The 56,680-nt window shown below is 59.7% G+C and carries 52 protein-coding genes, 1 tRNA gene and 1 other RNA gene (2 of these 54 running past the window's edge); 17 read left to right on the top strand and 37 right to left on the bottom strand.

The genetic code is table 11. The features are described from left to right. The 5 genes in view from ASTEX_RS09160 to ASTEX_RS09180 are tightly spaced (at most 30 nt apart) and all read right to left on the bottom strand, a layout consistent with a single transcriptional unit that may run on beyond the window. Positions 1-895, bottom strand: the 5' portion of a protein-coding gene (locus ASTEX_RS09160) for a UDP-N-acetylmuramoyl-L-alanyl-D-glutamate--2,6-diaminopimelate ligase (protein ID WP_013479337.1). Its footprint begins 569 nt before the window's first position; 895 of the gene's 1,464 nt are visible here — the first part of the coding sequence; its start codon is at positions 893-895; its stop codon lies beyond the left edge, outside the window. A gap of 30 nt (positions 896-925) precedes the next feature. After that, positions 926-2,725 carry a peptidoglycan D,D-transpeptidase FtsI family protein gene (locus tag ASTEX_RS09165; RefSeq protein WP_013479338.1) on the bottom strand — a complete coding sequence of 600 codons (1,800 nt, stop codon included), beginning with the start codon at positions 2,723-2,725 and terminating at the stop codon, positions 926-928. Further along, complete coding sequence (gene ftsL, locus ASTEX_RS09170; protein ID WP_013479339.1) at positions 2,722-3,180, bottom strand: cell division protein FtsL; 459 nt, start codon at positions 3,178-3,180, stop codon at positions 2,722-2,724. Before ftsL ends, ASTEX_RS09165 begins: the two co-directional genes overlap by 4 nt. After that, positions 3,177-4,160, bottom strand: a complete 984-nt coding sequence (rsmH, locus tag ASTEX_RS09175; protein WP_013479340.1) for a 16S rRNA (cytosine(1402)-N(4))-methyltransferase RsmH — start codon at positions 4,158-4,160, stop codon at positions 3,177-3,179. The genes ftsL and rsmH overlap by 4 nt, the downstream gene beginning before the upstream one ends. Further along, on the bottom strand, positions 4,157-4,609 hold the full coding sequence (locus ASTEX_RS09180; RefSeq protein WP_013479341.1) for a division/cell wall cluster transcriptional repressor MraZ: 453 nt from the start codon (positions 4,607-4,609) through the stop codon (positions 4,157-4,159). Before ASTEX_RS09180 ends, rsmH begins: the two co-directional genes overlap by 4 nt. Before the next feature lie 398 nt (positions 4,610-5,007). On the opposite strand from ASTEX_RS09180, the gene ASTEX_RS09185 reads away from it, so the two are divergent. Beyond that, positions 5,008-5,298 (top strand): putative quinol monooxygenase, encoded by a 291-nt coding sequence (locus ASTEX_RS09185; protein WP_013479342.1) that lies wholly within the window; start codon positions 5,008-5,010, stop codon positions 5,296-5,298. Positions 5,299-5,313: 15 nt separating this feature from the next. On the opposite strand, the gene rnpB is transcribed toward ASTEX_RS09185, so the two are convergent. From rnpB to ASTEX_RS09205, 6 genes are all read right to left on the bottom strand, one after another. After that, an RNA gene (gene rnpB, locus ASTEX_RS19390) (RNase P RNA component class A) lies at positions 5,314-5,690 on the bottom strand. A 34-nt stretch (positions 5,691-5,724) separates the two neighbouring features. Beyond that, complete coding sequence (locus ASTEX_RS09190) at positions 5,725-6,096, bottom strand: DUF423 domain-containing protein (RefSeq protein WP_013479343.1); 372 nt, start codon at positions 6,094-6,096, stop codon at positions 5,725-5,727. Continuing rightward, positions 6,093-6,221 carry a hypothetical protein gene (locus ASTEX_RS20965; protein ID WP_013479344.1) on the bottom strand — a complete coding sequence of 43 codons (129 nt, stop codon included), beginning with the start codon at positions 6,219-6,221 and terminating at the stop codon, positions 6,093-6,095. The genes ASTEX_RS09190 and ASTEX_RS20965 overlap by 4 nt, the downstream gene beginning before the upstream one ends. Before the next feature lie 2 nt (positions 6,222-6,223). Then, on the bottom strand, positions 6,224-6,961 hold the full coding sequence (locus tag ASTEX_RS09195) for a peptidoglycan recognition protein family protein (protein ID WP_013479345.1): 738 nt from the start codon (positions 6,959-6,961) through the stop codon (positions 6,224-6,226). 82 nt (positions 6,962-7,043) lie between these two features. After that, on the bottom strand, positions 7,044-7,289 hold the full coding sequence (locus tag ASTEX_RS09200) for a hypothetical protein (RefSeq protein ID WP_013479346.1): 246 nt from the start codon (positions 7,287-7,289) through the stop codon (positions 7,044-7,046). Between the two features lie 238 nt (positions 7,290-7,527). After that, on the bottom strand, positions 7,528-8,205 hold the full coding sequence (locus tag ASTEX_RS09205; RefSeq protein ID WP_013479347.1) for a TerB family tellurite resistance protein: 678 nt from the start codon (positions 8,203-8,205) through the stop codon (positions 7,528-7,530). Positions 8,206-8,385: 180 nt separating this feature from the next. Between ASTEX_RS09205 and ASTEX_RS19320 the strand changes: the two genes are divergently transcribed. Both ASTEX_RS19320 and ASTEX_RS09215 read left to right on the top strand, forming a co-directional pair. Further along, the gene (locus ASTEX_RS19320) at positions 8,386-9,111 is read left to right on the top strand and encodes a hypothetical protein (RefSeq protein WP_013479348.1); all 726 of its coding nucleotides are present in this window, start codon (positions 8,386-8,388) and stop codon (positions 9,109-9,111) included. Between the two features lie 311 nt (positions 9,112-9,422). Continuing rightward, entirely contained in the window at positions 9,423-9,707 is a 285-nt protein-coding gene (locus tag ASTEX_RS09215; protein ID WP_013479350.1) for a DUF1294 domain-containing protein, read from the top strand. Here ASTEX_RS09215 and ASTEX_RS09220 read toward each other — a convergent pair. From ASTEX_RS09220 to ASTEX_RS09265, 10 genes are all read right to left on the bottom strand, one after another. Then, on the bottom strand, positions 9,704-10,324 hold the full coding sequence (locus tag ASTEX_RS09220; RefSeq protein WP_041658613.1) for a DUF4272 domain-containing protein: 621 nt from the start codon (positions 10,322-10,324) through the stop codon (positions 9,704-9,706). The genes ASTEX_RS09215 and ASTEX_RS09220 overlap by 4 nt on opposite strands. Further along, entirely contained in the window at positions 10,321-11,571 is a 1,251-nt protein-coding gene (locus tag ASTEX_RS09225) for a M24 family metallopeptidase (RefSeq protein ID WP_013479351.1), read from the bottom strand. Before ASTEX_RS09225 ends, ASTEX_RS09220 begins: the two co-directional genes overlap by 4 nt. Before the next feature lie 335 nt (positions 11,572-11,906). After that, a complete protein-coding gene (gene metH, locus ASTEX_RS09230) occupies positions 11,907-14,564 on the bottom strand; it encodes a methionine synthase (protein ID WP_013479352.1) in 2,658 nt (885 codons plus the stop codon). Positions 14,565-14,570: 6 nt separating this feature from the next. Continuing rightward, entirely contained in the window at positions 14,571-14,957 is a 387-nt protein-coding gene (locus ASTEX_RS09235; protein ID WP_013479353.1) for a hypothetical protein, read from the bottom strand. Next, entirely contained in the window at positions 14,954-15,424 is a 471-nt protein-coding gene (locus tag ASTEX_RS09240; RefSeq protein ID WP_013479354.1) for a DUF6882 domain-containing protein, read from the bottom strand. The genes ASTEX_RS09235 and ASTEX_RS09240 overlap by 4 nt, the downstream gene beginning before the upstream one ends. Positions 15,425-15,478: 54 nt before the next feature. Continuing rightward, positions 15,479-16,468: a D-alanine--D-alanine ligase family protein gene (locus tag ASTEX_RS09245; protein ID WP_013479355.1), complete on the bottom strand. Its 990-nt coding sequence runs from the start codon at positions 16,466-16,468 to the stop codon at positions 15,479-15,481. Positions 16,469-16,475: 7 nt separating this feature from the next. After that, positions 16,476-17,540: a homocysteine S-methyltransferase family protein gene (locus ASTEX_RS09250; RefSeq protein WP_013479356.1), complete on the bottom strand. Its 1,065-nt coding sequence runs from the start codon at positions 17,538-17,540 to the stop codon at positions 16,476-16,478. 40 nt (positions 17,541-17,580) lie between these two features. Further along, positions 17,581-18,306: a class I SAM-dependent methyltransferase gene (locus tag ASTEX_RS09255; protein WP_013479357.1), complete on the bottom strand. Its 726-nt coding sequence runs from the start codon at positions 18,304-18,306 to the stop codon at positions 17,581-17,583. A gap of 11 nt (positions 18,307-18,317) precedes the next feature. Then, positions 18,318-19,244 (bottom strand): methylenetetrahydrofolate reductase [NAD(P)H], encoded by a 927-nt coding sequence (gene metF / locus ASTEX_RS09260; protein WP_013479358.1) that lies wholly within the window; start codon positions 19,242-19,244, stop codon positions 18,318-18,320. Between the two features lie 33 nt (positions 19,245-19,277). Further along, entirely contained in the window at positions 19,278-20,228 is a 951-nt protein-coding gene (locus tag ASTEX_RS09265) for an ArsR/SmtB family transcription factor (protein WP_013479359.1), read from the bottom strand. Between the two features lie 168 nt (positions 20,229-20,396). Here ASTEX_RS09265 and ASTEX_RS09270 point away from each other — a divergent pair, with 168 nt between their 5' ends. Continuing rightward, positions 20,397-20,759: a DUF983 domain-containing protein gene (locus ASTEX_RS09270; RefSeq protein WP_013479360.1), complete on the top strand. Its 363-nt coding sequence runs from the start codon at positions 20,397-20,399 to the stop codon at positions 20,757-20,759. A gap of 86 nt (positions 20,760-20,845) precedes the next feature. Further along, on the top strand, positions 20,846-21,028 hold the full coding sequence (locus tag ASTEX_RS09275; protein WP_013479361.1) for a YegP family protein: 183 nt from the start codon (positions 20,846-20,848) through the stop codon (positions 21,026-21,028). Positions 21,029-21,104: 76 nt separating this feature from the next. Here the strand turns inward: ASTEX_RS09275 and ASTEX_RS09280 are convergent, their stop codons facing one another. Beyond that, a complete protein-coding gene (locus ASTEX_RS09280; RefSeq protein ID WP_013479362.1) occupies positions 21,105-21,362 on the bottom strand; it encodes a hypothetical protein in 258 nt (85 codons plus the stop codon). A 475-nt stretch (positions 21,363-21,837) separates the two neighbouring features. Then, the gene (gene ppa / locus ASTEX_RS09285) at positions 21,838-22,374 is read right to left on the bottom strand and encodes an inorganic diphosphatase (protein ID WP_013479363.1); all 537 of its coding nucleotides are present in this window, start codon (positions 22,372-22,374) and stop codon (positions 21,838-21,840) included. Positions 22,375-22,588: 214 nt separating this feature from the next. On the opposite strand from ppa, the gene ASTEX_RS09290 reads away from it, so the two are divergent. Continuing rightward, positions 22,589-23,404 carry a DUF599 domain-containing protein gene (locus tag ASTEX_RS09290; protein ID WP_013479364.1) on the top strand — a complete coding sequence of 272 codons (816 nt, stop codon included), beginning with the start codon at positions 22,589-22,591 and terminating at the stop codon, positions 23,402-23,404. A 230-nt stretch (positions 23,405-23,634) separates the two neighbouring features. Here ASTEX_RS09290 and ASTEX_RS09295 read toward each other — a convergent pair whose 3' ends face one another. Further along, positions 23,635-24,504 carry an N-formylglutamate amidohydrolase gene (locus tag ASTEX_RS09295; RefSeq protein WP_013479365.1) on the bottom strand — a complete coding sequence of 290 codons (870 nt, stop codon included), beginning with the start codon at positions 24,502-24,504 and terminating at the stop codon, positions 23,635-23,637. 110 nt (positions 24,505-24,614) lie between these two features. Between ASTEX_RS09295 and ASTEX_RS09300 the strand changes: the two genes are divergently transcribed. From ASTEX_RS09300 to ASTEX_RS09315, 4 genes are all read left to right on the top strand, one after another. Then, positions 24,615-24,971: a response regulator gene (locus ASTEX_RS09300; protein ID WP_013479366.1), complete on the top strand. Its 357-nt coding sequence runs from the start codon at positions 24,615-24,617 to the stop codon at positions 24,969-24,971. Positions 24,972-25,294: 323 nt separating this feature from the next. Next, a tRNA-Val gene (locus ASTEX_RS09305) sits at positions 25,295-25,369 on the top strand. Between the two features lie 344 nt (positions 25,370-25,713). After that, on the top strand, positions 25,714-27,861 hold the full coding sequence (gene egtB, locus ASTEX_RS09310) for an ergothioneine biosynthesis protein EgtB (protein WP_013479367.1): 2,148 nt from the start codon (positions 25,714-25,716) through the stop codon (positions 27,859-27,861). A gap of 146 nt (positions 27,862-28,007) precedes the next feature. Next, a complete protein-coding gene (locus ASTEX_RS09315) occupies positions 28,008-28,457 on the top strand; it encodes an NUDIX hydrolase (protein ID WP_013479368.1) in 450 nt (149 codons plus the stop codon). Here ASTEX_RS09315 and ASTEX_RS09320 read toward each other — a convergent pair whose 3' ends face one another. Then, on the bottom strand, positions 28,458-28,874 hold the full coding sequence (locus ASTEX_RS09320; protein ID WP_013479369.1) for an RrF2 family transcriptional regulator: 417 nt from the start codon (positions 28,872-28,874) through the stop codon (positions 28,458-28,460). Positions 28,875-28,966: 92 nt separating this feature from the next. After that, positions 28,967-30,145, bottom strand: coding sequence for a patatin-like phospholipase family protein (locus ASTEX_RS09325; RefSeq protein ID WP_013479370.1), 1,179 nt, complete (start codon positions 30,143-30,145; stop codon positions 28,967-28,969). A 214-nt stretch (positions 30,146-30,359) separates the two neighbouring features. Between ASTEX_RS09325 and ASTEX_RS09330 the strand changes: the two genes are divergently transcribed. Further along, the gene (locus ASTEX_RS09330) at positions 30,360-31,025 is read left to right on the top strand and encodes a hypothetical protein (protein WP_013479371.1); all 666 of its coding nucleotides are present in this window, start codon (positions 30,360-30,362) and stop codon (positions 31,023-31,025) included. 48 nt (positions 31,026-31,073) lie between these two features. Here the strand turns inward: ASTEX_RS09330 and ASTEX_RS09335 are convergent, their stop codons facing one another. From ASTEX_RS09335 to ASTEX_RS09350, 4 genes are all read right to left on the bottom strand, one after another. After that, positions 31,074-31,970 (bottom strand): SIMPL domain-containing protein, encoded by an 897-nt coding sequence (locus ASTEX_RS09335; RefSeq protein WP_083805575.1) that lies wholly within the window; start codon positions 31,968-31,970, stop codon positions 31,074-31,076. Then, complete coding sequence (locus tag ASTEX_RS09340) at positions 31,946-32,824, bottom strand: SIMPL domain-containing protein (RefSeq protein WP_013479373.1); 879 nt, start codon at positions 32,822-32,824, stop codon at positions 31,946-31,948. Before ASTEX_RS09340 ends, ASTEX_RS09335 begins: the two co-directional genes overlap by 25 nt. 56 nt (positions 32,825-32,880) lie before the next feature. After that, positions 32,881-33,771, bottom strand: coding sequence for a tetratricopeptide repeat protein (locus ASTEX_RS09345; protein ID WP_013479374.1), 891 nt, complete (start codon positions 33,769-33,771; stop codon positions 32,881-32,883). A 63-nt stretch (positions 33,772-33,834) separates the two neighbouring features. Then, entirely contained in the window at positions 33,835-37,134 is a 3,300-nt protein-coding gene (locus ASTEX_RS09350) for a transglutaminase family protein (RefSeq protein WP_013479375.1), read from the bottom strand. A 369-nt stretch (positions 37,135-37,503) separates the two neighbouring features. Here ASTEX_RS09350 and ASTEX_RS09355 point away from each other — a divergent pair, with 369 nt between their 5' ends. The 6 genes from ASTEX_RS09355 to ASTEX_RS09380 all read left to right on the top strand — a co-directional run bounded on the left by ASTEX_RS09355 (position 37,504) and on the right by ASTEX_RS09380 (position 45,751). After that, the gene (locus ASTEX_RS09355; RefSeq protein ID WP_013479376.1) at positions 37,504-39,429 is read left to right on the top strand and encodes a class II glutamine amidotransferase; all 1,926 of its coding nucleotides are present in this window, start codon (positions 37,504-37,506) and stop codon (positions 39,427-39,429) included. Between the two features lie 189 nt (positions 39,430-39,618). Beyond that, the gene (locus ASTEX_RS09360) at positions 39,619-41,076 is read left to right on the top strand and encodes a circularly permuted type 2 ATP-grasp protein (RefSeq protein ID WP_013479377.1); all 1,458 of its coding nucleotides are present in this window, start codon (positions 39,619-39,621) and stop codon (positions 41,074-41,076) included. Positions 41,077-41,122: 46 nt separating this feature from the next. After that, on the top strand, positions 41,123-42,058 hold the full coding sequence (locus ASTEX_RS09365; RefSeq protein ID WP_013479378.1) for an alpha-E domain-containing protein: 936 nt from the start codon (positions 41,123-41,125) through the stop codon (positions 42,056-42,058). 79 nt (positions 42,059-42,137) lie between these two features. Beyond that, positions 42,138-43,184, top strand: a complete 1,047-nt coding sequence (locus tag ASTEX_RS09370) for a hypothetical protein (RefSeq protein ID WP_013479379.1) — start codon at positions 42,138-42,140, stop codon at positions 43,182-43,184. Positions 43,185-43,267: 83 nt separating this feature from the next. Then, entirely contained in the window at positions 43,268-44,245 is a 978-nt protein-coding gene (locus tag ASTEX_RS09375; RefSeq protein ID WP_013479380.1) for a hypothetical protein, read from the top strand. Between the two features lie 306 nt (positions 44,246-44,551). Beyond that, positions 44,552-45,751 (top strand): ROK family transcriptional regulator, encoded by a 1,200-nt coding sequence (locus ASTEX_RS09380; protein ID WP_041659153.1) that lies wholly within the window; start codon positions 44,552-44,554, stop codon positions 45,749-45,751. A gap of 211 nt (positions 45,752-45,962) precedes the next feature. Here ASTEX_RS09380 and ASTEX_RS09385 read toward each other — a convergent pair whose 3' ends face one another. From ASTEX_RS09385 to ASTEX_RS09415, 7 genes are all read right to left on the bottom strand, one after another. Beyond that, on the bottom strand, positions 45,963-46,472 hold the full coding sequence (locus tag ASTEX_RS09385; RefSeq protein ID WP_013479382.1) for a hypothetical protein: 510 nt from the start codon (positions 46,470-46,472) through the stop codon (positions 45,963-45,965). 128 nt (positions 46,473-46,600) lie between these two features. Next, positions 46,601-48,067, bottom strand: coding sequence for a carboxylesterase/lipase family protein (locus ASTEX_RS09390; protein ID WP_013479383.1), 1,467 nt, complete (start codon positions 48,065-48,067; stop codon positions 46,601-46,603). A 15-nt stretch (positions 48,068-48,082) separates the two neighbouring features. Then, the gene (locus ASTEX_RS09395) at positions 48,083-49,006 is read right to left on the bottom strand and encodes an ROK family protein (RefSeq protein ID WP_013479384.1); all 924 of its coding nucleotides are present in this window, start codon (positions 49,004-49,006) and stop codon (positions 48,083-48,085) included. A gap of 90 nt (positions 49,007-49,096) precedes the next feature. Further along, a complete protein-coding gene (locus ASTEX_RS09400) occupies positions 49,097-50,446 on the bottom strand; it encodes a sugar MFS transporter (RefSeq protein WP_013479385.1) in 1,350 nt (449 codons plus the stop codon). 284 nt (positions 50,447-50,730) lie between these two features. Then, on the bottom strand, positions 50,731-52,230 hold the full coding sequence (locus tag ASTEX_RS09405) for a tryptophan halogenase family protein (RefSeq protein ID WP_013479386.1): 1,500 nt from the start codon (positions 52,228-52,230) through the stop codon (positions 50,731-50,733). Then, on the bottom strand, positions 52,230-53,753 hold the full coding sequence (locus tag ASTEX_RS09410) for a tryptophan halogenase family protein (protein ID WP_013479387.1): 1,524 nt from the start codon (positions 53,751-53,753) through the stop codon (positions 52,230-52,232). Before ASTEX_RS09410 ends, ASTEX_RS09405 begins: the two co-directional genes overlap by 1 nt. Positions 53,754-53,839: 86 nt before the next feature. Beyond that, positions 53,840-56,680, bottom strand: the 3' portion of a protein-coding gene (locus tag ASTEX_RS09415; RefSeq protein ID WP_013479388.1) for a TonB-dependent receptor. 108 nt of this gene lie beyond the right edge of the window; only the last 2,841 of its 2,949 coding nucleotides appear in the window; its start codon lies off the right edge, out of view; it ends in the stop codon at positions 53,840-53,842.

A 56,680-nucleotide genomic window follows, 5' to 3' on the forward strand; every position in this document is an offset into this window, starting at 1 on the left:
GAAACAGGCCAGCCAGTTTCAGCTTAACCTCAAACTTGCGGCCCTGATGCTCAAGGTACAGGATCTGCCCGTCCACCGTCAGGTCACGGTGGGTCAATGTCAGGTGCTGCCCGCGCTCCCCTACACTGAGCAGTGAGGCTCCAGCAGTGATGGCCGAGGCGGCAAAGGCGTTATAGGCGTCGGAATCAGCATTGAGTACCGCCACGCGGCCGCGCGGTAGAAGTTGCTCGAAAAGGCGCAGCTTGGCTGCGCGGTAGGCCTCCATCGTGGCGTGATAATCAAGATGGTCCTGTGTCAGGTTGGTGAAGCCAGCCGCCGTCAGGGTGACACCATCAAGGCGACGCTGATCAATGCCGTGCGAGGAAGCTTCAAGCGCCAGATGCGTGACGCCGTCGCGCGCCAGTGACGCCAGATGCTCAGCAATATCGGCGGCGTCCGGCGTGGTCAGGCCCGGTGGCGTGATGGCGTGCTCTGCCGCGCCGTTCTGGGTAACGATGCCCAGCGTCCCAACGCTGGCCGAATGGTAGCCCATATGGGCAAACATCTGTCGGCAAAAGGTGGCGACCGAGGTCTTGCCATTTGTGCCGGTGATGGCAACGCAAGTCTTCGGCTGTGCGCCGTAAAAGGCCTTGGCTGCCAGGGCATAGGCGCGGCGCACATCGTAGGTGGTTAGGATGTTGGATGCGGTCGCGAGCGTATCTTCGGGGGCCAGTACGGCCGCTGCGCCCTGCGACAGCGCCTGTGGGATAAACTCACGGCCGTCCCGCGCCGTCCCCGGCAGCGCACAGAACAACGTCCCCGGTCCGACCTTGCGGCTGTCGGCTGTCACGCCAGTCACGACCGGATCCACGTCCAGATCGCGCCTCAATATGTCCGACAGGCGAAGCCCGCTCATGGTTCAGTTCCCTTGTTCATACGCTTACTTTTAATGTCCTGCCGCCGCCGGGGCGGCCGCTTCCGTCACTGACGCTCCGCCCGTCTGTTCTTCCGTCATCACCTGCGCCTTAACCCACTCCGAGTCGGCGAACTTGTCATCCTTGCGCGTCACATTCAGGAAGGGCGCGATGCGGTCGATAACGCGACCGGCCACCGGCGCGGCCACCCAGCCGCCAGTGCGCAGACCGAACGTATCCTTGTTGCCCGTCGGCTCATCGACCATAATCATGACCATGTAGCGGTCATCCTCGACATTACCGTCGGTGGGGAAGACGGCGACGAAGGACGACAACAGCTTGGTGCGGTCATAGCGTCCACCAATGACCTTTTCTGCTGAGCCGGTTTTGCCGCCGACGCGCAGGCCCGGCACGTTAGCCTTTCCCCCCGTGCCTTTAAGGACGTTGACGCGCATCAGGTCCAGCATCTGACGCGAGGTATTGGCCGAAAAGACGCGCTCGCCTTTCAGGGGCTGTGACGGATCGTATTTGCGCAGCGTCAGAGGCCGCAGATAGCCGCCATTCATGGTCGCCGCGGCGGCCTGAGCATAGGACAGTGGCGAAATCGACATTCCGTGCCCGAAGGAGGACGAGGCCAGCGAATCCTTCGACCACTTTTTGGGCAGCAGCGGCGACGCCGTTTCAGCCAGCTCGATATCGGCGGCGCGAAACAGGCCAAGCGCGTTATAGAATTTGGTCATAGTGTCGATGCCGACGCTTTCGGCCATCAGGGTGGTGCCGATGTTCGACGAGACAAGGAAGACGTCTTCCAGCGTCATAATGCGGTTTTCGGCGTGGTAGTCGGAAATCTTGCGCTTGCCCAGCTGATAGGGGGTACGCGCGTCATAGGTTGTGTTGAGCGAGGCCGTCCCCGATTCCAGTCCGATGGCCACCGACAGCACCTTGAACACCGAGCCCACCTCGAACACTGAATTGGTGACGCGGTTCAGCTTATTGTTGTCCGGAAAACGGCCGGCCTGATTGGGGTCGAATTCCGGCCAGCTCGACATGGCGATGACCTCCCCCGTACGTACATTGGTAACCAGGCCGATGGCCCCCTTGGCGCTTTGGGCGATAGCTACATTTCGCACCTCGTTTTCCAGCGCCCCCTGCACCCTCAGGTCCATAGCCAGCGGGAAAGGCGTGTTGGAACGGGCGATCTGATCCTGAAAGGCGCGTTCAGCCCCGGCGAGACCTTTACCGGCCTTTTCCGTCATGCCGATGTAGAATGCCCCGGCCGTGCCGAGGGGATAGCCGCGCAGGCGCCGCGGTTCAAACCCCACACCGGGAAGGCCATAGCTGAGGATGCGCGCCTTGTCCGCTGCGCTCAGCCATGGCATGACCATCAGACGCTTGTCCCCCGACAGGGCCGAATCAAGCTGATCACGCGGCACATCTGGCAGAAGCTGGATCAGGGCGCGCTTCACCAGCGGGCGGTCAGCCGCCATGACGTCGGCCGGATCGAGGAACAGGTCGTAGTTGAAGACATCGGTGGCCAGCAGCGCGCCATTGCGGTCAACAATGTCAGCGCGCGCATCGGCGGGCAGGCTGTAGTCCACGCCGTCATGGCCACCCGACAGGGCCGCCTTTACCGCAAACCCCGACAGCACCAAATAAATGACGCCCATCGCCACCAGAATGAAGAAGATACGCATGCGCGCACTGGCCAGCCGGTCCGAGGCGACCGCATTGGCGCGTTCAAACGCGTGCTCGACTTTCCACATTCTGTCGGCCACCCACTGAAAGCCGGAGGCGGTCGAGTCAATAAACGATAGGCGGTGTCCGTATCTCATCGCGTCGCCTCCCCGATCACGGGCGTGGCCGGCACCGGTGCAGCGATGGGCGCGCTTTCCTCTTCGGTCATGGCCGGGGGCTTGGCGGTGACGGCGGTCACCGGCGGGGCCGCATGGATTTCCGGACGCGCGACCGAGCGCGAGATTTCCACCAGATTGTCGAGACCCGCCTCACGCTTGGGCGACAAAGGCTCCATCCCCAAATACTGCCGCGCCAGCGCCTCAATACGAGCCGGCTGCTCCAGATTGGCCACCTTGACCTTAAGCGCCTTGATCGCCGCCTGTTCCTCAGCAATTTGGGCGTTGAGTGCGTTGAGGCGGGCCACCTCCTGCCCTTCCTTGACCTTGGACAGACAGACCCAAAAGATCATGATCAGGGCCAGCAGAAGCCCTATGGCTTCAATCAGGCGGACACCACGGATACGACGGTCGAACAGACTCATCAGGGCTTTCATCTGACGGCTCTCCGGGAGGGGGACGCGCTAGGGGCGACATCAAAAGGCGGGTGACCAGTACGGCGGGCGGCGCGCAGCTTGGCCGAACGGGCGCGCGGATTGCCGCTTAACTCGGCCTCGGACGGAGCAATTGCTCTGGTCGAATCGAGGCGATAGGTCGGCGCGGGCCCGGTCTGGATTTGCGGTGCGTGGCGCGAGCCCGACGGCGTGCGTCCGGCGCGCTCGGCCAGGAACGACTTGACCATGCGGTCTTCGAGCGAGTGGAAGGTGACGACGGCCAGCACACCTTCGGGCTTCAAAAGGCGCTCAGACGCCTCGAGTGCGCTTTCGAGCTCACCCAGCTCGTCATTGACGGCAATGCGTAGCGCCTGAAACGTTTTGGTTGCCGGATGCACCTTGTCGCCGCGACGCCCACCGACGGCCTTTTCGACCACAGCGGCCAGATCGAGGGTGCGCTCAAACGGGGCCTCCTTGCGCCGCTTGACGATGGCGGCAGCAATAGCACGCGATCTGTGCTCCTCACCATAAAGCCAGATAATATGGGCAATGTCGGCTTCCGCCCATTCATTGACGATATCCGCCGCGCTCAGGCCATCAACGGCCATACGCATATCAAGCGGCCCGTCGCGCATGAAGGAGAAACCGCGATCGGCCTCATCGAGTTGCATTGAGGAGACACCGATATCGAGCACAATGGCATCGACCCGATCAACGCCCAGCTCCGCCAGCCCTGCGGCCATTTCCGAAAAGGGACGATTGACGAAGCGGAAGCGGTCACCAAAATCGCCACGCACCGCCTCAACAAATGGCTGAACGCGCGCGTCACGGTCAAAGGCGATGACTTCCGCCCCACGCGACAGGAAGGCACGCGTGTAGCCGCCAGCCCCAAAGGTACCATCGACCACCAAGCGGCCCGACTCAGGTGCGACGGCGGCGATCACCTCATTCAGCAGGACGGAGATGTGCGGCGCCTCGCTCATAAGCCCAACTCCGTCAACACGCCAGATAGCTCGGCCTCCTGCGTCGCCAGATGCGCGGCGTAGGCCTCGGGGCTCCAGATCTGAAAACGGTCATAAAGGCCGACCAGCAGCACAGCGTCTTTCAGCCCGAACTGCTCGCACAGAGCATCCGGCAGGGTCATGCGTCCAGCCGAGTCGAAATTGAGCTTCGCCATATCACCGAAGATGCGCGCCTCAAGAATGCGGCGCGGCGCTGAACCGAAGGGCTGCGCATCTACAATCTTCTTGTAATGGCTGAAAAATTGCGGCCCCCCGCATTCGACACAGCCGAGCGATCTCAGGGCAAACGCGTAGAGGCCATCAAAGCCATCCATACCGTCAAAGGGCACCATCGCAGCCGCACGGAAGTCCTGCGGGACCAGCAGCCTCCGCTTCGCATCCAGTTGCTTCTCGTGCGTGGAGAGAAACACCCCTGCGCGTCCGGGCCAGTGCCCGCTCCCTCATTCCGAATAATTAATGCCCACAGCCCAACGAAAAGCCCTGCTTCGCCGACCCGAATTAGGGTTAACATGGGATGAAGTGGGACGCAATGACTCTGACTGACACTTTATGCCTTTCGACACAGAATTTATCGAACGGGGACAAGGGGATAGAACAGAAGGGGAACCTGTTAACACTTCTGCAAACAAGCTGAATAAAGCCTTGCCAAAGCCTTTACAAATCCTGAACTCAAGCGATGCACAAAGATTAACAGCCCCTGTGCATAACCCTGTGTGCAGCGACGCTTATCCACAAGGGACGCCTCCACCGCCTGCTGACAGGTTTTGTCACCCTAAAACGACAGAATGCGACGCTTAAGGAGATACACATGCACGGATTGATCGGCAGCTTTTCAGCCCACCCCGGCAAGCGCGACGAACTGATCGCGTTGATGACCGCTAGCCTCAGCGACATGCCCGGCTGCCTAAGCTATGTGGTGGCCAAGGACCCGCAAGACGCCGACAAACTGTGGATCACCGAGGTCTGGGACTGCGCCGACAGCCACAAGGCCTCCGTGCACATCCCGGCCGTGGCCGAAACAATCCGACAAGCCATGCCCCTGATCGCGGCTTTTGGTGAGCATATCGTAACGCAACCTGTGGGTGGGTGCGGGATTTAGAGGCGTCGGAGAGTAAGGATCAGATGACCTGTAAGCCGGGTTCTGTTCGGGGCTTGCGCCCTCTGGCGATCATTCATCTTGGCGACGGATTGCTCCGGCGCTCATGCAACCAACCCGAACGTGCTGGGGCGGTAATACCCTGTCGGAGAACCGACGCGCCGTTCCTATTCGGTTTTGCTTCAGGCGGGGCTTGCCGTGCCGCTTCCGTTGCCGGTCGCGCGGTGCGCTCTTACCGCACCGTTTCACCCTTACCCGGCTGACGCCGGGCGGTTTCATTTCTGTGGCGCTATCCCTAAGGTCACCCTTGGCGGGCGTTACCCGCCGCCCTATTACCGTGAAGCCCGGACTTTCCTCGAAAGAGGTTTCCCTTCCGCGATCGCCCGGTCATCTGATCCACGCGCCTTGTGCGGGAAAGTGAGGCTCAAATCAAGCTTTCTTCGCGGTGAGCTTCAAGGCCGAAGCCATAGCCACGCCGGCCCAGCCCAGCATGACCAGCACGCCGCCGGTGGGGGCCAGATTAGGAAGGAGCCCTTCCCCCCGCAAGACGCGTGAGCAGATGTCGGCGGCAAAGACCCCGCTGCCGACCATAAGCAGCAGCAGGACGTTCAGGCGCATACGCGGCCCCATAAAGCCCGAATGGACCAGACCGATGGTCGCCGCCGCATGGAACAGCAGGAACATGCCGGCCGAGGTCAGGCGAGGATCGGCATGGCTGCCCGCCGCCAAAAGCATGACGCCGATCAGGCCCCAAAGGCCCGACATCAGCAAAAAAACGTAGTCCCAGCGTTGGTAGGTCATGCCTGATCCCCGTCCTTATGTTTGTGGGTGTTTTTGCCTTTTTTCTTCGCTGCATAAACAGAGAGGAAGATGGTGAACACCCCGCAAAACACGGAAAACAGAGCTATAAAGACGGCGTTATTCATTCTCAGGCCTCCAGAAGGGTGATGTGCCGCAAAAGCGCCATCAGGCGCACCCGTGTCAGGGCATCAGCCTTACCATCGATACGCGTCTGCACCCAGTGGCGCTGAAAAGCGGTGATGATAGCTTGCGTTTCCGCGTCATAGGGCCCACCCGGCAAAATGTCATATCCCAACTTGCCAAGCGCCCCCTGAAGCGCAAACACGCCAGGCCCCGTGTCACCGATATCGAGCGGTGGTCCCATAACACCCTCCGGCGGCACTGGCGGATCGACCCACAGCCCGTGCCCCGCCTCGGCCAGAGCCTGCCAAGGAAAGCGCTCACCGGGGTCTTCCTTGCGCGCCGGGGCGACATCTGAGTGACCCAGAATGCGATGGTCCGGAATATCCCAGCGCCCACGAATGCCATCCAACAGCCCAATAGCGGCGTCGATCTGAGATTGTGGAAAGTCGCGATAGCCGAACTCATGGCCGGGATTGACCAGCTCAATGCCAATCGATACGCCGTTGATGTCGCGCGCGCCCTTCCATACCGAGACCCCGGCATGCCAGGCGCGGCGCTCCTCATCGACGAGGTGATAGACCGTGCCCTCTTCATCGACGACGTAATGAGCCGAAACCTGTGCCGCCGGATCGCACAGCCGGTCCAGCGCCGCCTTGGCTGTCTGCATACCTGTATAGTGCAGGACCACCATGTCGGGCACGGACGAGCGCGCATTGAAATTGGGCGACATCAGAGAGATCATCGGCAAATCCGCAACAAAAAACCCCGGCTTGATAGGCCGGGGTCGCAAAACCTTCAAGATTTAAAAGCGCAATAGACTTCCCCTAGTACACTTCCCATGTTGAACCGTTCTTGCGCGCATCCAACACACCGTCTTCGCGCTTGCGCTTGTCGGCATTAACCGTGACACGCACGGGCTTGCGCGTGAAAAACGCCGTCACAGCCATGAGGCCAACACCGATCAAAGCCAGCGCCGCGACGATACCGGTAAAGATGACCGCCAGCACAGCACCGGCGAGTGAGACGAGCCCGATCAGCGTCATCATGAATATGTGCTTTAGTCTGGCCATGGCGTTCCTCCGACGCACTTGCGCCCATGGATGGGGGCGCGTGAAACTTCCGAATACGGACCTCAAATCGCTCATGGCTATACTGACCTCATTACGCGCCATGCCAGATGGGGAGTATTGGCACTGCACCACAGCAGATTGGCACGATTAAGGCCCGCGTCAACCACCTGACCGAGCGTTAACTTAACTTTTTTATGACTTGTTAAGAGAGACATCGATTTCATAACCAAATGCGCCCTTATTGCAGCGCCCGCTCTCGCAGGATCTGTGTGTAGGCCTCGTTAATGCGCGCCGCCTTTTGAGTGAAAAGCCCCACATATTCAGATGGCAGGCCGCGCGCCAGAATGCGATCGGGGTGCACATCCCCTAGCGCCCTGTTGCGCGCGATGCGAATTTCATGGTCGGCCACGTCTGGGTGAATGCCCAGAATGTGATAGGGGTCGTCGGCGTCCGGCCCGGCATAGTCGGCACGAATGCGTCGATAGGTCGCGGGGCTGAGGTCGAAAAGACGCGCCACAGTTTCCAGATAGGTCTCTTCGCGGTCGGTGAGGTGCCCGTCCGACACTGCGATGTGGAACAGGCCTTCCAGCACGTCCTCAAGTATACGCGGGCATTGTGCATAGCGTTTGGCCAGCCGCCGGGCATATGATTCAAACCCCAAACTGGTCTGGCGCGCCAGATCGTACAGGCGGCGGATATTGGCATAGGCCTCGCGTTCAGGCTGAAACACGTCAAAAAAGGCCTGCTCCTCGCTCTCGTCCACCAGTCCGTCAGCCATGGCCAACTTCGCCCCAAGCGCAGTTACCGCCGTGGCGAACGCAGGATCGCGGCCCGGCTGCCCCTTTGGGCAATCGGTGCAGTCGGCGGGGTCAAAGGCGTGGGCCGCCTTGCGCGCGAGGGTCTTCCAGAAACTCATCGGTCTTATCCTGACCACTACCTTAGGCCATTATACGGCGTAAAACCCCTTAAGTTTCTGTAAGAGACTTTTTTCTGTGCGCGCAAAGGATTCCTCTCTAAAATAACGATAAAACGCGATTTCGCCCCAATTTGTCTGCATGACAAAGGGATAAGTCTGAATATGAGGATGACGGCGTCCATGAAAGCGACGATTACGGCGACAGTGTGTATGGCCCTGCTGGCCGGTGCAGCTCTGGCGCAAACCGACGATGGCCCCATCGCCACCAATGTCACCGGCATCAAGGAACAGGTCGTGCGTACCCCCGTCATCGCCGATGCGCCGGCCGACGACTTCAACCGTGTGGCGTGGTGCCACGGCATCCTGTCCGGGCATATGGACCTAGCCGAGCGTATCTCGGACATCGAGCCGCTGAGCAAGGACATGGAAAAGATCGGCGCGTCCTATCTTCGTGCCTATGAAGCGGCGCTCACCCTGTCGAAAAAGGGGGAGGCCCCGGAAGGCCGCAAGAGCGCCGAGGCCTCCCGAGAACAGGGCTTCAACGGCTGGGAAGAGGCGCGCAAGGCCCCCAAGGGTCAGGCCGCTGGCGCCTATGTCAACTGGTCCCTGCCCGGCGATTGCGAGCGCGCGACCAAGGCGCTGTCGGGACATTCCGACATCTTCAAGGAAATGCAGACCGAGGAAGAGGCGAAGATCATTGCCGAGGCGATGAAGCCCGCGACCGAGCGTCAGACGCTGGATGTCCTTACTCCGCAAAAGACCAGCGCCACCACAGCCCCGGCTGATCCCGATGCCGCCATCGGCTCATCGCGAACGACCGGCAAGTCGGGTAAGGGCCAGTCGAGCGGCAACTGGGCCAGCGGCCTGATGAACAAGCTCGGCTGGGGCAAGAATGACGAAAAATAGGTTTTTAAACCCGGATAGACACGGATAAGGCCCGCTGCGAGGCCTTTTCACGGATAGTGGCGGCAAGTCTCTCACCATCCGCGACGCCGCCGAAGGCAGCATCCATTTCGATCCATGGCTAAAAATCAGAGGCGACTGTATCTTGACAGCGACTTAGCTTTCGCAATCCTCCTCCCCCTATCATGGGGAGATGCTGGGTTTACGAGGCGAAGGGATGTTTTGGCGGATCAAAATACCCCTACGTCAGCGTCGCTTCGCTCGCGGCCCATCGCTTGCGAAAGCTATACAAAAGGAAAACCGATCCTGCCACCATGACCCTATGGATACTTTCCCTCGGCTGGCTGGCCCTGATCAATCTGGTGACGTTTCAGGTGTGGGCCGCTGACAAGCGGCGCGCCATCCGGCGCGAGCGCCGCGTACCAGAAGCGACGCTGCTGCGGCTCTGTTGGTTAGGCGGCTGGCCCGCGGCCGGACTGTCTATGCGGATGTTCCGCCACAAGAGCGTGAAGCGGGACTTTAAACGCAAATTCAACGGGATCGTCTGGTTTCACGTACTGGGGATGGTGGGCACGATCATAGCATTCCAGACGTTTTAAGTATCCGTCTGCACATCGTCCCAGTCGTCGCCCTCATAGCCGATCAGCCAGTTGAGCGCGTGATGGCGTTCGCGCACCACATCGGGCAGGACGCCTTCGGCTCCATCGCGCACTGCCCTGTGCAGGCGGTAGATCAGATCGGCCTGATCCAGTATCTCTTCGGCATCACGATGGCCGATGCGGCTCAGGTCGTCGTGCGCAAAGCCCTGCCAAAAGTCGAGCATCTCCTGCGCGTGGACGTCTTCAGACGGAAACCACAGGTCATCGATCAGGCCTATGGCCCACATCAGCGGCACCATGGCCTCCACCCGCCACGAAAAGCGGATGGCATCGGCCTCTGACACCGCATCGCCTTGCAAAAGGGCGCGCTCCTGTGGCGTCAGGTGCGGGTCGAGCTTCCAGCGCCCGACAAATGGCAGGACCGGGCCCGGCCGCCCCAGAAAGGCCGCCTGCGCCGCTGCCGTCAGGCCTAAAAGCCGATAGACGATCGCTTCGCCGGAGCGGATTGTCACATCCGCTGCCTCTTCGATTTCCGGCAGGCTGTCGCTGACCGGCAGGCCCCACGCCTTCAACATAAGGATGGAATTTTGCTTGCGGGTTTCGGCGTCAATAGTCAAATCGGGTCTTCCAGTGAGCGAGCCAGAGGCGAAAACAGCTTCGGCCCTGTGGGCGTCATATACCAGCAATCCTCAAGTCGCACGCCGAACGCGCCGGGGACGTAGATGCCCGGCTCGTTCGAAAAACACATGCCTGGCAATAGCGGCGTCGCGTCATTGCCAACCAGATAGGGCGCTTCGTGGCCATCCATGCCGATACCGTGTCCCGCGCGATGCGACAGACCCGGCAGGGTGAAGCCCGGCCCCCACCCTTCCTTGTCATAATAGTCGCGTACGGCGGCGTCGAGCTTCGCCACCGGCACGCCGACCTTTGCCGTCTCCAGTACGATATCCTGCCCTCGGCGCACCGTGTCCCACACCTTGCGCTGCCGCGCCGTCGGTTCGCCAAAGACCCAGGTGCGGGTAATGTCGGATTCGTAATCGAGCAGCGAGCAGCCGCAATCCATCAGGATTACAGAGCCTTCGCGGACGGTCTGCGGCGTCTTGGTGCCGTGCGGATAGGCGCTGGCCTCATTGAGTAAGGTCAGGGCAAATTCCGGCGACCCACCCAGCGCCCGCGTGGCGTCGTTCATCAGAGTAGCAATGTCGCGGGACGCCATATCAACCTTTATATTGGCATGGACGTGGCGCAGCGCCGCAAGCGTAATATCATTGGCGGTCTGCATGAGCGCCAGCTCCGCTGGCGACTTGATGCGGCGGCAGGCGGCGACCAAGACATCTCCCGACACCACCTCGAATGCGCCCTGTTTTTTCAGGCCGTCGATGATGAAATAGCGCGTAGTCCCTTCGACGGCTAGTGTCCCACTGGCCGTGCCGCGATCCTTCAGCGTACGGGCGATCAGGGCGTAGGGGCTTTCGTCCTCGTTCCAGGTGCGCACATCGGCGGACACTTCCAAGGTCTCGCGCGTGCGGGCCTCTTCGAAATAGGGGGTGACAATGATGGTTTGGCCCTTGGCCGGGATCAGGGCTGCGGTTACGCGCTCCGACCGCCCCCAGCGCAGGCCGGTGAAATAGGTCAGGGACGTGCCCCCTTCGATCAGCAACCCGGCGATCATTTGCCGCTGCATCTGCTCTTGCAGACGGGCGATGCGCGCCTGTCGCTCCGTCATGCTGATGGGCTTCGCGCCTGCTGCCAGATTGGGCAAGGCCTGAGTCTGGTTTACGCTATGGCTCTGAGCTTTCACGCTCGATGCCACGACAACACCTGAAGCCACGGCCCCGCTCAAAAATGCCCGTTTGGACAGCATTACCCCGCTCCTGCACTCAAAATTGGATACGACCTAACGCAGGTCTGTTGCGGCTGGAAAGATTATCTGAAACGTTCAGAACCCAATATTGGGATGTCGCTTTGTGTCGCGCTTTCAAGAACACATAAAACATTCTCATCCTGAATGGTTACAGGAAACACGCGCCCGTCACGTAATTTTATGCGAATGGCCGCGCTCAAGTGACTAAGATGAAGTGCGGCAATCTTACCACCAGTCTAATCGAAATACCTCTCTGTTATTCGATTTAGCCATTAAAAACGGGGGATCATGCCGCCCTGAGTTTGGGAATAACTACCTGACCCAGCGAAAAGGCATTACGGCACGTAATTCAGGATCGGGCTCAACCACCGCTCCGCCTCATCAACGCTCCAGCCCTTGCGGCGGGCATAGTCTTCGACCTGATCCTTTTCAATCTTGCCGACACCGAAATAGTGCGATTTTGGATGCGCGAAATAAAGGCCTGATACCGAGGCCGGCGGCGTCATGGCCAGGCTTTCGGTCAGTTGCATCCCCGCCTGGACCCGCGCATCCAGGAGATCGAACAGTGTCCATTTTTCGGTGTGGTCGGGCTGCGCCGGATAGCCGGGCGCCGGGCGAATGCCCTTATACTGCTCGGCGATCAGACCGGCGACATCAAGGTCTTCGTCTGCTGCATAGGCCCAAAGTTCGCGCCGCACGCGCTTGTGCAGGGCTTCGGCAAAGGCTTCGGCCAGACGGTCCGCCAAAGCGGTGGCCAGAATCGCGTTGTAATCATCACCCGCCGCCTTGAACTTCGCTGCGATCTCCATTTCGCCATGCCCAGCGGTGACGGCGAAGCCGCCGATCCAGTCTGGCGTGCCCTTAGGAGCGATAAAGTCCGACAGAGCGGTGTTTGACTGATCGTCGCGCGTCTTCTTCATCTGTTGTCGCAGGGTGTGGAAACGCGCAATAACCTTTGAGCGCGTCTCGTCTTCATAGACTTCAATATCGTCGTCTTCAGTGGCATTGGCGGGCCAGAAGCCGACGACGCCGCGCGCCTCAAACCATTTTTCGTCCAGAATGCGTTTCAGCATAGCCCTAGCGTCAGCATAGAGGGTGGTGGCTGCCTCGCCCACAATCTCGTCCTCAAGGATGTCCGGGAAGCGCCCGGCCAGCTCCCAGGTGGCAAAAAACGGCGTCCAGTCGATATGGTCGGCCAGATCGTGTAGGTCATAGGGGCTGAAGGTGCGCGTACCGAGGAAGGTCGGAGCTAAGGGCGCTTCGGACGCAAAGTCGATGACGAACTTCTTTGAACGCGCTTCCGTCAGGTCGGAGCGCGGCTTCTGATCGCCCTTGCCATAGGCCAGACGCACCTTCTCATAGTCGGCGCGCGTATCGGCGATGAACTGCGCCTTGTCGCTGTCGGACAGCAGTTGCGACACAACGCCTACGGCACGCGAGGCATCGAGCACGTAAACGGTCTGGCCGTTGCTATAGCCAGGCTCAATCTTCACCGCAGTGTGGGTTTTAGAGGTCGTCGCCCCGCCAATCAGCAACGGAATGTCAAAGCCCTGACGCTGCATTTCGCGCGCTACAAACACCATTTCATCCAAAGACGGCGTGATCAGGCCTGAGAGGCCGATCATATCAACCTTATGCTTTTTGGCTTCCTCAAGGATGCGATCGGCTGGCACCATCACCCCCAGATCGACCACCTCATAATTGTTACATTGCAAGACCACGCCGACGATATTTTTGCCGATGTCGTGCACGTCGCCCTTGACCGTGGCCATCAGAATCTTGCCGGCCGACTGGTGCTCTGCGCCATCTTTTTCAGCCTCCATGAAGGGCATCAGATAGGCAACCGACTGCTTCATGACACGGGCGGATTTGACCACCTGTGGCAGGAACATCTTGCCCGCCCCAAACAGGTCTCCGACGACGTTCATCCCGGCCATCAGCGGGCCTTCGATAACATGCAGAGGACGCTCAGCCTTTTGCCGCGCCTCTTCGGTATCGGCTTCGATAAATTCGGTGATGCCGTGCACCAGCGCGTGTTTGAGCCGTTCTTCGACAGTGCCTTCGCGCCAGGCCAGCGTCTTCGCCTCGACCTGCCCCTTTTCCCCCTTGTATTTGGGGGCCAGATCGACCAGCCATTCGGTATTCGACACATTATGGCGTTGCGGGCGATTCAGGATCACATCCTCGACCGCTTCGCGCAGCTCCGCGTCGATATCGTCATAGACGGGCAGGTCACCGGCATTGACGATGCCCATATCCATGCCGGCCTTGATGGCATGATACAGGAACACCGAGTGGATAGCGCGGCGCACCGGCTCATTGCCACGGAAGGAGAAGCTGACGTTCGACACGCCACCCGATATGCGCGCAAAGGGCAGTGTCTGCTTGATCGTGCGCGTCGCTTCGATAAAGTCCACGGCGTAGTTGTCGTGTTCCTCGATCCCAGTCGCCACTGCGAAGATATTGGGGTCGAAGATGATGTCTTCTGGCGGGAAGCCCACCTCGTTGACAAGGATGTTGTAGGCGCGCGTACAGATGTCGATCTTGCGCGCCGCGGTGTCAGCCTGCCCCACCTCGTCAAAGGCCATGACCACTACCGCCGCCCCATATTTTAGACATTCGCGGGCGTGATGGCGGAAGATATCCTCACCTTCTTTCATCGAGATGGAGTTGACGATAGCCTTGCCCTGAACGCACTTCAGACCCGCCTCGATCACCTCCCATTTCGACGAGTCGATCATCACCGGCACGCGGGCGATATCGGGTTCGGCCGCCAGCAAGTTGAGGAAAGTCGTCATGGCCTTGACCGCATCAAGGAGGCCTTCGTCCATATTGATGTCGATAATTTGCGCCCCGGCCTCCACCTGCTGACGCGCCACATCGAGCGCGGCGGTGTAATTGCCTTCGACGATCAGCTTACGGAACTTCGCCGAGCCCGTGACATTGGTGCGTTCGCCGATATTGATGAAGGTGGGGGTCATAATCGTGGTCATGCGCGCTTAATCGTCTTTTACGGGCGTAATATCAAGGTCGGAAACATGGGCCGCCAGTCGCCGCAGTGCCGGTTCGAGCAGGCCCTGTGCGTGCACTCGCACCAGAGGCGTGTCGATCCACCGCGCCTGCGCCAGCCAGCCGTGGATGTGCAGCAGCAGGGCATTGGGGGTCGAGCCATGAACAGCTGCGCTCAGTTGGGACCAGTCCGGCGGACTGGGCACGCCGGGGGCCGCAGCCGCAAAGGCCGCGTCGCTCAGGCGGTATTCGGTCAGAACCAGCGTCAGCTCGTCGTAAAACGGCTGATCGACGCGCAACTCGTCCGGCGTAACGTCCTTCAGCACATCGGCGGCGATCAGCAGACGATCCGACCAGTTGTCGGTAACCTGTGTCAATTGGCAAACCGGATGGACTTGAGGAGAAAGAACACGGTTCCGGGCTTTCCTTCGGGTTGCGGCCTGTAGGCCCCCACAGCATCCAGCACCCTTACGGCAATCGCCGTCATCTCCCAGCCGAGGGAATTGAGTTCGTCGTCTTCAAGATAGGTCGTTGTCAGTTCTTCGATCTCGTTGTCGAGACCGAACTGCCAAACCTTTTCCAAATCCTGCGTAACATGGTCCGGCCAGTGGCTGTTGCGAACGCCCCACATCCAGTTCTTTGATCCCGTCGTTCCCACAACCTGAATATCGGCTATGACTTTTGGAACACCCTCATCCGAAAAAATCAGGGTCCCCACATCCACATCATAGTCCCAGCGAGGATAGCCACTGATCCCGTACTGCGCAGACAATATCTCCTGCTTGTCCATCAACTGATGGAACGCCTCGTGCTTCCAGTCTTCGTACCAATCCGGCGCATTCATGCGGGTCTCCCTGAAGCCCTTGGCGACATCCTACCCCTGACATCAGAGGAGGGGTTAAGCCCGCGCCCGTTTGATCGCAATATCGACCTGACCGTGCAGGAACTCGACAAAGCCAATTCCCTGCGCCGCGAGCGCCTTGGGGTATAGCGACGAGGCTGTCATACCCGGCAGGGTGTTGGTTTCGATAAACACCGGCCCCTTATCAGAGACGATGAAATCCGACCGCGTATAGCCCCGGCACGATAGGGCCTTATGCGCGGCGATAGCCAGCCGCTGGATCTCTGCTATCACCTCCGGCGCAAAGCGTGCGGGGCAGATTTCCTGCGTCTTGTTGGACAGATATTTGGAATGGTAATCAAAGGCCCCGCGGTCCGGGATGATCTCGATGGGCGGCAGCGCGATCAGCGACCCGTCGGTCTGCTCCAGCACGGCGCAGGTGGCCTCGGCCCCTGTCACAAACGGTTCGATCAGATAGGGCTGTTCTTTGGCAGCGTCGCGCACCGCCACGAGGTCATTGGTTGAGTTGACGAAGATGAGGCCGAAGCTCGACCCGTCCTGCGCCGGCTTCGCAACCAACTTGCCATATTCGGCAAAAGCGGCGTCAAGCTCGCTGAGCGCAATGCCCGCCGGTGACGACACACCAGCGCAAGCCGCAAAGCGCTTGGCCGACACCTTGTCAAATGCCAGATGCGAAGCCGCCGAACCGGAGCCGGTGAAGGGCACGCCCCTCGCCTCGCACTTGACCTGAAATTCGCCGTTCTCGGCAATACCACCGTGCAGCCCAAGCACCAGCACACGGTCTTCGGCGGCGGCCCGATCCAGGGCCTGATCAATGGTTCCAAGATCGTGGCCATCGGCGCGGAACGGCACCTCGAACGGTCGCTGATGGCCCAAAAGCGCCAATGATGAGGCTTCATAGACGTGATTGTCCTCGTCCCAGAACCACAGATCGCCTTCGGGAAGGGCCTTGTGCAGGGACTGGGTGGTGGCGACGGCCACCAGGCGCTCGCGGCTCAGGCCGCCGAAAAGCAGGGTCAGGCGCATAACAACCTCAATTCAGTTCGAACGGTTCAAGGCCAGCCAGACGCAGGGCCCGCGGGCGCTCAGGCGGAACGCGCGGCGCAATACCGCGTACCTCGTCAGCAACGTGTTTGATATGGTCAGGCGTTGTGCCGCAGCAGCCCCCCAAAATATTGATCAGCCCGTCCTTAGCCCATTCGTGCAGTTCGTGGGCTGTTTCGTGGGGCTGCTCGTCATACTGCCCCATGGCGTTGGGCAGGCCAGCATTAGGATAGGCGGCAACCAGCGTATCCGCCACTCGTGCCAGCTCCGCGATATGCGGGCGCATCAGGTCAGCTCCGAGAGCGCAGTTAAAGCCGATGGCAAACGGTTTGGCGTGCTTAACCGAGTTCCAGAAGGCCTCCGCCGTCTGCCCGCTGAGGGTACGGCCCGAGCGGTCGGTGATGGTGCCCGAAATCCAGATCGGCAGCTTGTCCAGTCCCTCGTCCTCAAGGTCCATAATTGCTTTCAGCGCCGCCTTGCAGTTAAGGGTGTCGGTGATGGTCTCAACCAGATAGAGGTCCACGCCCCCCTCATTCAGGGCGCGGATTTGGTGCTTATAGGCCGCATAGACCTGATCAAAGGTGACGCTGCGCGCACCGGGATCGTTAACGTCCGACGACATGGACAGCATCTTGTTCAGCGGCCCGATCGAGCCCGCCACAAAGCGCGGTTTTTCTGGCTGCTGTGCCGTCCAGGCATCGGCGCACGCGCGCGCCAGCTTCGCCCCTTCGAAATTGATGTCCCAGCACGCCTGCGCATCAAGGTGGTAGTCGTCCATAGCAATGGTCGTCGCCGAGAAAGTATTGGTCTCGGAAATATCGGCGCCGGCCGCATAGTATTGGTTATGCAAGTCGGTAATGATGTCCGGGCGCGTTAGGCATAGGATGTCATTATTGCCCTTCATCTGACCGACATGGTCCTTAAAGCGCTCACCGCGGAAATCCTGTTCATCCAGGCCACGCCGCTGGATCATCACGCCCCATGATCCGTCTAGGATGAGGATACGTTCCTTTGCTGCGGCTTTCAGAGTGTCAATGCGGTCCTGACGAGTCATATCTGTCTCCCCCCTCCCCTGCACGCAGGGGAGGAGCGTGTTAATTGCGCTTCCGCAGAAGCAGGTTCAGTTCGCTGTTCCATTCCGGCGGCAGCAGTGCCAAAGGACTGGAGCGGCGCGTTTCGATCACAAAGTGCGCCTTCACGCGCGCCAGCAGATCGCGATAATCAAAGCCCAGATGGTGCGGGTAGTAGCCCCCGCCGCCTTCAAAGTCCACTCGCTCGCGCTCGAAACGGATATCGCCGCGTGCCGCCTGCGCGATACGATCACGGTCCGTATCGAAGTCCGCCCGCCGACGCCCGCGGAACCAACCCTTCACCCATGACACCGGCCCCGTCTCGACCGGTACGCCGACGATCAGCACGCCATCGGGCTTCAAAAGCCGATGCATCTGCGCCAGCGCCGCCTCCGTCTCCTCCGGTGGCAGGTGCTCGAACACCTCCAAACAGAAGATCGCGTCCGCACGGGCAGCGGGGATCCCCTCGATACCGGCGACTACCGTAACGCCGCTCAGCGCGCCGACGTGTGCCTCCGCCTGCGCGCGCAACTGCGCTGACGGCTCAAAGCAGATGACTTCCCCGTCGGGACAGGCCTGACATAGCTTTCGCGCCAGTTCACCATCACCGGCGCCGTAGTCGATACTGAGCGCGGGACGCCGACCTCTTAGAAGGGCAATCGCGTCATCGAAGCGCTTGCGTTGCAGATAGCGCTTGAACGGATTGGGGTCCGCCCGCGTAATCGAAGCGTAGTCAGGCTGAGGGGTCATTAAAGGTGTAATCAGGCAGCAGAGGTGCGACTGTCCCTTAGTCCTAGAACGCGACAGATGGAATAGACCAGTTCGGCGCGGTTAAGCGTGTAGAAGTGAAAATGGTTCACACCTTCGCGCTCCAGCCCGAGCACCTGCTCGACCGCCACGGCCGAGGCCAGCAGTTTGCGCGTCTCCGCGTCGTCGTCGAGACCTTGGAAAAGCTCTTGCAGCCAGTCGGGCACCGCCGCTTCGCAGGCCGTCGCCATCTTTCGCAGGCCCTTGAAATTGGTGACCGGCATGATGCCCGGCGTCAGATCAATCTGAATGCCCGCATCGGCCACGGCATCGCGGAAGCGTAGGAAGGTTTCCGGCTCAAAGAAAAACTGGCTGATGCCACGCGTCGCCCCGGCATCGACCTTCTGACGCAGCACGTCGAGATCAAAGTCCAGAGACGGCGACTGCGGGTGTTTTTCCGGATAGACGCCGACACTGACTTCAAAATCGCCGATGCGGCGGATGGCGGCGGTAAGCTCAGTGGCGTTCTGATAGCCGTCCGGGCGCGGCGTGTACTGCCCGTCTTGAAGACCGCCGGGCGGGTCGCCGCGCAGGGCCACGATGTGGCGCACACCCGCGTTCCAGTATTCGCGGATGACCTCATCGACCTCTTCGCGTGAGGCCTCGACGCAGGTCAGGTGCGCGGCAGGTTTCATCGCAGTTTCGTCAAGTATGCGCTTTACCGTGCGGTGGGTACGCTCGCGCGTCGACCCCCCCGCCCCATACGTGACTGAGACGAAGCTGGGATTCAGCGGCTCCAGACGACGGATGGCTCCCCAGAGGCTCTCCTCCATCTCCGCCGACTTGGGCGGAAAGAACTCAAACGACACATTAAGGTGAGACGCCCCGGCGCGAACCGAGCGGGCAATAGCGGATTGAACAAAGGCGGGCGGCGGGGCCATAAGCGTATTCTCTGTAGCGTTTTATGTGGTTTATCAGGCTTTTTGCATCAGCCAGATGCGCACGGTCAGTCCAGGCTCCTGATGCGGCGGTAGGGACAGGCTGCGCAAGGACTTGAGCCCGGCCACCTTCTGCCAGTAGCCCATATCGTCGTCACCGATGCCCAGGCGTCGGTGCTGATATTCGTCGCGCATGATCTCCAGCCGGTGCGGGGCGAAATCGACGATCAGCAGGCGGCCCCCAGGCTTCAGCAGCCGCGCCGCCTCTTTGAGCGCCTGCCCCGGATCGGGCAGGAAGTGCAGCACCTGATGGATAACGACCAGATCGGCGCTCTGACCATTGAGCCGCGTGGCGAGGATGTCGCCGTGGCGGAAGTCGATCCCGCTCAGTCCCGCCTCCCGCGTGCGGGCGCGAGCGATGTTGAGCATCTGCTGCGACAGGTCGAGCCCAATTGCGTATTGCGCGTTCGGCGCCAAAAGGCTTAGCATCCGCCCCGACCCGGTGCCCAGATCGACGAGGGTTTCGACGGGCGCATCTCCTACCAGCGACTGAATGGCTGCCTCGACCTCGGCGTCATCGACATAGTGCGAGCGGATCTGGTCCCATACCGGGGCGATACTTTCGAAGTAGCCCTGCGCCGCCTCCAGCCTCTGGCCGCGCACCTCTTCCAGCGCCCGAAGATCGGCGCTGTTTTCATCACCCAGTGCCGTCAAAACGCAGTCAATCAAAGGCGTCAGGGCGGGATGCTCACTCAGGCGATAGAAGACCCAGGCCCCGTCGGGAAAACGGTCAATGACCCCAGCCTCATTCATCAGCTTGAGGTGGCGCGAAATGCGCGGCTGGCTCTGATTGAGAATCCGCACCAATTCCATGACAGACAGTTCTTCATGGGCTAAAAGACGCAAAAGACGCAGACGCGTGGGCTCCCCCATCGCCTTTAGTGCCTCCAGCAGCGCTGCTTCGCCCAGTATGTCACTCATTTTCATATAATCATATAAAGATGTCTTTATGTGATTTTGCAAGCATAAAATCACATAAAAAGCTTGTACGGCGGTATCGGCAGGCCTGCGACAGCGTTACACATGGCGGGGGGACGTGTGGTTTCCCACATATCGGCGTATGATAAGAACAGACAACAGCGGAGTTTCGGCCCAATGACCGACAAAGCCTCACTTTCGACGGCGATTTCCCGCGGCCTTCGCCGCCGCTGCCCCGCCTGTGGCGAAGGCCACGCCTTCCGTGGCTATCTCAAGGTGGTGGATACGTGCAGCCACTGTCAGACGCCGCTTGGGGCCTACCCCTGCGACGATGGCCCGGCCTATGTGACCATGCTGCTGGTCGGGCATCTCGTCATTGCGCCGATGTTTGCCTTTGAGTTTTTCTGGAACTTCCCGCTGGAAATCGTGGTGCCGGTAACTCTGGCGATTATGGGCGCCCTGACCCTGTTACTACTGCCGTTCATCAAGGGCGGGTTTCTGGGCCTGATCTGGCATCACGGGCTAAAACGCTTCAGATAACTTCGTAACTTAGGCTTGACGGAATCCCCTTTGCGGAGAATCCTCACGCCAACGCCCGATGGCGTTGCCAACAAACGGAGACTCTCATGGCGCACAAGTTCCTGATCAAGAAGAACAAGGCGGGCGAATTCGTCGCCTATTTCGTCTATAATTCCGAGACGATTTTCTGGACCGAAGGCTATGCTTCCAAGGCTTCGGCCAAAAACGCCATTGAGTCGATTAAGAAGAACGGCCCGGACGCCGAGATCGAAGATCAGACGGTCGAGTAAGCGAAGCATCAAGCCCCGAAAAAAGCCCGGAGGCTGCGGCCTTCGGGCTTTTTGATTCTGCATCGGTGAGCACGGCTCAGGCCATATTCAGCGTATCGCGGATGATGGCGATGGAGCCGTGGGATTCTTCGGTGCATTCCATATGCAGTCGGTCGATTTCTTCCTGTGCGAAGTCACGCATCAGCATGGCTGCCTGCGGTGACAGGGCCATCAGCGTCCGCACCGAAGCGCGGGCAAGGGCTAGGGAGGCATCGAGATCGACCAGGTTAGCGGTGTCACGGGATACGGCAAGGGCGTAGAGGCGCGACGCCACATCGGATGAGCTATAGGACATAGGTATTTTCTGTTCTGACCTGAAATTTTTTTGGGGGAGGAAGAAACCGCGGGCCCGCACAAACACACGCTCAGGCCACGGATACGCAACACGTCATACCAGCGCGGACTAATATCATGCCGCTTCCTGAGAAATCCATAAGGCGGCCGTTCAGTGCCTCATCGGCACAGCCACATTTATCATTTGATTTAAAAGGATTTTTTTGAGGAGGCGGGAGATTTATGCACAGAGCTGCCCGAATAATCGAATTTATCCGATAACTCGACCTCAATTTGCAAAGGACTGCGAAAGTTTGCAAATAAATGCCATCGCAGAAGCAAAAATTACCACTTAGTCCTTCTGTATAGAAACACTCGCACGGCCTGTGCGGCGGGTCAATCCATATTTCATCATGTGACTTGCTTTCACAATTCTGAAAACCATGCAAAAAAAGAGCCCGCCGTTTCCAGCGGGCCTTTCGGTAATATTTTAAAGATCAGCCGATCTTCTTGGCCAGACGTTCCTGACCTTCGCGGATCAGCTGAGCGGCCTGCTCTGGATCGCCCCACCCGATCACGCGGGTTTCCTTGTTCTTCTCTAGGTCCTTGTAGTGGGCAAAGAAGTGGGTGATCTGCTCGATCAGAATGGCCGGCATCTGACGATAGCTCGACACATTGGTGTAATAGGGGTGCAGCTTGTCCACCGGCACGGCCAGAATCTTTTCGTCCTTGCCCGCTTCGTCTTCCATCAGTAGCACGCCAATGGGGCGCGAACGGATAACGACGCCCGGATAGACCGGCGTCGGACCGACCACCAGAATGTCGCAGGGATCGCCGTCGTCAGCGAGCGTGTGCGGGATAAAGCCGTAGTTACCCGGATAGAACATCGAGGTGTAAAGGAAGCGATCGACGAACAGCGCGCCGGAATCCTTGTCCATTTCGTACTTGACGGGCATGCCGCCCTGCGGAATTTCGATGACGGCGTGGATGTCCCAGGGAGCGTTCGGACCGACGGAAATCTTGTCGAGATTCATTGGATGTCTTTATTGTTAAACGGCATTGAGGATATGGTTTGGGCGCTGTCATAAGCGGTCCGCTTCTTTCGCACAAGCGAAGTCTGTGTTTTTTGTTTTCGCACTTTGCTACAATTTGTTACCCGGCAAGGATTTATCGCTTGTCAGGCGACTTCGAAGCGCTTCATTTAGACCAAAGTCGGATAACAACAGAGACTTAGCAAAGACCGCATCCATGGAACTAATCGTCAAACTGTTCGGTAGCTGGCGCGATTTTGCCGCGCTTTTGGTCTTTATCTGCTGCTGGATGGGCTATGAGCCAGTGCTCAAGGCCCTGTCAAAGAAATCGGGCGTGATCTTCAAGGACCTCACCATCGTGCGGCGAGCATGGATGAAGGAAATGGTCATTCGCTCGTTCAAGCTCTACGACTCCAACCTGATCGGTCACGGCGTCAATTCGATGAGCTTCTTCGCCTCGGCCAACCTCATCCTGATTGCCGCCGTCGCCGGGGCCATCTTTACCGGCGACCTGTCGTACAAAAGCGCGCACGCGCTCGGTATCGACACATCGTCCTCGGCCCTGCTCCTAATGAAGCTGGCTCTGGTCATGGTCTGCCTCGCACGCGGGCTTCTCAATTTCATTTGGGCCCTGCGTCAGACCAATTACGCCGTGGCCGCCATGGGCGCAGTGCCCGAAAATATCGACCCGCAGAGCGCGCAAGCCTTCACCGAAGCCGTGTCCGATATCTTCGAACCGGCCATGTCGAACTTTTCGCAGGGCGTGCGCGGTTACTACTTCTCGCTGGCAGCCGCCGCGTGGCTGTTCGGTCCCATCCCTCTAGCGCTGGCAAGTATCGGTGCCACCGCGCTTCTGGCCTGGCGGCAGTCGCGCTCACAGGCGGCACGCGGCTTGCGGCGGATGCGTGAGCTTTTGGAGGAGCATCCCTACCCCACCCGTACGCGCCCCATCTATGAAGGTAAGGTCGAGGCCGAAAGCGAAAATGCTGCGTCGCAGCAAGATAAAACAAATACAGAAACGAAAGCCGACTAAATCGTTTTCTAAATAACGTAAAGGTTTGCTTGGCTTTGATTCTTACGTATAGGAACCATTGTAACGATACGTGATCATACAAATGCGTTTTCCGCTTGTGGATTTTTGCATCGCAACGTATAAAGTGAGTGTTCGACGTTTTTACGTCGATGCCCTTCCTGGGCGTTTCCTCCCTGTAGACTTTAAGCCGCGCTCGTGTAGCGCGGCTTTTTTTTGCCTGAATACGGCAATCACCTAAGCTTTAGCCCGTCGATTACCGCGGCGACGGCTGCCCGCATGCGTTCGGCTTTGGGGCTGAGGGTCAGGGTCGCCTCGTCCATGTAGAGGCCCCGGTTCAGCTCGATCTGCAGCGCTTCCACCCCCTTATGCGGCTGGGCGTAGCGTTCCAGCGTATAGCCGCCGGCAAAGGGATGGTTATGCGACACACGGAAGCCGTGGGCTTCGAACACCTGCCGCACAAAGGCCGTCAGGCCAGGCGCACACGCCTCACCATGCAGATCCCCCAGCACAATATCCGCCAGTTTCGCCGACGGCTGGGTCTCAGCACTCGACTTTAGCGTTGTCGAGGGCATTGAGTGCCAGTCGATTAGCGTCACCCGACCGTGCGCCGATTTCGCTTCAGCCAGCGCCTCGGTCAGGGCACGGTGATAGGGTAGGTGGATCTGCGTCAGACGGCGCGCCGCCTCGTCATAGGAAATAGGCTGCGCGTGAATCTCCCGCCCCCCCGACAGGCAGCGGGGAATGACGCCGTAACCGGACCGCACACGTAGCGACTGGCTGAGTGCGCCTTTCGGCAGCGCGCCGCGTATCAGGCGAGGGTCCAGCTCCAGCGGGTGGCGGTTCACATCAACATAGGCGCGGCTGAAATTGGCGCGCACCGCCCACACCCCTTCTAGCGTCTCAAAACCGACCAGTAGGTCAACAAACGCGTCTTCGGTCATGCGCAGATGTTTCGCGTCATAGCGCGCCGCCGCCACAAAGTCAGTCGGCAGATACGATCCCGAATGCGGCAAACTGAACACCAGTCCGCAATCCTTTTCCGCCGGACGGCGCACATCCACTGCAGGGACGGTTTCAACTGGGGATGAAAGTTCGGCCATTAAACCCGTGATAAGACAATTCTGCGCTGTCTTCACCCCTAATTTACACCTGCGCCCTAATCATCTACTCTCTGAGCAAACGGGGCCCCTTTCCCACAGGACCGGGATTAATGACGAAGATTCTCCTCGCGGAAGACGAAAATTCCGTGCGCAGCTTTTTGACGCGCGCCCTTCAACGCGCTGGCTATGACGTTGTAAGCTGCCCCGATGGCGACAGCGCCATCGAAGCCTTAGATCAGGGGCCGTATGACCTGCTGCTGACCGACATTGTGATGCCGGGAGCCGATGGCATCGAAGTGGCAAAGGTCGCCTCACAGCGTCAGCCGGGCCTTAAGATCATGTTTATCACCGGCTTTGCCGCCGTTGCGCTCAATGCGCAGAAGGCCTCTCCCGAAGCCAAGGTCCTCGAAAAGCCGGTGCATCTGCGCGAAATCGTGACTGAAGTCGAACGCCTGATCGCCGCCTAATGGGCCAGCGCCGGCGGCGCGTGGAGATTTTAGATGCGCTCACCGTTCGCTCGTTGAGCGCGGACGAAATTGTGACTGAGGTCTAACATCTGATTGCCGCCTGATCGGTCAGGACAAGCGACCTTAATCCTACCTCCCCAATGTGTTGGCGAGGCGGGTCATTTGCGTAGCAAATGGTGGAGGGGCGGTTTTGGCCGTCATACAAACGAGGATCTGGCAATCCTACACTTTCCACATTTTTGATCGCAAAAGCCCTTGCCACCGCCATTTTCGACGGCTATACACCCGCTCCTCGCACCGGCACAGCGTTGCCGACCAATAGTGGACTCGTAGCTCAGCGGGAGAGCACTACGTTGACATCGTAGGGGTCACAGGTTCAATCCCTGTCGGGTCCACCATTCCTCGTCTCCTTCGAAACACCGGAAAATGTTTTTGAGTTTGCGCTCAAACGCTTTTCCTTTTGGCGCTATGCAGGCCGCGCTCCAGCTTGATCGCCAGTCGCCTCGCTCCTCTTTCCGTCAACTTATTGGGACGACGCTCGCCCATGCGCTGTGTTTCAGGCATACGCCGCTTCTTCCCCTGTAACCTTCTCCCCGCCTCAGCGTACTCGCCTTAGGCGCGTCTCGTCCAATGCCTGCTGCCACAAACAGGTCAGCCGAAAGCGCAATCTGACGCTGCGAATTTAAAACTTACATTCGCCACTCATATAGTCACCGCTACATTGGGAGACGGGGAGATATAGATGGACGGCCACAGCCACCCGACCACGGGACGCCCGCTTTGTTCTGACGCTTCACTGAGCCCCTGCCTCAGGCGTTATTCAGAGGTGCGCGCCGCAACCCTGCATCACGCTGCGCCCCTGTCGGCGGAGGACATGGTGGTGCAGTCCATGACCGACGCCAGCCCGGCCAAATGGCATCTGGCGCATACCAGCTGGTTCTTTGAAACCTTTTTGCTTAGTCCCCGCTCCGGCTATGCGCCGTTCGATCCGCACTATGGCTATCTGTTCAACTCCTATTACGAAGCTAAGGGCGCGCGTCAGCCGCGGGCCCAGCGCGGCATTCTCACCCGCCCGGCCTTGAGCGATATTCTGGCCTATCGTCAATACGTGGATCATCATATTCGCGATCTGATTACCGCCGGGCTCGATGCAGAAAGCGAGGCCCTGCTGGCGCTCGGCCTGGCGCATGAGGAGCAACATCAGGAACTGCTTCTGATGGACATTTTGCACCTGTTCAGCCTATCGCCGCTGGCCCCTGCCTATGATCCCGCCTTTGCTGCAGATGCCCCGGTGGGCGAGACACGCTTCCTCGCCTGCTCCGGCGGGCTGGTCGAAATTGGCGCCACCGGAGGCGGGTTTGCCTTCGACAATGAACGGCCGCGCCATAAGGTATGGCTGGAGCCGTATCAGATCGCAGATCGGCTTGTGCGCAATGGCGACTGGATGGCCTTTATGCACGACGGCGGCTATGCGCGGCCCGAGCTGTGGCTATCCGACGGGTGGGCTCACGTGCAGGTCGAGGGCTGGCGCGCGCCACTTTACTGGCGGCTGGACGGCGACCGGTGGCAAGAATTCAGTCTGCGTGGTTTGCACCCCGTCGATCCCGACGCCCCGGTCACCCACATCAGCTTTTATGAAGCCGACGCCTTTGCCCGCTGGGCCGGGGCGCGCCTGCCGACCGAGGCTGAATGGGAACTCGCCGCGCGCCAAAACGGGTTGCAGCAGGTGGATGACGTCGCCTGGCAATGGACGAACAGCGCCTATCTCGGCTATCCGGGCTTTCGTCCGGGCGCCGGCGCGGTTGGCGAATATAATGGCAAGTTCATGAGCGGACAGATGACCCTGCGCGGCGGCAGCGCCTTCACGCCCGCTGGCCATGCGCGGCTAACCTATCGCAATTTCTTCGCGCCAGAAAAGCGCTGGGTGCGCGCAAGTCTGCGTCTGGCGCGCGATCACGCCCCGGCGGAGAGCCTTGACGAGGCCTTCACCTCCGATGTGATCGCCGGTCTGTCGGCACAGCCCAAATCCCTGTCTCCCAAGTATTTTTACGATGCGGCGGGCTCGGACCTGTTCGAAGCCATCTGCCGCACGCCGGAATATTACCCGACGCGCTCCGAAACGCGCCTGCTGCGCGATATAGCCGATGAGCTGGTGGCGGACTGGACCGCCGATACTGTGCTGTTCGAATTTGGCAGCGGGGCCAGCGACAAGACGCGGATTCTGCTCGATGCCTGCCCGGCCTTGCGCACCTATGTGCCCATCGACATCAGCCCAGACGCCCTGCATGCCGCAACGATGCGGCTGCAAAGCAACTATCCCCAGTTGGAGGTCGTGCCGCTGGTGGGCGATTTCACGCAACCCCTGTCACGTCCCGAAGCCCTGAAAACCAGACCCTGCGTGGGTTTCTTCCCCGGCTCAACCATCGGCAACTTCAACCCGGACGAAGCGCGTGATCTGCTGCGCGCGTTCCGTCAACTGCTGGGTGAAGAGGCGCAACTGATCGTGGGGGCAGACATGGACAAGGACGCAGCGACACTGCACGCCGCCTATGATGACGCGGCGGGGGTGACAGCGGCCTTCAACAAGAACCTGCTGGTGCGCATGAACCGCGAATTGCAAGGGGATTTCGACGTTGACGCCTTCGCGCATCTGGCCCTGTGGAACGATGAGCGCGCACGCATCGAAATGCATCTGGTAAGCCGCCGCGATCAGGTCGTAGCAGTTGCCGGGCAACGGTTTCATTTTGCAGCAGGCGAAACTCTGCATACGGAAAATTCCCATAAGTTCACGCCGCAGAGCTTCGCCGCCCTCTGCCGTGATGCAGGCTGGAGGGTCGCACGTCAGTGGATCAGCCCGCCCCCCGCCTTTGGCGTTTTCGTACTATCCTGAACCCGTCCCTTATGTTGTCAACACCGCAACCGGCATCGCTCTGATGTCGGAGCACGTGAATTTGTCCGAAGGCTATTGAGCTTTAGCACTGTGAGGCCTACACAGGAAATTGCCCCGTATACGGACATTTTTCAGGACCGCCCCGATTGGATGATCACGCCCCACCTTTACCCGCAACTCAGTTTGGGGCCCTCCCCTTTCGCGAGACGCGCAACGGCGAGGTCGAGTTCCTGCTGATCACTTCACGCGGCAGCGGTCAGTGGATCATCCCCAAGGGCAAGCCCATTCCCAACCTTACGCCACCGGAAACCGCCGCCCGCGAAGCCTTTGAAGAGGCTGGCATTCTGGGGGAGGTCGATCCGCACCCTATCGGACGCTTTGCCTATATGAAGGATCAGGGCCAGCCCAACGCGCAATTCATCCCTGCCGTAGAGGTGTTTGCCATGCGGGTTACGCAACAACTGACCCTATGGCCGGAAATGGGTCAGCGCAGCATGGTATGGCTGACACCAGAACAGGCGTTGCACGCCATCGAAATCGACGCCTTGCGCAAAATTGTGCGGCGCTTTGCTAAGACGTTCGCCAAAGGTGCTTAATCACCCGCGCGGCAGCGGCTCGGCCAAGGTTGAGCTCTCGAGCACCCGCGCCATGGCATCGCGCGCCGCCAGCAGCACCAGACGCAACTGACAATCATCGGGTGTGGGGCAGTCCTCACACCGCGCATAGGCGGTGCGCGAGGCACACGGCGTCAGCGCCAGCGGCCCGTCGATCAGGCGGATCAGGTCGGCCATGCTGATCATATCGGACGGTCGCGCCAGCATGTAGCCGCCTGAACGCCCGCGCTTGGACATCAGGAAACCCTCACGGCGCAGCTCAAGCAAAATGCCTTCGAGAAAATGCAACGGCGCCTTGATGCGTTCTGCCAGTTCACCCGCCTGCACCGTTTGACCCTGGGGGATGCGCGCCATTTCCTGCATGGCGCGGATGGCGTATTTGGCACGCTGAGACAACATGGCGGCGGGGCAACCTGTATTTTTGTGTTCCGTCGCCGCCTCATAGCACGAACCGGGTTACGAAAGCCATAAGCCCTATAAATCCGCTTTCATTACGACCGGGCACGGTCTTCGGCGGCAAAGTCATAGACGCGAATGCCGTCCTTTTCTGGCGGCGGTTCACGCCAGACGCGGCGCTGCATGGCGCGCTCGGCATCCTGACGCCCAGACGCCCAGTGTTCGTTCATGGTCAGGCGAGAAAACTCGTAGTCTTTGGATTGGCCATGATCGCCGCCGCCCGAATTGATCAGGTGCACCAGCGAGACGCGGAAATGCGCGGCGCGCGCATAGCAGGCCGCGATGGAAGGCTCGGCCTGCACTTGCGGCGGCAGCTGTTCGTACATGTGCCTGATGGCCTGACGCAAGCGATAGCGCTCTAAAAAGGCATCTGTATTGAGGCGTGTGCGACTGGAATAGGTGATGTCCTTGACGCGACCATAGACCCCATCCAGCGTTTTGGGCACCTCACCGCGCGACGAAAAAAGGTCCATCTGAAAGACCAGGGTGTCACCATCCAGCCCCGCTGGCGCCTCGTGCAAAACATAGGTCAGGGGCGTGTTAGACACCACACCGCCATCCCAGTAGGCTTCGCCGTCGATAGTCACCGCCGGGAAGCCAGGCGGCAGGGCACCGGAAGCCATGATGTGTTCCGGGGTGATCTGCGTCGAATGGCTGTCGAAATAGACCGAATTGCCGGTGCGTACATTGACCGCCCCGACGCTCAGGCGCACCTCACCGTCATTCAGGCGGTCGAAATCGACATGGTGCAACAAGGTCTCGCGCAACGGCGAAATGTCGTAGAAGCTCGTTTCCGAAGGCAGGGACCACGGCGAGAAGAACGGCGTAAGGGCGGCGGGGCGAAAAAAGCCCGGCACGCCGTTCAATGCGCTCATGTAGCCGCTCCATTGCCGAAAAGCGCTTTTCAGCCACGGATTAAAGCCGCTTAGCGTATCAGCAGGGCTCTCTGAGGTGATCTGCACCCAGAAGGATCGAAGCTTTTCGACGCGATCATCGGGCGCATTCCCCGCGATAATGGCGGCATTGATCGCGCCGATCGACACCCCGGCCACCCAGTCGGGCCTGATTCCGCCCGCCTGCAAGACCTCATAGGCCCCACCCTGATATGAGCCGAGCGCCCCGCCCCCTTGAAGCACCAGCACCGTCTGATCATAGGCCGCGCCAGGATGGGTGACGGCTTCGGCGACGGAAAGATCGGGATAGCTTTGGTCCATGACAGGCAACTCCGCAACGGTCAGGCGCTTACACGTACTTTATGAACCGAAATCCGGCCTCACGCATCATTTTTACAGATGATCACACAAAGGTTGAGCGGAACGACTCGAAGGGCCGAAAGCATGGCCAGTTAAGGGTTTTGTAAGCCTTATGGCTAAGTTGTGACCTGCTGACCCTGCCTTTTCTTTCACGACCCGCAAAGGATACTATCTCATGCGTCTTCCTACCCTTCTCGCTGCCGTGGCGCTTGGCGCCCTCACCGCCACCGCCGCTTCCGCTCAGAACAGCCCCCTCGCCGTTGATGTGCACGGCGGCACGACAGGCGTCGGCATTGGTGCCCGCTATAAGCTGAATGACACTTTTGTCCTCCGCGCCGACTACGACTCGCTGAAGCACAGTGACGACTTCAATTCCGACGACGTCCAGTATAATGGCGAGCTGGATTTCAAGCCCTTCACCTTCGCCGTGGACGTCCACCCCTTCCGCAATTCGTTCTTTGTGTCCGGCGGTTACGTGACCGGTGACCGCAATGTGAGCCTCGACGCTCGCCCGACCGACACCACCAATATCGGTGGCGTTCCCTTCACCCCGACGCAGATCGGTACGCTGCGCGCCAACGCCGATATGGGCGATGGCGCCCCGTTCCTTGGCCTTGGCTTCGACAACACCTTCACACGGGATGGTCGTTTTGGCTTCCGCGTGCTGGCCGGAGCCGTACTCGGCGATGACCCCAGCGTGACACTGACCTCGGATGGCACCTTGGCCAGCGATCCAACCTACAAGGTGGCGCTGGAAAAGGAACGTCAGGAGCTTCAGAACGATGTCAAAGACGCCAAGACCTGGCCCGTTCTGCAAGTCGGCCTGACGGTCAAGTTCTGATTTTCCGGAATTTGTAATTTAAGGGCAGCGCTCATAAGCGCTGCCTTTTTATTTCAGATCATACACAACACAGGTTTCAGCGCGGGCGCGGTACAGGGGCGGTGTTTGAATAAACGCGTTTTCCGCCGCACGCGCTTCGAGTTGATAAAGCGGAGAGGGCGGCGGGGGCGGACCGGAAACCATCTGGGGTGGTCCTTTGTACTCAACACGCTGGCCCCTAATCGCAATGTCCGCGTTCGCGTCGGGACGTCGCCCCAGAAGATCGGCGCGGCAGGCGCGGCCTGACGGGTCGATAAGGCGAATGCCGCCCAGCGCGCTGCCCGAGGCGTGGGCGGCGCCTTGCGCACGCACCGCCGCATCGCGTGTGGCCTCATTGCGCAACCGCTCCCGCAAGGCATTGTCCGGCTTTAGCGAAAAGGCCACGCGATCCACCTGCGTCGGAGCGCTCGCCAGAACCAGCGCATAGACCGGCTCCAGCACGGCCATATCACGCACCTCAACCCTCAGGGTCAGGGTGGCGTCATAGCCCTTGATCTTGTCGCCGCGCACGTTAGCGATTTGCCGCCCATCCTTGTCGCGGTGCTGCTCGTGAAAGGCCTGCACCGCAAAGTCCGTTGTCACGCGCACCACCTCCGGCTGGCGCTGACGCAGGGCGGAGATCAGGGTTTCGGCCTGTGCGACCGCCTCATTCTGGGCCTCGCTCGCCGTCTTGCCCGTGCCCTTGAAACGCGCGGCGAAGGTGGCGCGATTGGCCTCCACCTCTGTCTCCGCATAGCCAGTCTGCGGCAGCACCGCACGCTGCATCCACCACGGCACGGCATCGAAGCGATCAGGTGTTTCCACTGACTTTACAGGCGGCGCGGCCTCGGCCTCGGCCGCCAGAAGCGGCAGGGCGCACAGGCCTATCCACAAGCGGCGCATCAGTTCAGCCCATAAACAACGCATGCCTGCGCCGTCAGTTCATTCAGCGGCGGCGCCTGAATAAAGGCGTTTTGCGCGGCCTTGGCTTCGAGCTGCTCCACCGCACTGCCACGGGCGGCCATCTCCATTACAGGGGCGGGCGGTGGTGGTGGCGGGGCCATCGCATAGGCCACGGTCGTCGCGTCATTGTCCTGCCCGCCGCGCGGTTCACCCCGCGCGAGGATGTCCGTCTGACAGGCGCGGCCTGTGGGATCGATCACCTTGACCGCCCCCAGCTTACCGCCAGCGGCTTCGGCGGCCTGACGCGCCCGACGCGCCGCATCTTTAACCGCCTCATTATACAGCCAGGTCTTGGTGGCGTTATCGGGCTCGAGTGAGAAATAGATCGGCTGGGACGCCGTCGGCGAAGCCGCCAGCACCAGCGCGTAGGCGCGTTCCAGCGTCCGAAGGTCATAGACTTTCACCTCCAGTCCCATGCTGACCTGATAGGCTTCGATCTTGTCACCGCGCTGGTTTTCGATGCGGTTGCCTTCCTTGTCGCGGTACTGCTCATAGAGAACGCGCATGGAGAAGGAGGTGTTGACGCGCACCGCGTCCTTGCCCAGCTTTTTCAGCGCATCGGTCAGCGCGCGCGTCTGGGCAACGGCCTTTTGCTGTGCTTCATCCGCCGTCTTGCCCACAGCGAGGAAGGAAGCCGAAAAATTAGCGCGGTTGGCGTCGATTTCGGTGCGCACATAACCCGTTTGGGTGATGACCGGCGTCTTCATCCACCACGGCGCGCGGTCGTAATCCGACGCCTGATAATTATTGGTCGTTGTCTGAGCGACCGCCCCACCGGCAACGGCCAGCAGAGCCACACTCAACACCCATTTACGCATAGTCGTCTCCCTGAATAGCGATGATTTTGACAGGCTGATGCCCTTTTGCGGCCGATTTACGACGCCGGTTTGAAGGCGTCGGCTTGTTTTTGGCCATCAGCCCTCTGCTCGGGCGTCAGCCGGCCTTCAATAAACGGAACCGCATCACGCGCTTCGGATACGGCGGCACTTCCCTTCGGTCCCTTGCGAGCCAGAAGCGCCCATTTATAGGCCACAGCCAGGTCCTTTTTCACAGCCATGCCGTTAAAATACAGCATACTCAGGCGGATTTGCGCGTCGGCGTTTCCGCGGTCAGCCGCGCGATTGAAATAGCTGATTGATTTGGGCTGGTCACCGGTGTTGTAAAACAGATAGGCCATATCGGTGAGGCATTGCGTATCACCGCGATCAGCGCATTTGCTCAGCCAGAGCTTTGCTCCCTCGCGGTCGCCTGCACTATTGAGCCTCTGTCCCCACGCCTTCTCCGCAGCCTTGTCGCCCGCTTGCGCAGCTTCGTGCAACAGATTTTCGCCTTTTTCGACGTCTTTTGGAACGCTGCCGCGTCCCGTCAGGTAAAACTCGGCCAGCTTGCGTTTGATGTCAGGCGAAGGGGCTTTTACTGCCTTATAAAGGGCGAAGGCCTTATCGCGGCTGGCGACGCCTTTGTCGTCATTGTACAGGTCGGCTAGTGCGATCTGCGCGTCCACATGACCTTGCGCGGCGGCTTTTTCGTACCAGCCTGACGCGCGAGCCGCGTCATCTATCCCCCCTCGACGCTTGTCATAGGGTTTACCACTGAGATACTGCGCCTGCGCGTCCCCGGTGTTTGCCTTGATAAAGGTGATCCACTCGTTTTCACCGGTCGGCCCGGTCTTGCCCGTGAAAAACACCCCTGCGGCCACCACCACCACCAGAATAACCGGCAGCAGCACGTACCAGGCACGGACTCCACCCGTCGATTTACGCATAAATACCCCCCCCCTTATGGCTCAGGGGGTCAGGCATAGCACAGACCGAGGCTGTGACAAGCCTTAGTCTCTTCGCCGCAGATCGAGCGTCATCGGATAGTCTGGATTGATATGCAGCGCCGGGACGCGTACTCGGCCCGGCGTATGGGTCGGGGCCTCAAAGCGCGACAGGCGGCGGCCTTCGGCCTCGTTCTCATTCAGCGGCAACTGCTCGTAATTTCGCCCGCCGGGGTGCATGACGTGATAACGACAACCACCGACCGAACGTTCCAGCCGCGTGTCGATCACATCGAACTGTAGGGGCGTATTGACCGGCAGGTTGGGGTGCAGGCTCGACCACGGGGCCCAGGCCTTGTAGCGCACACCCGCCACCTGAATATGGGCGTCGCGCGTGGGGTGCAGCGGCAGGCGGCGACCATTGCAGGTGACGACGTGCTGATTACCCACGGCACCGGATAGCACCACCTCCATGCGCTCGACCGAGGAATCGACGCCGCGCGACGTGCCACCGCCGGACGGCTCCTCGCCCATTACCGGCCACGGCTCCAGGCCAGCGCGTAACTCAAGCGTCAGGCCGCCGATCTGCACGCTGCCCAGAGACGGAAAGCGGAAGTCGAAGAAGGGAATGAACCAGTCGCGGCTGAAGGCGTAGCCATGGCTTTTTAGGAAATCGAGCACCTCATAGAGGTCTTCGCGCACGTGATGGCCCAGCATAAAGCGGTCGTGTAACTGCGTGCCCCAGCGTACCAGCCCCCCCGTGTAGGGCTTTTTCCAGAATACCGCGATCAGGGCGCGGATAAGCAGCGCCTGAATGAGGTTCATCTGCGGGTGGGGCGACATTTCAAAGCCGCGCATTTCGAGCAAGCCCAGCCGCCCGCGGTCGGAATCGGGCGAATAGAGCTTATCGATGCAGAATTCCGCCCGGTGCGTGTTGCCGGTTAGATCGACCAGCAGGTTGCGCAGCAACCGGTCAACCAGCCACGGGGCCTGTTCTGCCTCGCCCTTGGGCAGGTTAGACAGGGCGATTTCCAGCTCATAGAGCGACTCGTGGCGCGCCTCGTCAATGCGCGGGGCCTGAGAAGTCGCCCCGATATACATCCCCGAAAAAAGATAGGACAGGCTGGGGTGGTTCTGCCAGAAGCGGATCATTGAGCCCAGCAGGTCGGGACGACGCAAGAACGGCGAATCCTCCGGTCTCTGCGCCCCCATGACGATGTGGTTGCCGCCACCCGTGGCGACGCGCTTGCCGTCAATCAGAAACTTGTCGGCGACCAGCCGTGCCAGACGCGCCTCCTCATAGACAGTGGTAATGATGTTTTTCAGCTCGGCCCAATGGGCCGCCGGCTGGATATTGACCTCGATGACGCCGGGGTCGGGCGTGACACTCAAGGACTCGATGCGGTGGTCGCGTGGCGGGGCATAACCTTCGATGACCACTGGCACTTTGAGGTGAGCGGCCACCGCTTCGATGGCCGAAATCAGCTCGAAATAGTGCTCGGCATAAGCGGTCGGCGGCAGGAACAAAAACAACTTGCCATGCCGTACCTCGGCACACAGGGCCGAGCGCACCAGACCATTGGGACCGGCCCAGCGCTCAGGCTCGCCCGCCGCACCGATCATTTGCGTGAAGCGCGCCACCAAAGTCTGCGCCTCCGGCAGGGCCTCGGTCGGCGCGAAGGGCGAGCGCGGCGGGAACAGATGCGCGTCAACCTCAGCCTGATCGACGAACGGAAGTGCCCCCAGCGGCAGGCGCAGTCCTACCGGCGAGTCACCGGGCAGCAGCATCATCTTCTCAGTGCGGAAACGCCAGGGGTTCGACATCCAGCCGTCGAACCGCGCAGAGTACTGGAGGGGCAGGACGAAACCCGTCGGCTGACCCAGATCATTGTCCAGAAGGGCCTGAAGCCGCTTACGCTCGGTCGCCTCATAGACATCGGCCTTCAGCATTTCGCCCTCAAGCGGCAGGCGCTGCTCCTTCCACAGGTGGTAGGGAACGTCCTCATAGGCATCGATGACGAGGTCTTCATTCAGGCCCAGCGCACCGGCCAGCGTACGAAGGAAGGTGCGCGCCGTCGCCTGCGGCTCATGGGCTGTGGCTTCCGGATCGATCAGCAGTTCAGGATTAAGCCATAACGGCTTTTGGTCCAGCCGCCAGAAGGCATTCATCGCCCAGCGCGGCAGGATCTCGCCGGGATACCACTTGCCTTGCGCGTGCTGCGCCAGCGCGCCCTTGGCGAAGCGCGCCGACAGGCGTCTGAAGAGGTCGAAACCCAATTTCTTCTTGGTGTCCGAAAGGGCCGTAAAATGCCACTCATCGCCCGTGCGGTCATCTAGCGAAACGAAGGTCGGCTCGCCGCCCATGGTCAGGCGCACATCCTGCGCCGTCAGGGCTTTATCGACCTTATGACCCAAGTCGTCGATGCGCTGCCATTCGCTATCCGTATAAGGCTGGGTGACGCGCCGCGATTCATAGATGCGCGTCACACCCATCTCATAGCTGAACTGCGACTGCGCCGGTTCGTGTGCCCCGGTGATGGGAGCCGCCGAGGTCGGGTTGGGGGCACAGCACAGCGGGATGTGGCCTTCGCCGGTGAACATGCCGGACGTCGGATCAAGTCCGATCCAACCGGCACCCGGCAGATAGACCTCATACCAGGCATGCAGGTCGGTGACGTCCTCGCTGACGCCTGAGGGGCCGTCCAGCGATTCGACATCTGCCTTGAGCTGAATCGAATAGCCGGAGACAAAGCGCGTGGCGAACCCCTTGTGGCGCAGGGCCTGACAGGCAAGCCACGCCATGTCGCGGCACGACCCTTGGAGTAGGGTCAGAGTTTCGGCAGAGGTCTGCACCCCGGGCTCCATGCGCAGGGTGTAGTTAAGCTGCGAATTAACCTTCTGATTGAAGGCGACCAGAAAATCGACCGTCCCCCACTTTTCGTGCGTCGCCGGGTTAAGGTCCGGCATCGACTGCACAAAGTCCATCAGCAGGTCGTCTTGTTCCTTGATCTCCAGATACGGCGTCAGTTCTTCTTTAAGCGACTCCGCATAGCTGAACGGGAAGTGGGTCGCCGTGTCTTCCAGAAAAAAGTCGAACGGATTGAATACCTTGATTTCGAGGACCAGATCGACCTCAACGCGGAACTGCGCGACCTTGTCGGGGAAGACGATGCGCGCCAACCAATTGCCAAAGGGGTCCTGCTGCCAGTTGATGAAGTGGTTTTCCGGCTCGACTTTGAGCCGGTAGGACTGCACATGGGCGCGAGTATGCGGGGCGGGGCGAAGCCGAATGACCTGCGGCCCCATGCCAATCGGCCGCTCGTAACGATAGTCGGTAACGTGATGCAGAGCGGTCAGTATGGTCATTCACTCATCCAATCTTACCCCTCCCTGCCGTTGGCAGGGAGAAATGGCAATCTGACCCCTGCCTGCGCCGGCAGGGAGAGGTGGTAGATATCCTACGACCTGTAATCTACAGAATCGCCGGCCCGCTTGAAGCCCCCACCACAGCATCTCGCGCTTCGCACCTCGTGCTGCCCGCCTCCCCTGCAGGATGGGGAGGTATGAAGTGAGTGGCTTCGTTTCAATTCCTCAGCTTACGTCTGCTTTTCCCACAAAATCACGTCACAGAACTGTAACGAAGACAAAAAAAATGTGTAACTCTGATACGGCACGGCATATGGACAAGACCCGGCCAAGGCCGTTTAGTTTCCCGTGAGCGAGAAGGACCACCCGTTGTTCAGCGATATTTCGAGCGACATCTTTGCGTTTAGTTTCGACGGCTTAAGTTCGCCGCTCATCGACCTGAAGTTTCGCACCGGCCCGCAAAAGGGCGACCATACGCTCGGCTGGGGTCTAGCATGGTACCCGGCAGATAATAAGGCTGCAATGGTGGCCAAGGACCCGGCCGCCAAGGACACCGTTTCGCTCAAGGGGGCGATGAGCGACTGGGAAGGATTCCGCTCGACCGTCTTCTTTTGCAAGGTGCGTGGCGCGGCCACCGGCTATACCCATCTGGAAACCCAACCCTTCACCCGGTCCTTTGCCGGTCAGGACTGGGTGTTCATGCACAATGGCAACCTCGACAAGGAAGCCATTAAGAAGCTGCACCACAACAAGTCGATCTTTCTGGAGCCGCTGGGGCGTACGGATTCAGAGCTGGCTCTGGTCTTTCTGCTTGGCAAAATCGAGGATTACGGGGCGCGCACGCTGGCGGCCATCGACCACAACGTCCTTCTGAGCTGGTTCCTGCAACTGGATGATCTTGGCTCGGCCGACATGGCCATTTCCGATGGCGTGACGGTGGCGGTCTTCTACGGCTCCAAATCGCAATCGAGCCTCTATTACAGTCGCATCAAGCCGCCGCACGCCGCTGAGGGGTTCCAGTCGGATGCCGCCTCTTTTGCCCTGAATAATCCGCGCGACACTTTCCGCACGGCGGTGGTCTTTGCCTCCTCGCCCTTCGCGTCGGGCAAGTGGACGCCGATGCAGGGCGGGCAACTGATCATCGCACGGCGTGGTGCGGTCATTTGGACCAACAAGAAAGAAGCCCCGCCGAAATTGCCGGTGCCGCCGCAGCAGCCCGACCGCCCATCCGCACTGGCGTCTCCAATCCTTCAGGGCGGCCCGCTGGAGAAGATCACCGAGCGAAATGCCCTGTTCGCCAGCGTGCAGGCCCAGTCGCAACAGGCCTCCATCGTCGCGAAGCTGGCCAGCATGAGCCACGTGCAGTCGAACGTGATCAATGCCCGCTCGGTAACCCACGCCCCGGACGGCAGCCCCCTCACCTACCGGCTTTATGACGTGGTGCATTCGACGGAATACACCTACGAGAAAGCCGTCGAACATTCGACCCACACCTTCCGCCTGTTGCCTGTCGAGGATCAGCTTCAGGAGGTCATCCATTCAACCCTGACCATTTCGGCTGAGGGTGAGGACGTGCGCTTTGAGGACGTGTTCGGCAATCAGAACATACACTATTCGATCATCAAACCGTACAAGCAACTGACCGTCTCGTGCCGCTCGCTGGTTAAGATCTTCGGTCAGGCGCCGGACGATTACGGCCCGGCCCAGCGTCAGGCGCGCTTCCCCATTTCGTGGATGCCGTGGCAGCTTCAGGTGATGGAACCTTATTTGCTGCTGCTCGAAATGCCGGAAACGCAGATTGCCGAACTGCTGGTCTATGCGCGGGCCTTTTCCGAGCGCAATGCCGGTCACGTCATGGACACGCTGAACGACATCAACCTGACCATTTATCGCGACTATCAGTACGTACCAGGATCGACCTCGTTCTCGACTACGCCCTTTGATGTCTACGCCAATCGTAAAGGCGTCTGTCAGGACTTCGCCAACCTGTTCATCACACTGGCGCGACTTCTGGGCATTCCGGCGCGCTATCGCATGGGCTACATCTTTACTGGGGCCAATTACGAAAACAAGATTCAGTCCGACGCCAGCCACGCCTGGGCCGAAGTCTATATCCCCTATATCGGCTGGCGCGGCTTCGATCCGACCAATGGCTGCCTCGTGTCACAGGACCATGTGCGGGTGGCGTGCGGGCGAAACTATCTCGATGCGACGCCGACGTCCGGCACCATCTATCGCGGTGGCGGCAAGGAGGACCTCCGGGTACAGGTGACGATGAACGAGGTCTATTTATGATAGCCCATTTGAAAGTGTCCGCGGCTTCAACAGCGGTACTTTCAAGTGGAAAGAAACGGTGAAGAATGTCTCGCGGCGGCGCCTCGAAATTTTTCGCATTTAATCCTTAGCCGGTCTTCTTTCGAATACCGAAATCAAATTGAAAGTGCGCGTATTTTTTGAGTTTTTTCGCTTTGGGGAGACACCCGCGTGAGTCTGGAATCCTATAAAACCGAAGGGTTTTTCGACGAGCTGTTCGCCAGTGACGGTGTGCCGCATCCGGCCGCCGCCGGTCTTGTCGAGCAGTTGGACGCGCTCAGCCGGGCCGACCTGAAACGCCGCCAAAAACAGGCTGAAGACATCCTTTATCAGTCGGGCAACACCTTCAACGTCTATGGCGACAAGAAGGGCACCGAGAAGATCCTTCCGTTTGATATCATTCCTCGCCTTGTATCGGCCGCGGATTGGGACAAGCTGGAGCGCGGCATCAATCAGCGTATCCGCGCCCTCAACCTGTTCATTCAGGACATTTATAACGACCAGAAAATCCTCAAGGACAAGGTGATCCCGGCCGAACTGATCTTTTCGTCGGCCTGCTATTTGAAACCGTGCGAGGGCCTGTCGCCGCCCAAAGGCGTATGGACGCATATTTCCGGCACCGACTTCGTGCGCGATGGCGACGGCGAATTCTACGTGCTGGAGGACAATCTGCGTTGCCCGTCAGGCATTTCCTACGTTCTGGAAAACCGCGCTGTGCAAAAGCGCATACTGCCCAAGGCGTTTCAGACCCTAAAGGTGCGCCCCGTCTCCAACTATGGCGACCACCTATACAAGACGCTGAAATTCATTGCCCCCGAAGGCAAGGACGAGCCCAATATCGTCGTGCTGACACCCGGCATCTACAATTCCGCCTATTTCGAGCACGCCTATTTGGCGCAGCAGATGGGCGTGCCCTTGTGCCAGAATTCCGACCTCGTGGTCGAAGATGATACCGTTTATATGCGCACGACTCAGGGCCTGAAACAGGTCGATGTTATCTATCGCCGCATTGATGATGAGTTCATAGACCCGCAGGTCTTTCGAAAGGACTCACTGCTGGGTGTCCCTGGCATCATGAACGCCTACCGCAAGGGCAAGGTGGCGCTGGCCAATGCCCCAGGCACAGGTATCGCCGACGATAAGGCCGTCTACGCCTATGTGCCGAAGATAGTGAAATACTATCTGGACGAAGACGCCATGGCTCAGAACGTGCCGACCTATATCTGTGAGGACGATAAAGAGCGCGACTACGTTCTGGCCAATCTCGACAAGCTGGTGGTCAAGGCAGTGAACCTGTCAGGCGGCTACGGTATGCTGATCGGCCCGAAAAGTACCAAGGCCGAGCAGAAGGAATTTGCCGAAAAAATCAGGGCCAAGCCGCGCGATTATATCGCCCAGCCCACCCTGTCTCTGTCGCGCGCGCCCACCCTGATCGGCAACGGCATCGAGGGCCGCCACGTCGATTTCCGCCCCTATTCGCTGTTTGGCGAAGACGTTTTCACCCTGCCCGGCGGCCTGACGCGGGTGGCGCTGAAAAAAGGCTCGCTGGTCGTCAATTCTTCGCAGGGCGGCGGGTCGAAAGATACCTGGGTGCTAGGCGAAGAGAACTATTATGGAGTGGCGGAATGACCAGCCTCTCCGCTTTATTCGGCCACCGCCGTTCAGGACCTTCCGCATGATGTTAAGCCGCGTTGCCAATTCGATTTACTGGATGTCGCGCTATTTGGAGCGCGCGGAAAACGTTGCGCGCTTCATCGACGTCAACACCCACCTGATGCTCGACATGGGTCTGAGCGTCGAGGAGACGCAGTGGTATCCTTTGATTGCCACCTCTGGCGACGATGAGGATTTCAACAAGCGCTACGCCACCGCAGATGAGAAATCCATCGTGCGCTTCCTGACTTTTGACGATAAGAATCCCAACTCCATCTTGTCTTCCATCTACCGCGCGCGCGAAAACGCCCGCACGGTGCGCGAAGTGATCCCGGTCGAGGTATGGGAAAAGATCAACGAGCTTTACCATCTGACGCAGGCCCACAGCCGCAAACGCTCGGTCGAAGCCCTCCAAGCCTACTATACCGAGGTGCGTCAGTCGGGCACCCACTTCGCCGGCATGATGATCAACGCCATGTCGCGCGGCGACGGCTGGCACTTTGCGCGAATGGGGCAGTTGCTTGAGCGCGCGGACAAGACGGCGCGCCTTCTGGACGTGAAGTACTTTTTGCTTTTACCACGTGGAGAGCAGGTCGATAGCCCCTATGACAATGTGCAGTGGGGCGCGGTGCTGAAATCGGTCAATGCTCTGGAAATGTACCGGCAGGAATACCACTCGATCAATTACCGTGACGTGACGCAATTCCTGCTGTTCTCAAAGCTGTTCCCGCGTTCGGTCCGCTTTTCGCTCGACTACGCCACCGTGTGCATGGAGGCTATCTGCGAGAAAAAGCCGGAATGCGCCGCTCTCACCGATATGAAGGCCCTACGCGCCCGTCTGATGGAAGCCGACGCCACCGCCCTCATCGCTTCGGGCCTGCATGAGTTCATCGACGCTTATCAGCTGGGGCTAAACCGGCTGGATCAGTCTGTTTATGAAACCTTCTTCAAGGACTGAGACGTCACACAATACCCGGGATCGGGCTTGCACAACCCCCGAGTGCGGTACATAGTCGCCCCAAAACAGGGGGGTACATATGCGCGTCGTCACATCTATCGTCGTCGTCGGTCTTCTTTTGACCACGCCCGCATGGGCTCAGCACAAGGCCCCGACTTCGGTGGGCCCTGATCCGTCGTCTCCGGACTACCATGAGCTTCTTCTGGATATCGGGGAAAAGGGCACCGTCTATCACCAGATTGAAACCATCAAGACCGAGACCCGCGACGGAGCGGCCAAAGTAACCCGCACAGACGCGGGTTACCGGAATGACTTTACTCTGGGAGACGACGGCTATGTCGTGAAAAAGACACTGACCCGAACGAGCATCACCATGCCCGACGGTCAGGTTATTGACAGCAAATCGACTGCCCCCGAAGCCGTCATGGTGCGTAGCCTAATCGGCAGCTTCAGTGAACTCACCTTCATCGCCGACGACAGTCTGACACCCGTCCGGTTGGAAAACTGGCCCGAGCTGCGTGAACGTAGCAAGGCCACTGTCCTGTCCCTTATTAGGGCTTCCGGTGAAAAGACATCCACCGATTTCGAGCAAAGCTTTGCGAAGATTTACGATAACCTGATCGGCCGTATGAGTTCTGAACAGGCAGCCGATCTTTATCTCAAGGCCGACAGTTTCATGGCAATTGCGCATAATGTCGGCCTAGAACGTAACAAACCGGTCATAACGGAAAGCACTGTCATCGTACCGCTTGGCAATTATCCGCTAGCCATGCGTTCGGCCCTTACGCTGACCGAGTGGAAACCGGAAGCCAATTCCGCACGCCTGTCCTACGATGTGGGTCCCACCCCCGAAGGCATGAAGGCCTTCCTTACCGAATTCATGCCGCGCTTCCTCAAGGAGGCGGGAGCCCCTGAAAACGTGCTCAAGGAGATCGATACATCGCTCAAAAACGATCCCAAGAGCAGTTTCGATATGTCCACACATTGTGATTACGATGTTGCCATCGACAACGGGCTGGTTCGTAAGGGCGGTTGCAGGCAGACCAGCACTTTCCACTTGTTGGGAGAGCAGTTCTCCAAAGTCGAAACCTACGAATTCTCCGAAAGCTTTACTGTGCCGAACTGACAACCGTCACAGAGTTGACCCAAAGTCGAGCCAAAAAGACCTTGTTTCAGGGGTCTGGTTCCTGAAAACGGGAAGGGCGAACCATGATCAGGGCGGTTGTCATCGCAGCCTGCATAACCGCAGGCGTAAGCGCGTCGGTTTCGGCTGAAGCCGCCGGCGCGACACCTCTCCAGGTCGAGTATTATCAACTCCGCCTGACCCTGCCGCCAGGGGCGGCCGTGCGTCAGACGCTTAAACGCACCACCGAAAGCGAAACCAACGGCAAGGTGATCCGCACGCGGCTGGAGGCCGAGTATCTCAGCCAGTTGTCACGGCATCCGGACGGCTACCGCGTCTTCAAAGCGCTGGTAAACACCGCGTTCCAGGTCGAAGGCCCAGAGGCCGACGCTGAGCGTCTAGAGCTGGAAAAGGTGATGCGGGCCGCTGCTAGCATCCGCGACATCACCTATATCGCCGACGAAAGCCTGACGCCGCTGCGCCTTGAGAACTGGCCGCAACTGCGCAATCGCCTCAAGGCCGCCATGCGCCGTTCTGGGGCCATTAATGCCCGCGAAGGCGACGCTTTTGACGGCCTTTATGGGCCGATGACAGCGGAAACGGCGGCGGAACAATTCCTACCGGAAGACGCTCTTCTGGCCATTCCGCACAATCTGGGTCTAAGCCTCAACAATCCTTACCGGCTGGATTCGCTGATCAATGGCCCGTTCGGCGATACGATCAGCGCGCGCGAAAGCCTCACTCTGACGGCGTGGGACGAGGCGAAGGGCGAGGCCGAAGTCCTCTACGAGTCGGGCCCGACACGTGAGGCGCTGGACGCCTACGCGAAGCGCATCCGTCCGGCGCTGGAGCAAGCGGCGGCGCGCAGCGCGCGCATTCGCAAGGCCGCCCCCGTCCCTGTCGGTGATATCCAGCTCGATATCGGGACCTCCTGTCGTTACCGCATTAGCCTGAAGACCGGGTTGGTTAGCCGCGCCGAATGCCAGTCGGTGCGCGATATACGTCAGGGCGACGACCGCCGGCGTCACCGCGAAAGCTGGGTGCTGGGCGAAACCATCAAATAATACCGGTCTGGCCATTTGGCTAAATAGGTATGACATACGTCTTGTAAGACGACAGGAAGCAGCCTAAACGTCTAAGGGTCTGTCTGACAAATACCCTTTTTGTGTAGAGGTGGTGCGCGTATTTCGGTGGCTGTGACGCACCCTATTTACTGCCTTATGCAATCGTTCCATAACAGAGTAAGGGACGAAGGGTTCAAATCGGATCGATCACTCACTTTGACACGCGTCGCGAGACGGCATCCGGGCGATTTAACGCCTTACGGACACGAGAACATGACCTTGGAAGCGCTTCCAAATGATACGCGTATGGCCCCCCGCAACGGCGCCTATGAGGAGGGACTGTCGGGCACCAATCTCGAACGCGCGGGCGACCACAATCAGCGCGTGACACTTCAGGCCATCCGCGCCCGAGGGCCGATCACGCGTGCCGATCTGGCCGATATCACCAGCCTGACCGCGCCCGCCATCGCCAATATTACTCGACGCCTGCTCAATGACGGCCTGATCCTGAAAGCCGGGCGTCTGACGGGCGGGCGCGGTCAGCCCGCCACACAGCTGGTGGTCAATCCGGACGGAGCCTTTTCGATTGGCCTCAACATCGATCGCGACCACATCACCGTCGTCGCCCTGGATTTCGTGGGTCAGGTGCGTTTTCGCATCAGCCGCGAAGTCCATTTCGCCATGCCTGACGAAGTGCGTGCCTTTGTGGCCGAAACACTGAACACCTTGCGCCGCAAACGCTTGATCGACTTCGACCGCCTGATCGGCATGGGCATCGGGATGCCAGACGACCTGGGCCGGGTGCGCCTACCCAATCGTCCTGACGCCTACGGGGTGTGGTCTGAAATCGACGTACCGGCCCTCTTCACAGGCCTGATTGATGCCCCGGTGGTCGTCGAAAACGATGCCGCGGCGGCGGCCATTGGCGAGATGCAATTCGGCCACGGCCTGCAATCGCGCTCCTTCATCTATACGCTGATTTCCGCCGGTCTGGGCGGCGGCATGGTCATAAATGGCCACTATTTCCGCGGCGCGGATGGGCGGTCAGGCGAAATCGGCTTTCTACCCATCCCTGGCGAAGCGGGGATCGAGCATACGCTTCAGGACGCGGTCTCCCTCTACGCCCTCTATGCCCGTCTGACCACACACGGTTTCGCGGCCAGCGTCCCCGCCGATCTCGAAAACCTGTCTCCGCAGGCGCAAAGCGTGGTGGATGCATGGCTGGATGACGCCGCGCAGTACCTCTACATGCCCTTTCTGACACTCAACTGCGGCCTGAACCCGGAAGCGCACTTTATCGGCGGACGGATGCCTGCCGCCATTATCGACGGCCTGTGCGACCGGCTGAATGCGCTCTATGCGCGCTTGTCCGACCGCCGTCTGCCGCCGATAGCGCCCGTGCGCCGCGCCGCGCTGGCCATCGATGCCTGCGCCTGCGGTGCGGGCATACTGCCGTTCAATGAGCGCTTCCTGCCAATTCGTGAAGCGCTAATGAAATCGGCTTAGAGCACTTTTCGGATAAAGAGCGCGTTAAACGAAACATTTGAGCCCGTCGGCGGCTCAACTAAGCCGGCGAATGCGCCTATTACACTAACGGCCGAAGATGGTAACCGCCTCCGGCCGTTGAAAGTTGAAACTCGAGACTGTCTTATATGTGTCGGCGACATGAGACAGTCTCGAAAGGCATCCCAAGCGTCATATTCAATGACCCACGATATTACTGCAAAATCACAAAATTGACGTAGAAGGGCTCAAGCGACTCCGCCGAAGCGTTGCGCAGTTCGATGGTGTCAAACTGCCCGTCCTTCACCTTGAGGTCCTTTATCGGCACGTCATAACGCACCCACTTGCCTTTCACCCCTTTGAGCGTCACCTGGCTCTCATAGGCCTTTTCGCCGAGCCGCAGACGCAGTGACACCTCCTGCTTCCCCTTGGGGCCACCATGCACCAGAAGCGTAAGGGTCTTGAAATCCGGGCCATTCAGCTTCTGCCAGGTCTGAAACGTGAAAACGTTCCAGGCGGCCATGGTGATTTCCACCGGCTTCTGATCTTCAAGCGGTACGGCCGGCGTCTGTTTGGCCCATCCGCCAATCCACCAGCCTTCTTTCATGCCATCGGCATAGGCAAGCATGGGGCCTTTCTGGGCGCGCGCCACGCCGGCGGCCATAAGCGCCAGCCCACTCGCCAATCCTTGGGCCAAAAAGCCTTTGCGTGTCAGTTCTTTCATGGTGTCCTCCTCGATACGCCGGGTGTTCCGGTCTGGTATGAGCGCCTTTGGTAAGGCGCTTTAAATCGGAGCAAACTTTCGGTTCAATTTGACCTCGCTACGCTCCGGGTACGCATACTGAAATCGATTTAAGGCCTGTCAAGCCACCCGCACACGGGCCCGCGCAAATGCGTCGCCACCTGTGGCCCTGTGGCCATAAGGCGAAGACTTCGGGCTTTGGCACCATAGGTCGGCCAGTCTGCACCGGGCGTGCCGTCGCGGGCAAAGTGGACCCAGCGCGCGCCCAGATCGGGCCAGCCCGGCCCCTCCCCCACTGGCGGGCGGTTGAAGACGAAGGTCAGTTCGGAGCCATGATGCACCGGCTGATCCGCCGGGCGATTGACCTCCAGCTGATAAAGCCACACCCGCCCGCCCTTCGCCGTGCGTTGCCGCGCCAGCCAATCGGCCGGACAGCGGAAACTGAGATCGGTGGCCAGCGTCAGTTCGGGCGGCCCCAGAACCGGGTCCGGGCGGCGATAATATGGGGCTGCGGCCTTGGCACGCGGACCAAAGGCGGCTTTCAATTGGCTTTTCAGGGTACCATGCAGGCCCAGTTCGCGCGCCGATACCCCGATAATGACCGGAATATCCGCCCCTTCACCGGCGCGGAACACCGTTTGCGGCGCGCGCGGCAAGACCTTGCCGTCCACAGTCGGCTGAAGCCAGATAAAGCTGTCGTCGTCGATAGGCGCATCCAGCCGGTCGGCGGCCGCCTGCAGGTCCCGGGCATCGGCGCGGCGCAGATCGGCCAGGGCCGCCGCGCTGTCGGGCTTTGCGCCGCTGAAACCCCTGGCCAGGGTGGTCCCCAGTGCTTCGTTTTGCGTAAGGGTACGTGGTGGCAGGCCAAATTGCGGCGTGCCCGATTGCAGGATCGCCTTGTGAAACAGCCGCTTCGCAGCCGGTGCCGCCAGCAGCAGCCCGACATTCTGTGCGCCGGCGCTGTGTCCAAACAGGGTGACATTCTTCGGATCGCCACCAAAGGCCGCAATATGATCGCGCACCCATCTCAGGGCGGCGATCTGATCCATCAGGGCGTAGTTGCCCGACGCCCCGCCCTGTTCGGCACTGAGGGCGGGATGCGACAGGAAGCCAAACACCCCCAGACGATACTGGATCGACACCAGGACCACGCCTTGCGACGGCAGGGCCGAATGGACGGTGCCTGCACCATCACCGGCGCGATTGGCCCCGCCATGGATAAACACCATGACCGGCAGGGGCTTAACCGGTCTCAGCTCTGGCGTGGCGACTTCTAGATAGAGGCAATCCTCCGAAGCGTCCTCCGCAGCCTTTTCGTTCCAGCCATATGAGACCTGTGCACAAGCGGGCGCGCTCTTTGTGGCATCACGTACGCCCGGCCACGCCTGCGGCACACGCGGCGCGGTCCAACGCGCTTCGGCGACGGGCGGCGCGGCAAAGGGAATGGCCTTGAAGCGGCTGATACCGTCCTGCGTTTGCCCGCGCAGATCTCCTTGCGGAAGATGGATAACAGGCGCGTCCTGCGCCTGGACGGGAGTCGCCAGTAACAGGCCTAAGGCGAACACTATCCGTTTCATGCCCGCCTCGTCCGTTCAGCCTTGTTTCCACAAATAGGCGGCACCGCGCACGCCCGACGAATCGCCCCAACGCGCAGGCGCAAGTTTGGCGTCCCAGCCATCCGAGAAGACATAGGGCCGGATCAGGCCTGGCAGGGCGTCATAGATTTCCGGCACATTGGATAGGCCCCCGCCGAAAACGAAGACGTCCGGATCGAGAATATTGACGATGGCCGCCATACCGCGCCCCAGTCGCGACAGCAGGGCCTCAAAAGCGGCCCTGGCTTCGGCATCGCCGTTGCGCATGGCGCTGATGATCTCTTCGCCCTTCAGCTCACGGCCGGTCGTCTGTTGAAAATCGCGCGCAAAGCCCGTGCCGGAGACCCAGGTTTCGAGGCAGCCGTGCTGACCGCACCAGCATTTGGGACCGGGATATTCTGCGGGCTTCGGCCACGGCAGGGGCATGTGGCCCCATTCGCCGGCAATGCCATTGGCTCCGTTGACCAGTTGCCCGTTGACCACCACACCGCCACCGCAGCCTGTGCCGACGATGATGGCAAAGACGCTGGAGGCCCCAGCCGCCGCCCCGTCAATGGCTTCGGACAGGGCGAGGCAATTGGCGTCATTGGCCAGACGCACCGGACGGCCAAGAGTGGTCTCAAGGTCTTCGCGGAAGGTGCGGCCGTTCAGATAAAGAGAATTGGAATTGCGCATCAAGCCAGTGCGCGGCGAGACCGATCCGGGCGAGCCAATGCCGATGCTGGCGGGCGCACCAGCCAGATCAGGACGCGTCTGGCGGGCTTCGGCTTCCACCCGCGCGATCAGGTTTTTGACTAGAAGCAGGGCCGCGTCGTAGTCGCCGGGATTGGGCTCACGCGAGCGGGCCAGAACATCTCCGCTGTCGGACAAGGCCGCCGCTTCGATCTTGGTGCCGCCAAAATCCACGCCAATATATAACATACGCCCGTCTCCCGGAGTGTCTAAGCCGGGGTCTTTTATGGTTGAAGAAACCGGACGGTTCGCCCCCGTGACGAACCGCCCGGCAGCAGGTTAGTGCCCGCCCGACACACCTTCTTCGATGGCGTGCGTCGGTGCCTTACGGCAGGCGAACGAGAACCACAGAACGTAGACGTAGCAGAGAAGCGGCGCGATGAAGCCCATCGACATGGAGCCGGTCATTTCCTGAATCTTGGCGAACGCCAGCGGTAGAACCGCGCCACCGGCAATGGCCATGCACAGCAAGCCCGACGTGGCCGAGGTGGGCGCGGTCGAACGTTGCAGCGTCAGGGTGAAGATGGTCGGGAACATGATCGAGTTGAACAGGCCGATCAGCAGGGCCGCGAAAGCCGGGATCAGACCGGTGGTCACCGGAACGCTCGTCAGGATCACATTGACCATGCCGGTCGGCTCGGACGGCACCATGTCCTTGGTGAAGATAACGAGGAGCGACAGGGCAATAGCGCCAATGGCCACGAGGGTGAGCATGACGTAGTCGCGCACGACCTTCAGCAGGGCCGAACCGGCGAAACGGCCGATCATGGCAAACAGCATGTAGAAGGTGGTCAGGTGACCGGCCGACTGCGCTTCAAGGTTCAGGATATTCGCCTGTTCGAGGAACAAAAGCAGATTAAGCGAGATCGCAACTTCGGCACCGACGTAAAGGAAGATGCCAATGGAGCCGAGGTTGGCCCACTTCGAGGTCAAGGCGGTAAAGGGCGAAACCAGCTGGCCAGTTTTGGGGGCCGCAGCTGTGATCTTTTCGCGGACCATGAAGATCAAGGCGATGAAGATGACCAGAGCCACGCCGATGGCCATGTAGACGTTGGTCACAAAGCCCAGCGCTTCCTCCTTCATCACTTCGGTGATGACAACGTCTTTCTTGAAGATGTCGCCGTTCAGCAGGAACGAGGCACCGAAGAAGAGGCCGCAGGCCGCGCCCAGCGAGTTGAAGGATTGCGACAGGTTTAGGCGGAAGGCCGAATCTTCGGGCTTACCCATAGACGCGATCAGCGGGTTGGCCGCCACCTGAAGCAGGGTCACGCCCGACGCCATGGTGAACAGGGCCACCAGGAAGACGGTATAGATGTGCAGCTTGGCCGCCGCTATGGCGATAAAGCACCCCGCTGCGATGCCACCCAGACCGACCATGACCGACTTGGCATAGCCAAAGCGCGACAGGAATGCCGCCGACGGCAAGGACATGACGAAATAGGCGATGAAGAAGGCGAAGCCGGTCAGCATGGCCTGAACGGGCGTCAGGGTGAAGACGGTCTTCATAGTCTTCACGAGCGGATCGAGCAGATTGGTCACCACAGCCCAGATAAAGAAGAGCGTGGTCACATAGACGACGGCTAGCGCGAGACCGCTGCCGCCTTTGGCGGTGCTGGATGATTCAGACATATACCCCTACCTGTAGGTTGCGAGTGACTTTTCACAGACGTTTTTTAGGCCCGCACCGATTAAATAAATCAAATATCAAAAATCCAGCAAATCCGGACTTTTGCAATCGAAAAATTTAACGGCGGCGATCAAACTGCCATTTACCAACAATTTCTTTCATTTGCACGTCAAATTGTCAGACAAGATAACGGCATTATTATCCACAGTTTTGACAGCGATGTCATTACCAGATCAGCGGCCAGAGATTCTACTCCCTTCTGCTTTGAAGGGTATTTGCAGACCCCTTACCCCAAAGGTCCAAACTGCGCTTTTAGAAACTGATCGTGTGAGGGCACCTGCTCCGCCGTGCGGGCAAAGGCGGCACGTATGAAATCGAGCGAGCGCCGGAGATCCTCAGCGTCGATCATATCCGCCAGCGGGTCGTAATCACGCGGCCTCAGCCCCTGACCGGTCATGACAGCCAGCCAGCTGGCATCCTTGAACAACTCATCCGACCCGATCTGTATCCGCCCGGTCGTCTCGAACAAGGCTATACGCGCCTTCAGGGTCTCCGAAATATCTCTGGTGCGGCTTTCATTCCAGAACGCCGTATCATGGCGTCGTGTGAGGGCATAGTGCAGCACAAGAAAGTCACGCACATCCTCATATTCGAAGCGCGTCTCTTGATTGAACCGCTTTGCCAGCACCGCATCAAAGCCTTTACGGGGCAGCGAAGTGATCAGCTTGGTGACGCCGCGCTGGGTCAGATGGATCGCCGTCGATTCCAGCGGCTCAAGAAAGCCTGCCGACAGACCGATCGCCACACAGTTCTTGACCCAGGCCGTGCGGCGGCGGCCCGTACGAAAACGGATCAGTCGCGGGTCGGCCAGAGGTTTGCCGTCAAGATGAGACAGTAAGCTTTCCGTGGCCTGATCATCGCTCAAATGATCTGAGGCATAGACCAGTCCGTTACCCGTCCTGTGCCGCAATGGAATACGCCACTGCCAGCCCGCCCCCCGCGCCGTAGCGCGCGTATAGGGTGTCAGCGGATACTGGTTTTCAGACGGCACGGCCACCGCCCGATCACAGGGAAGAAGGCCACTCCAGTCTTCGTAGCCCACCTTTAGCGTCTCTTCGATCAGCAGGGCTCGAAAGCCTGAACAATCCACGAAGAGATCCCCCTCCACCCGACGCCCGTCGGAAAGGGTTAATCCGGTAATATAGCCGCTTTCTGCGTCCTGGCCGACCTTTACGACCTGACCTTCGATCCGCGTAACGCCAAAATTTTCAGCATAGCTGCGCAGGTAACGAGCGTAGAGACCCGCATCGAAATGATAGGCATAGACAAGCGCAGATAACGGGGAATTACGGTCCGATGCAGGCGGTGCAAAGGCGTTGCGCCGCGCCAAAACGCTGTTGAGGTTATAGTCGGATAAGGGCGTCAGGTCCCCCGACGCCTGCGCCCGGAGCCAGTAGTGATGAAAAGCCGCCATTCCGAAATCATGCCCGAACGGTCCGAACGGATGCATGTAGCGATCACCGAGCGCCCCCCAATTGCGGAATTCAATTCCCAGCTTGAAGGTTGCCTTAGTGTGCGCCATGAACTCGCGCTCGTCGATTTTCAGAAACTGGTTAAATGTGACCAGTGACGGTATGGAGGCCTCCCCAACGCCAATGGTGCCGATCTCATCCGATTCGATCAGTGTCACCTGAGCGATACGGTCGCGGCAGGCATAGGACAGACCGGCCGCTGTCATCCATCCGGCGGTGCCCCCGCCAACAATAATGATGCGCAACGGGTCCATCAGACGCTGGCTTTCAGTGTATCGGGCGAGGGACAATGATGGGCAATAAAATCTGCATGGGCGGGCAGTTGGCGCACCACCTGCGCGAGGACATCGCGCCGCTGCGCCATGAGGGCCCGCACGCTCTCAAGTGGCAGCCGCTGCGCTAGAGGATCGGTAAACCGCGACACCACGCCCTGCCCGTTCATCACGGCGATCCAGCTCGGTTCGGCAAAATGGTCCCAATCATAGCTGACCACATCGCCGCGCACGCTGAACAACTCGATCTTGTGCGCCAGCGTATCGGGAATTGGCATGTCGGCACAATAGCGCCACAGCGGTTCGGAGCGCGTATTGAGTTTATAGTGCAGGATAATGAAGTCCCGCACCCGCTCATAGGATAGACTCATCTGACGGTTATATTCGCGGCGCAGCACCGCTTCGGCCTGTCGCGAGGGGAACAGTTCCAAGAACTGTGCAATGCCGCTCTGGATCAGGTTGATCGAGGTCGATTCCAGCGGCTCCAGAAAGCCCGACGACAGGCCCACGGCGACGCAGTTCTTCGTCCACGGATGTGGACGGCGACCCGTGGTGAAGCGGATCAGCATTGGGTCTTTCAGCGCCTTCCCCTCAAGATGGTGCAGCAGCACGTCGCGCGCCGTTTCCTCGTCCATAAAGGCCGAGGCGAAGACGTGGCCGTTGCCGGTGCGGTGCTGCAAAGGAATGCGCCATTGCCAGCCCGCCGCATGCGCCGTCGACGTCGTAAAGGGCGTAATCCCTGCCCCGGTATGATGCGCCGTCGGCACGGCCCAGGCGCGGTCCGCCGGCAGCCAATGCGACCAATCTTCAAACCCCGCCTTCAACGCCTCCTCGATCAGCAGCCCGCGAAACCCAGTGCAGTCGATGAAAAAGTCCGCCGCTTCGCTTGTGCCGTTGTCGAGCGTAAGGGCCTCGATGAAACCATCTGCCGGACGAAGCTGCACGGCGTCGATTTTGGCATTGATCCGCTTCACGCCCTGCGCCTCGCAATGGCGGCGCAAAAAGCGCGCAAAAAGCCCGGCATCGAAATGATAGGCATAGGCGTAGTCGTGCATAGGAGAACGCGGGTCGGGATTGGGCGGAAAGAATTTCCCCGCCTTCGCCAGAGCCGCCGGTAAGGACCACGCCTCCAGCGGGGTCTCATCGCCCGCTTCGCGCAGCAAGCGCCACAACTGATAGGGGCGCACGGCCTCATGCACCGCGCCGAAATCGCCAAAGCCGTGGAAATAGCGACTGTCGGGTGTGCCCCATCCGGCGAATTCGATACCCAGCTTGAAGCTCGCCTCGGTCTCCCGGATGAAGTCGAGTTCGTCGATCCCCACATGCTCCAGGAACTTGCGTATTGGGGGAATGGTCGCTTCGCCTACCCCTACCGTGCCGATGTCTTCAGATTCGATCAGTACAAGCTCGACCGTGCGGCCCAGCCCCTTGCGCAGCGCCGCCGCACACATCCAGCCCGCCGTGCCGCCCCCGGCGATGATAATACGGCGAATGGCGTCGCTCATCCTGTCTGCCTCGTTAATTTTGGTCCCTCATAAAAAAGGCTCCCCCGCGAAGCGGAGGAGCCTTTACGCCAGAAAGTGAACCGGATTTAGAAACTGGCGCGCAGGATCAGAGCCACCCGGCGGTCGGTTTTTGTCGCCGAATAGTATTGCGTCTCCAGCGGCTTGGCCACATCGGACGACACACGGGTATAGGCGATATCGCGGCCGATATTGGTGGCCTGGATACCGACCTTGACCTTGGGCGTAAGGCTGTAGAAGACAGAGCCGTCCCATTGGCCGTAATCACCCGCCCACATCGGACGGTTCACATTGGCCGCAGAGGTGGTGTAGAGGTATTCCGAGCGCCAGTTATAGGCCATGCGCGCCGAGATACCGTACTTTTCATACAGCAGAGCGAAATTGTAGCTGTCCGGCGACATGCCTTCCAGCGGCAGGCCGCTTATGTTGGCATTGGTCACTTGATTGCCGTCGCTGACGCTAGCCACAGGGTTACGGCCACCTGACGATTCGATCTTGGTATAGTTGGCCTGAACACCGAAGCCCGACCAGAAGCCCGGCAGGAAATCGTAGAACTGGTTATAGGCGATTTCAAAGCCCGATACCTCGCCTTTTTCCGATCCATTGACGTAGCGATTGACGTTGAATGTCATGGTCGCGCCGTTATTGGTATAGGTTTCCGGCGTGCTCTGCACGTAGATATAGTTGGTCAGATCCTTGCGGAACAAGGCGAGCGTCAGGCTGCTGGTCGGGGCGAAATACCACTCGGCCGTCAGGTCGTACTGATTGGCCTCGACCGGCTTCAGGAACGGATTGCCGCCCTGACCGGTCGGATTGAGCGTGAAATCGCCCGTGGACGCCCCCGCCGAGAGGGTGGTGTAGCCGCTCAGCCACGACATGTCCGGACGCACAATGGCCTTCGATGCCGCGAAGCGGAACTGAAGCTCGGACGAATACTTGAAGCGCAGGTTCAGGCTGGGCATCACGTCGGTATATTCGTTACTGCCGCCGTAGGCGACGCCGGTCAGAGCCGTGGCCTTGAACTGCTTGGCATTGTTGTAGGCCGCGCACTGTGCGGCGGTCACACTACCGCTAACGACACAAGTGCCGAAATTCGCGTCTGCACCAGACACCACCGCACCTGCCGTATTGACCTCCGTCTTCACGACACGAACGCCGATGTTTCCATCCCAGCTTTGACCGAAGCCGCTCAACTCACCGCCTACGCGCAACAGTCCGTAGGCCGCCTTGGTCTTCTCACTCTGGTCGTTAATACCTTCCGGCCCGATATTGTCGAGACCGATCGGTGACCAGCCCCAACCAGCGGTTTCTACAGCTTGCAGTTCGCTATACATGCCCTGAGGCGACTTTACGAGCGCCGCAGAGGGGAACCAGATATTGCCTGGCACAGCCGACTGACCGCCCATGAAACCGTCAAACGTCACCAGTTCGGACAGGCCAGGCAGGTCCGGATTGGCTGGAACCGAGCCATAACCGCCTGTCTGGTCTAGGAAGACGGCGCCGGTACCACCGCCTGAGCCCCAATACTGGTGGCTCAGATAACCCCAGTTCCAGGTCGATTGACGTGTCAGATAATCCCGGTCCGTGGCACGCACGCCGAACTTGAAGCTCTTTAGCCAGCTATTATCGTCAAACTCGTATTGACCGTCGATGCGGGCCGAATACTGCGTCGCCTCATTCTTTTCGACATGATCCATAGCCGCCGCCCAATAGTAATTGGACTTATTGGCCGTGTCCGAGGTTAGCATGCGGATCGTCGGAAGTTCGCCATTCATATCGATCGAAACGACGGTTTTGTCGGAAGCCGCACAGGTGTCGGTCGTGACGCGGTTGGCGCAATATTGAACAAAGGCTGTGTTCGAGAGGATGTCGGCCGTGGACTTCACATACTGCAGATCGCCGGTCAGGGTCAGCTTGTCGTTGACGTACCAGCGGGCATTTAGGCTGACGTCCTCGGTTTCCTTGACGTCATTGCCATAGCGGGTGTTGGCGGTGATGCCGGCGCCATAGACAGTACCCGAAACGAATTCGCCCTTGTCGTTATACTTATAGGTCGCCATCGACTGGGCCGACGTGAGTTCACCGGTGTCGTTATAGAAGCCGGTATTGTATTCGACATTCTTCGGCGTCGCCTTGGACTTGAAAGCCTGAAGGCTGAATTCCAGCGAATCGTTCGGACGCCATTGCAGGGCGATGGCCCCGGCCTGACGGTTCTGCTCCCAGTCGATTATGCGCCAGCCGAGCGTATTGGGGATGTAGCGCGCCGACGCCCCGCTACCGACCTGATTATAGCGGTCAACGCCGATGACGTGGGTTTCGTTGCCGGAGTCGGCATTGGAATAGTTGATCAGCAGGCCGACTTCACCGATCGAGGTCTTCCAGCGGTCGGAATAGAGGACGCTGATCGAATTCTGGCGCTTCTCCTGCAAGTCGCCATAGGTCGAATCGAAGGTGCCAGCCAGCACGCGGCCGCGCGAGTCGAACGGCTGGCGCGTGCGCAGATTGACCGTGCCGCCAATGCCGCCTTCGATCATATCCGCCGACGGGTTCTTGTACACATCGACCCCAGCCAGCAGGTCCGCCGATACGTCTTCGAAACTTAAGGAGCGGCCATTGGCGGCCGAGAAGATGTCGCGACCGTTGGTTTCAGAGCGGACCCACGTCAGACCGCGGATCACCACGCCGCCGCCTTCGGCGGTCATGCGGATGGGGTCACGCGCTGCGGATGTGCGCTGGATCTGGATACCAGAGATGCGTTGCAGCGCTTCGGCTACCGAACGGTCCGGCAGGGCGCCGATATCGACGGCGGTCACCGAGTCCACCACGACTTCGGCGTCTTTCTTCAGCTTCTGGGCCGTCTTAATCTGGGCACGCTGACCAGTAACGATGACCTCGGTCACATCGGCCTC

Origin of the sequence: Asticcacaulis excentricus CB 48, from assembly GCF_000175215.2 — a bacterium.
Classification (GTDB): Bacteria; Pseudomonadota; Alphaproteobacteria; order Caulobacterales; family Caulobacteraceae; genus Asticcacaulis; species Asticcacaulis excentricus.

What these genes read in the sequence shown, in the direction of transcription:
- ASTEX_RS09205 (WP_013479347.1), bottom strand. Translation starts at nt 8,205, where the DNA reads ATGAGTTTCTGGAAGACCCTCGCGCGCAAGGCGGCCCACGCCTTTGAC.
- ASTEX_RS09250 (WP_013479356.1), bottom strand. Translation starts at nt 17,540, where the DNA reads ATGACTCGTCAGGACCGCATTGACACTCTGAAAGCCGCAGCAAAGGAA.
- metH (WP_013479352.1), bottom strand. Translation starts at nt 14,564, where the DNA reads ATGACCACGATTATGACCCCCACCTTCATCAATATCGGCGAACGCACC.
- metF (WP_013479358.1), bottom strand. Translation starts at nt 19,244, where the DNA reads ATGGCCCCGCCGCCCGCCTTTGTTCAATCCGCTATTGCCCGCTCGGTT.
- ASTEX_RS09265 (WP_013479359.1), bottom strand. Translation starts at nt 20,228, where the DNA reads ATGAAAATGAGTGACATACTGGGCGAAGCAGCGCTGCTGGAGGCACTA.
- ASTEX_RS09225 (WP_013479351.1), bottom strand. Translation starts at nt 11,571, where the DNA reads ATGCTGTCCAAACGGGCATTTTTGAGCGGGGCCGTGGCTTCAGGTGTT.
- ftsL (WP_013479339.1), bottom strand. Translation starts at nt 3,180, where the DNA reads ATGAAAGCCCTGATGAGTCTGTTCGACCGTCGTATCCGTGGTGTCCGC.
- ASTEX_RS09165 (WP_013479338.1), bottom strand. Translation starts at nt 2,725, where the DNA reads ATGAGATACGGACACCGCCTATCGTTTATTGACTCGACCGCCTCCGGC.
- ppa (WP_013479363.1), bottom strand. Translation starts at nt 22,374, where the DNA reads ATGAATCTCGACAAGATTTCCGTCGGTCCGAACGCTCCCTGGGACATC.
- ASTEX_RS09390 (WP_013479383.1), bottom strand. Translation starts at nt 48,067, where the DNA reads ATGAAACGGATAGTGTTCGCCTTAGGCCTGTTACTGGCGACTCCCGTC.
- ASTEX_RS09200 (WP_013479346.1), bottom strand. Translation starts at nt 7,289, where the DNA reads ATGGCCAGACTAAAGCACATATTCATGATGACGCTGATCGGGCTCGTC.
- ASTEX_RS09370 (WP_013479379.1), top strand. Translation starts at nt 42,138, where the DNA reads ATGCGCGTCGTCACATCTATCGTCGTCGTCGGTCTTCTTTTGACCACG.
- ASTEX_RS09300 (WP_013479366.1), top strand. Translation starts at nt 24,615, where the DNA reads ATGACGAAGATTCTCCTCGCGGAAGACGAAAATTCCGTGCGCAGCTTT.
- ASTEX_RS09410 (WP_013479387.1), bottom strand. Translation starts at nt 53,753, where the DNA reads ATGAGCGACGCCATTCGCCGTATTATCATCGCCGGGGGCGGCACGGCG.
- ASTEX_RS09330 (WP_013479371.1), top strand. Translation starts at nt 30,360, where the DNA reads ATGCGTCTTCCTACCCTTCTCGCTGCCGTGGCGCTTGGCGCCCTCACC.
- ASTEX_RS09190 (WP_013479343.1), bottom strand. Translation starts at nt 6,096, where the DNA reads ATGACCTACCAACGCTGGGACTACGTTTTTTTGCTGATGTCGGGCCTT.
- ASTEX_RS09240 (WP_013479354.1), bottom strand. Translation starts at nt 15,424, where the DNA reads ATGAATGCGCCGGATTGGTACGAAGACTGGAAGCACGAGGCGTTCCAT.
- ASTEX_RS09365 (WP_013479378.1), top strand. Translation starts at nt 41,123, where the DNA reads ATGATGTTAAGCCGCGTTGCCAATTCGATTTACTGGATGTCGCGCTAT.
- ASTEX_RS09245 (WP_013479355.1), bottom strand. Translation starts at nt 16,468, where the DNA reads ATGCGCCTGACCCTGCTTTTCGGCGGCCTGAGCCGCGAGCGCCTGGTG.
- ASTEX_RS09255 (WP_013479357.1), bottom strand. Translation starts at nt 18,306, where the DNA reads ATGACCCCTCAGCCTGACTACGCTTCGATTACGCGGGCGGACCCCAAT.
- ASTEX_RS19320 (WP_013479348.1), top strand. Translation starts at nt 8,386, where the DNA reads ATGAAAGCGACGATTACGGCGACAGTGTGTATGGCCCTGCTGGCCGGT.
- ASTEX_RS09385 (WP_013479382.1), bottom strand. Translation starts at nt 46,472, where the DNA reads ATGAAAGAACTGACACGCAAAGGCTTTTTGGCCCAAGGATTGGCGAGT.
- ASTEX_RS09380 (WP_041659153.1), top strand. Translation starts at nt 44,552, where the DNA reads ATGGCCCCCCGCAACGGCGCCTATGAGGAGGGACTGTCGGGCACCAAT.
- ASTEX_RS09270 (WP_013479360.1), top strand. Translation starts at nt 20,397, where the DNA reads ATGACCGACAAAGCCTCACTTTCGACGGCGATTTCCCGCGGCCTTCGC.
- ASTEX_RS09295 (WP_013479365.1), bottom strand. Translation starts at nt 24,504, where the DNA reads ATGGCCGAACTTTCATCCCCAGTTGAAACCGTCCCTGCAGTGGATGTG.
- ASTEX_RS09320 (WP_013479369.1), bottom strand. Translation starts at nt 28,874, where the DNA reads ATGTTGTCTCAGCGTGCCAAATACGCCATCCGCGCCATGCAGGAAATG.
- ASTEX_RS09280 (WP_013479362.1), bottom strand. Translation starts at nt 21,362, where the DNA reads ATGTCCTATAGCTCATCCGATGTGGCGTCGCGCCTCTACGCCCTTGCC.
- ASTEX_RS09405 (WP_013479386.1), bottom strand. Translation starts at nt 52,230, where the DNA reads ATGGACCCGTTGCGCATCATTATTGTTGGCGGGGGCACCGCCGGATGG.
- ASTEX_RS09350 (WP_013479375.1), bottom strand. Translation starts at nt 37,134, where the DNA reads ATGACCATACTGACCGCTCTGCATCACGTTACCGACTATCGTTACGAG.
- ASTEX_RS09375 (WP_013479380.1), top strand. Translation starts at nt 43,268, where the DNA reads ATGATCAGGGCGGTTGTCATCGCAGCCTGCATAACCGCAGGCGTAAGC.
- ASTEX_RS09395 (WP_013479384.1), bottom strand. Translation starts at nt 49,006, where the DNA reads ATGTTATATATTGGCGTGGATTTTGGCGGCACCAAGATCGAAGCGGCG.
- ASTEX_RS09325 (WP_013479370.1), bottom strand. Translation starts at nt 30,145, where the DNA reads ATGGACCAAAGCTATCCCGATCTTTCCGTCGCCGAAGCCGTCACCCAT.
- rsmH (WP_013479340.1), bottom strand. Translation starts at nt 4,160, where the DNA reads ATGAGCGAGGCGCCGCACATCTCCGTCCTGCTGAATGAGGTGATCGCC.
- ASTEX_RS09215 (WP_013479350.1), top strand. Translation starts at nt 9,423, where the DNA reads ATGACCCTATGGATACTTTCCCTCGGCTGGCTGGCCCTGATCAATCTG.
- ASTEX_RS09340 (WP_013479373.1), bottom strand. Translation starts at nt 32,824, where the DNA reads ATGCGTAAATGGGTGTTGAGTGTGGCTCTGCTGGCCGTTGCCGGTGGG.
- ASTEX_RS09195 (WP_013479345.1), bottom strand. Translation starts at nt 6,961, where the DNA reads ATGATCTCTCTGATGTCGCCCAATTTCAATGCGCGCTCGTCCGTGCCC.
- ASTEX_RS09335 (WP_083805575.1), bottom strand. Translation starts at nt 31,970, where the DNA reads ATGCGTTGTTTATGGGCTGAACTGATGCGCCGCTTGTGGATAGGCCTG.
- ASTEX_RS09345 (WP_013479374.1), bottom strand. Translation starts at nt 33,771, where the DNA reads ATGCGTAAATCGACGGGTGGAGTCCGTGCCTGGTACGTGCTGCTGCCG.
- egtB (WP_013479367.1), top strand. Translation starts at nt 25,714, where the DNA reads ATGGACGGCCACAGCCACCCGACCACGGGACGCCCGCTTTGTTCTGAC.
- ASTEX_RS09275 (WP_013479361.1), top strand. Translation starts at nt 20,846, where the DNA reads ATGGCGCACAAGTTCCTGATCAAGAAGAACAAGGCGGGCGAATTCGTC.
- ASTEX_RS09400 (WP_013479385.1), bottom strand. Translation starts at nt 50,446, where the DNA reads ATGTCTGAATCATCCAGCACCGCCAAAGGCGGCAGCGGTCTCGCGCTA.
- ASTEX_RS09290 (WP_013479364.1), top strand. Translation starts at nt 22,589, where the DNA reads ATGGAACTAATCGTCAAACTGTTCGGTAGCTGGCGCGATTTTGCCGCG.
- ASTEX_RS20965 (WP_013479344.1), bottom strand. Translation starts at nt 6,221, where the DNA reads ATGAATAACGCCGTCTTTATAGCTCTGTTTTCCGTGTTTTGCGGGGTG.
- ASTEX_RS09185 (WP_013479342.1), top strand. Translation starts at nt 5,008, where the DNA reads ATGCACGGATTGATCGGCAGCTTTTCAGCCCACCCCGGCAAGCGCGAC.